Source organism: Paraburkholderia sp. GAS334 (assembly GCF_050436625.1).
GTDB lineage: Bacteria > Pseudomonadota > Gammaproteobacteria > Burkholderiales > Burkholderiaceae > Paraburkholderia.
In genome coordinates this window covers 1-57671 of sequence record NZ_JBNDMO010000012.1, presented here as the reverse complement: position 1 = coordinate 57671, position 57671 = coordinate 1, and the positions used below count along the sequence as shown (strand labels likewise).

Annotated in this window: 51 protein-coding genes and 2 pseudogenes (1 of these 53 running past the window's edge); 32 read left to right on the top strand and 21 right to left on the bottom strand. The window is 56.0% G+C overall.

The window, feature by feature from the left end; genetic code table 11:
• Positions 1 to 37 (top strand): annotated as a pseudogene (locus P3T21_RS22120) (methyl-accepting chemotaxis protein) (its annotated part extends 1025 nt beyond the left edge of the window); the annotation flags it as partial.
• 291 nt (positions 38 to 328) lie between these two features.
• Here the strand turns inward: P3T21_RS22120 and P3T21_RS22115 are convergent.
• The 3 genes from P3T21_RS22115 to P3T21_RS22105 form a co-directional block, all read right to left on the bottom strand.
• A complete protein-coding gene (locus P3T21_RS22115; protein WP_429258085.1) occupies positions 329 to 622 on the bottom strand; it encodes a hypothetical protein in 294 nt (97 codons plus the stop codon).
• Positions 623 to 1297: 675 nt separating this feature from the next.
• On the bottom strand, positions 1298 to 1570 hold the full coding sequence (locus P3T21_RS22110; protein ID WP_429258084.1) for a hypothetical protein: 273 nt from the start codon (positions 1568 to 1570) through the stop codon (positions 1298 to 1300).
• A gap of 335 nt (positions 1571 to 1905) precedes the next feature.
• Positions 1906 to 2145 (bottom strand): hypothetical protein, encoded by a 240-nt coding sequence (locus P3T21_RS22105; RefSeq protein WP_429258083.1) that lies wholly within the window; start codon positions 2143 to 2145, stop codon positions 1906 to 1908.
• Between the two features lie 127 nt (positions 2146 to 2272).
• On the opposite strand from P3T21_RS22105, the gene P3T21_RS22100 reads away from it, so the two are divergent.
• Positions 2273 to 2866 (top strand): TetR family transcriptional regulator C-terminal domain-containing protein, encoded by a 594-nt coding sequence (locus tag P3T21_RS22100; RefSeq protein ID WP_429258082.1) that lies wholly within the window; start codon positions 2273 to 2275, stop codon positions 2864 to 2866.
• Between the two features lie 180 nt (positions 2867 to 3046).
• Here P3T21_RS22100 and P3T21_RS22095 read toward each other — a convergent pair whose 3' ends face one another.
• Positions 3047 to 3976: a LysR family transcriptional regulator gene (locus tag P3T21_RS22095; RefSeq protein ID WP_429258081.1), complete on the bottom strand. Its 930-nt coding sequence runs from the start codon at positions 3974 to 3976 to the stop codon at positions 3047 to 3049.
• Positions 3977 to 4842: 866 nt separating this feature from the next.
• Between P3T21_RS22095 and P3T21_RS22090 the strand changes: the two genes are divergently transcribed.
• The 8 genes from P3T21_RS22090 (at position 4843) to P3T21_RS22055 (ending at position 14295) form a co-directional block, all read left to right on the top strand.
• Complete coding sequence (locus tag P3T21_RS22090; protein WP_429258080.1) at positions 4843 to 5490, top strand: glutathione S-transferase family protein; 648 nt, start codon at positions 4843 to 4845, stop codon at positions 5488 to 5490.
• A gap of 232 nt (positions 5491 to 5722) precedes the next feature.
• Entirely contained in the window at positions 5723 to 6805 is a 1083-nt protein-coding gene (locus P3T21_RS22085; RefSeq protein ID WP_429258079.1) for an amidohydrolase family protein, read from the top strand.
• The gene (locus P3T21_RS22080; RefSeq protein ID WP_429258078.1) at positions 6802 to 7215 is read left to right on the top strand and encodes a metal-sulfur cluster assembly factor; all 414 of its coding nucleotides are present in this window, start codon (positions 6802 to 6804) and stop codon (positions 7213 to 7215) included. The genes P3T21_RS22085 and P3T21_RS22080 overlap by 4 nt, the downstream gene beginning before the upstream one ends.
• Before the next feature lie 309 nt (positions 7216 to 7524).
• The gene (locus tag P3T21_RS22075) at positions 7525 to 8367 is read left to right on the top strand and encodes an alpha/beta fold hydrolase (protein WP_429258077.1); all 843 of its coding nucleotides are present in this window, start codon (positions 7525 to 7527) and stop codon (positions 8365 to 8367) included.
• Positions 8368 to 9061: 694 nt separating this feature from the next.
• Positions 9062 to 10363: an MFS transporter gene (locus tag P3T21_RS22070; RefSeq protein WP_429258076.1), complete on the top strand. Its 1302-nt coding sequence runs from the start codon at positions 9062 to 9064 to the stop codon at positions 10361 to 10363.
• A gap of 70 nt (positions 10364 to 10433) precedes the next feature.
• Positions 10434 to 11588 carry an acyl-CoA dehydrogenase family protein gene (locus P3T21_RS22065; protein WP_429258075.1) on the top strand — a complete coding sequence of 385 codons (1155 nt, stop codon included), beginning with the start codon at positions 10434 to 10436 and terminating at the stop codon, positions 11586 to 11588.
• A 113-nt stretch (positions 11589 to 11701) separates the two neighbouring features.
• The gene (locus tag P3T21_RS22060; RefSeq protein ID WP_429258074.1) at positions 11702 to 12874 is read left to right on the top strand and encodes a thiolase family protein; all 1173 of its coding nucleotides are present in this window, start codon (positions 11702 to 11704) and stop codon (positions 12872 to 12874) included.
• Between the two features lie 32 nt (positions 12875 to 12906).
• Positions 12907 to 14295, top strand: coding sequence for an MmgE/PrpD family protein (locus P3T21_RS22055; RefSeq protein ID WP_429258073.1), 1389 nt, complete (start codon positions 12907 to 12909; stop codon positions 14293 to 14295).
• A 382-nt stretch (positions 14296 to 14677) separates the two neighbouring features.
• Here P3T21_RS22055 and P3T21_RS22050 read toward each other — a convergent pair whose 3' ends face one another.
• From P3T21_RS22050 to P3T21_RS22040, 3 genes are all read right to left on the bottom strand, one after another.
• On the bottom strand, positions 14678 to 16156 hold the full coding sequence (locus P3T21_RS22050; RefSeq protein WP_429258072.1) for an aldehyde dehydrogenase: 1479 nt from the start codon (positions 16154 to 16156) through the stop codon (positions 14678 to 14680).
• Between the two features lie 193 nt (positions 16157 to 16349).
• The gene (locus P3T21_RS22045; protein WP_429258071.1) at positions 16350 to 17474 is read right to left on the bottom strand and encodes an LLM class flavin-dependent oxidoreductase; all 1125 of its coding nucleotides are present in this window, start codon (positions 17472 to 17474) and stop codon (positions 16350 to 16352) included.
• Positions 17475 to 17646: 172 nt separating this feature from the next.
• Positions 17647 to 18162 (bottom strand): flavin reductase family protein, encoded by a 516-nt coding sequence (locus P3T21_RS22040; protein ID WP_429258070.1) that lies wholly within the window; start codon positions 18160 to 18162, stop codon positions 17647 to 17649.
• A 218-nt stretch (positions 18163 to 18380) separates the two neighbouring features.
• Here P3T21_RS22040 and P3T21_RS22035 point away from each other — a divergent pair.
• The 3 genes and pseudogenes from P3T21_RS22035 to P3T21_RS22025 all read left to right on the top strand — a co-directional run.
• Positions 18381 to 18560: pseudogene (locus P3T21_RS22035) on the top strand (helix-turn-helix domain-containing protein); the annotation flags it as partial.
• A 30-nt stretch (positions 18561 to 18590) separates the two neighbouring features.
• The gene (locus tag P3T21_RS22030) at positions 18591 to 19334 is read left to right on the top strand and encodes a substrate binding domain-containing protein (RefSeq protein WP_429258174.1); all 744 of its coding nucleotides are present in this window, start codon (positions 18591 to 18593) and stop codon (positions 19332 to 19334) included.
• A 140-nt stretch (positions 19335 to 19474) separates the two neighbouring features.
• Entirely contained in the window at positions 19475 to 20269 is a 795-nt protein-coding gene (locus P3T21_RS22025) for an SDR family NAD(P)-dependent oxidoreductase (protein WP_429258069.1), read from the top strand.
• An 87-nt stretch (positions 20270 to 20356) separates the two neighbouring features.
• Here the strand turns inward: P3T21_RS22025 and P3T21_RS22020 are convergent, their stop codons facing one another.
• Together P3T21_RS22020 and P3T21_RS22015 are read right to left on the bottom strand one after the other, a co-directional pair.
• Positions 20357 to 21037, bottom strand: a complete 681-nt coding sequence (locus P3T21_RS22020; protein WP_429258068.1) for a nitroreductase — start codon at positions 21035 to 21037, stop codon at positions 20357 to 20359.
• Positions 21034 to 22281: a CaiB/BaiF CoA transferase family protein gene (locus P3T21_RS22015; protein ID WP_429258067.1), complete on the bottom strand. Its 1248-nt coding sequence runs from the start codon at positions 22279 to 22281 to the stop codon at positions 21034 to 21036. Before P3T21_RS22015 ends, P3T21_RS22020 begins: the two co-directional genes overlap by 4 nt.
• A 387-nt stretch (positions 22282 to 22668) precedes the next feature.
• Between P3T21_RS22015 and P3T21_RS22010 the strand changes: the two genes are divergently transcribed.
• Positions 22669 to 23568 carry a LysR substrate-binding domain-containing protein gene (locus P3T21_RS22010; RefSeq protein WP_429258066.1) on the top strand — a complete coding sequence of 300 codons (900 nt, stop codon included), beginning with the start codon at positions 22669 to 22671 and terminating at the stop codon, positions 23566 to 23568.
• A gap of 52 nt (positions 23569 to 23620) precedes the next feature.
• Here the strand turns inward: P3T21_RS22010 and P3T21_RS22005 are convergent, their stop codons facing one another.
• On the bottom strand, positions 23621 to 24424 hold the full coding sequence (locus P3T21_RS22005) for an enoyl-CoA hydratase/isomerase family protein (RefSeq protein ID WP_429258065.1): 804 nt from the start codon (positions 24422 to 24424) through the stop codon (positions 23621 to 23623).
• An 11-nt stretch (positions 24425 to 24435) separates the two neighbouring features.
• Positions 24436 to 25203, bottom strand: a complete 768-nt coding sequence (locus tag P3T21_RS22000) for an SDR family NAD(P)-dependent oxidoreductase (RefSeq protein ID WP_429258064.1) — start codon at positions 25201 to 25203, stop codon at positions 24436 to 24438.
• A gap of 863 nt (positions 25204 to 26066) precedes the next feature.
• Here P3T21_RS22000 and P3T21_RS21995 point away from each other — a divergent pair.
• The 5 genes from P3T21_RS21995 (at position 26067) to P3T21_RS21975 (ending at position 29907) form a co-directional block, all read left to right on the top strand.
• A complete protein-coding gene (locus tag P3T21_RS21995; protein ID WP_429258063.1) occupies positions 26067 to 26294 on the top strand; it encodes a hypothetical protein in 228 nt (75 codons plus the stop codon).
• Between the two features lie 127 nt (positions 26295 to 26421).
• Positions 26422 to 27159, top strand: coding sequence for an SDR family NAD(P)-dependent oxidoreductase (locus P3T21_RS21990; protein WP_429258062.1), 738 nt, complete (start codon positions 26422 to 26424; stop codon positions 27157 to 27159).
• Between the two features lie 333 nt (positions 27160 to 27492).
• On the top strand, positions 27493 to 28239 hold the full coding sequence (locus P3T21_RS21985; protein ID WP_429258061.1) for an SDR family NAD(P)-dependent oxidoreductase: 747 nt from the start codon (positions 27493 to 27495) through the stop codon (positions 28237 to 28239).
• 83 nt (positions 28240 to 28322) lie between these two features.
• Positions 28323 to 29423 (top strand): alkene reductase, encoded by a 1101-nt coding sequence (locus tag P3T21_RS21980; protein WP_429258060.1) that lies wholly within the window; start codon positions 28323 to 28325, stop codon positions 29421 to 29423.
• Positions 29424 to 29493: 70 nt separating this feature from the next.
• A complete protein-coding gene (locus P3T21_RS21975) occupies positions 29494 to 29907 on the top strand; it encodes a DUF427 domain-containing protein (RefSeq protein ID WP_429258059.1) in 414 nt (137 codons plus the stop codon).
• A gap of 147 nt (positions 29908 to 30054) precedes the next feature.
• Here P3T21_RS21975 and P3T21_RS21970 read toward each other — a convergent pair whose 3' ends face one another.
• The gene (locus tag P3T21_RS21970) at positions 30055 to 30189 is read right to left on the bottom strand and encodes a hypothetical protein (protein ID WP_429258058.1); all 135 of its coding nucleotides are present in this window, start codon (positions 30187 to 30189) and stop codon (positions 30055 to 30057) included.
• A gap of 351 nt (positions 30190 to 30540) precedes the next feature.
• On the opposite strand from P3T21_RS21970, the gene P3T21_RS21965 reads away from it, so the two are divergent.
• The 4 genes from P3T21_RS21965 (at position 30541) to P3T21_RS21950 (ending at position 33912) form a co-directional block, all read left to right on the top strand.
• Complete coding sequence (locus tag P3T21_RS21965) at positions 30541 to 30861, top strand: NIPSNAP family protein (protein WP_429258057.1); 321 nt, start codon at positions 30541 to 30543, stop codon at positions 30859 to 30861.
• A gap of 178 nt (positions 30862 to 31039) precedes the next feature.
• Positions 31040 to 31534, top strand: a complete 495-nt coding sequence (locus tag P3T21_RS21960; protein WP_429258056.1) for a DUF3237 domain-containing protein — start codon at positions 31040 to 31042, stop codon at positions 31532 to 31534.
• Between the two features lie 45 nt (positions 31535 to 31579).
• Complete coding sequence (locus tag P3T21_RS21955) at positions 31580 to 32809, top strand: MFS transporter (protein ID WP_429258055.1); 1230 nt, start codon at positions 31580 to 31582, stop codon at positions 32807 to 32809.
• Between the two features lie 173 nt (positions 32810 to 32982).
• Positions 32983 to 33912, top strand: a complete 930-nt coding sequence (locus tag P3T21_RS21950; protein ID WP_429258054.1) for a LysR substrate-binding domain-containing protein — start codon at positions 32983 to 32985, stop codon at positions 33910 to 33912.
• A 218-nt stretch (positions 33913 to 34130) separates the two neighbouring features.
• Here the strand turns inward: P3T21_RS21950 and P3T21_RS21945 are convergent, their stop codons facing one another.
• Positions 34131 to 35210, bottom strand: coding sequence for an NAD(P)-dependent alcohol dehydrogenase (locus tag P3T21_RS21945; protein WP_429258053.1), 1080 nt, complete (start codon positions 35208 to 35210; stop codon positions 34131 to 34133).
• Between the two features lie 346 nt (positions 35211 to 35556).
• On the opposite strand from P3T21_RS21945, the gene P3T21_RS21940 reads away from it, so the two are divergent.
• The 4 genes from P3T21_RS21940 (at position 35557) to P3T21_RS21925 (ending at position 42376) form a co-directional block, all read left to right on the top strand.
• Positions 35557 to 36405: an alpha/beta fold hydrolase gene (locus P3T21_RS21940; RefSeq protein WP_429258052.1), complete on the top strand. Its 849-nt coding sequence runs from the start codon at positions 35557 to 35559 to the stop codon at positions 36403 to 36405.
• A 698-nt stretch (positions 36406 to 37103) separates the two neighbouring features.
• Positions 37104 to 38237 carry a Gfo/Idh/MocA family protein gene (locus tag P3T21_RS21935; RefSeq protein WP_429258051.1) on the top strand — a complete coding sequence of 378 codons (1134 nt, stop codon included), beginning with the start codon at positions 37104 to 37106 and terminating at the stop codon, positions 38235 to 38237.
• Between the two features lie 1086 nt (positions 38238 to 39323).
• Positions 39324 to 40487 carry a porin gene (locus tag P3T21_RS21930; protein WP_429258050.1) on the top strand — a complete coding sequence of 388 codons (1164 nt, stop codon included), beginning with the start codon at positions 39324 to 39326 and terminating at the stop codon, positions 40485 to 40487.
• Positions 40488 to 41131: 644 nt separating this feature from the next.
• A complete protein-coding gene (locus tag P3T21_RS21925) occupies positions 41132 to 42376 on the top strand; it encodes an MFS transporter (protein WP_429258049.1) in 1245 nt (414 codons plus the stop codon).
• A gap of 272 nt (positions 42377 to 42648) precedes the next feature.
• Here P3T21_RS21925 and P3T21_RS21920 read toward each other — a convergent pair whose 3' ends face one another.
• Together P3T21_RS21920 and P3T21_RS21915 are read right to left on the bottom strand one after the other, a co-directional pair.
• Positions 42649 to 43029, bottom strand: a complete 381-nt coding sequence (locus P3T21_RS21920) for a DUF427 domain-containing protein (RefSeq protein WP_429258048.1) — start codon at positions 43027 to 43029, stop codon at positions 42649 to 42651.
• A 248-nt stretch (positions 43030 to 43277) separates the two neighbouring features.
• A complete protein-coding gene (locus tag P3T21_RS21915; RefSeq protein WP_429258047.1) occupies positions 43278 to 44024 on the bottom strand; it encodes an SDR family NAD(P)-dependent oxidoreductase in 747 nt (248 codons plus the stop codon).
• 224 nt (positions 44025 to 44248) lie between these two features.
• On the opposite strand from P3T21_RS21915, the gene P3T21_RS21910 reads away from it, so the two are divergent.
• The 3 genes from P3T21_RS21910 to P3T21_RS21900 all read left to right on the top strand — a co-directional run bounded on the left by P3T21_RS21910 (position 44249) and on the right by P3T21_RS21900 (position 46458).
• Positions 44249 to 45004: an SDR family NAD(P)-dependent oxidoreductase gene (locus P3T21_RS21910; RefSeq protein WP_429258046.1), complete on the top strand. Its 756-nt coding sequence runs from the start codon at positions 44249 to 44251 to the stop codon at positions 45002 to 45004.
• Between the two features lie 232 nt (positions 45005 to 45236).
• Entirely contained in the window at positions 45237 to 45794 is a 558-nt protein-coding gene (locus P3T21_RS21905; RefSeq protein ID WP_429258045.1) for a DUF1993 domain-containing protein, read from the top strand.
• Positions 45795 to 46161: 367 nt separating this feature from the next.
• On the top strand, positions 46162 to 46458 hold the full coding sequence (locus P3T21_RS21900; RefSeq protein WP_429258044.1) for an ArsR/SmtB family transcription factor: 297 nt from the start codon (positions 46162 to 46164) through the stop codon (positions 46456 to 46458).
• A gap of 133 nt (positions 46459 to 46591) precedes the next feature.
• On the opposite strand, the gene P3T21_RS21895 is transcribed toward P3T21_RS21900, so the two are convergent.
• From P3T21_RS21895 to P3T21_RS21880, 4 genes are all read right to left on the bottom strand, one after another.
• Positions 46592 to 47326 carry an NAD-dependent epimerase/dehydratase family protein gene (locus P3T21_RS21895; RefSeq protein ID WP_429258043.1) on the bottom strand — a complete coding sequence of 245 codons (735 nt, stop codon included), beginning with the start codon at positions 47324 to 47326 and terminating at the stop codon, positions 46592 to 46594.
• Between the two features lie 17 nt (positions 47327 to 47343).
• Complete coding sequence (locus P3T21_RS21890) at positions 47344 to 47472, bottom strand: NAD-dependent epimerase/dehydratase family protein (RefSeq protein WP_429258042.1); 129 nt, start codon at positions 47470 to 47472, stop codon at positions 47344 to 47346.
• 782 nt (positions 47473 to 48254) lie between these two features.
• Positions 48255 to 48599: a DUF3331 domain-containing protein gene (locus P3T21_RS21885; protein WP_429258173.1), complete on the bottom strand. Its 345-nt coding sequence runs from the start codon at positions 48597 to 48599 to the stop codon at positions 48255 to 48257.
• 819 nt (positions 48600 to 49418) lie between these two features.
• Positions 49419 to 50609 carry an iron-containing alcohol dehydrogenase gene (locus P3T21_RS21880; RefSeq protein WP_429258041.1) on the bottom strand — a complete coding sequence of 397 codons (1191 nt, stop codon included), beginning with the start codon at positions 50607 to 50609 and terminating at the stop codon, positions 49419 to 49421.
• Positions 50610 to 51079: 470 nt separating this feature from the next.
• On the opposite strand from P3T21_RS21880, the gene P3T21_RS21875 reads away from it, so the two are divergent.
• Positions 51080 to 52009: a LysR family transcriptional regulator gene (locus P3T21_RS21875; protein ID WP_429258040.1), complete on the top strand. Its 930-nt coding sequence runs from the start codon at positions 51080 to 51082 to the stop codon at positions 52007 to 52009.
• Positions 52010 to 52326: 317 nt separating this feature from the next.
• Here P3T21_RS21875 and P3T21_RS21870 read toward each other — a convergent pair whose 3' ends face one another.
• The gene (locus P3T21_RS21870; RefSeq protein WP_429258039.1) at positions 52327 to 54012 is read right to left on the bottom strand and encodes an MFS transporter; all 1686 of its coding nucleotides are present in this window, start codon (positions 54010 to 54012) and stop codon (positions 52327 to 52329) included.
• A 413-nt stretch (positions 54013 to 54425) separates the two neighbouring features.
• Between P3T21_RS21870 and P3T21_RS21865 the strand changes: the two genes are divergently transcribed.
• On the top strand, positions 54426 to 54908 hold the full coding sequence (locus P3T21_RS21865; protein ID WP_429258038.1) for a hypothetical protein: 483 nt from the start codon (positions 54426 to 54428) through the stop codon (positions 54906 to 54908).
• Positions 54909 to 55218: 310 nt separating this feature from the next.
• Here the strand turns inward: P3T21_RS21865 and ltrA are convergent, their stop codons facing one another.
• Positions 55219 to 56535 carry a group II intron reverse transcriptase/maturase gene (gene ltrA, locus P3T21_RS21860; RefSeq protein ID WP_429258037.1) on the bottom strand — a complete coding sequence of 439 codons (1317 nt, stop codon included), beginning with the start codon at positions 56533 to 56535 and terminating at the stop codon, positions 55219 to 55221.
• Between the last annotated feature and the right edge of the window lie 1136 nt (positions 56536 to 57671).

Here is a 57671-nt window from a genome sequence, read left to right as displayed (position 1 = left end):
CGCCGAAAGAACGCCCACTATCACGAAAACACCGTGAGGTTAATGGTGCACAAACCTGCACACGCAGAGCGTTGTCGCAGGGGGTAACGGTAGTCCCTGCTGAGGGGCACGGCGTTGCCACCATCGTCCGCGGTGCCTCTCGCAGATGACTGTACGGTCGCACAACGTGGATTGTCCGGTACTTACGAGAAAAATAGGCGGTGTAGCTGACGGGAGGCGACGACCTAGCCAGTGACTGGCGAGGCCGATGAATGTCGCCGCTCTCCGCCTCTCCCACGTACATATGTGGCCAGATGGAATGAACAGGCGTGTCGGCGAAGTATTGGAGCTACCTATCCTGGCCCGACTCCTTCAATAAGCGGAGGATGACATTTGTGAGTTCGAGAAGAGCCGAGTGGTATTCGCCGGGGAGCGCCACATCATCCATCAACGACATGGCATCTTCGATCCCACCTCGGAATGACTGACTGATTTCGACGCACTGTGACGCCGTAAGCTGGGGCAAGACCATGTCAAAAAACTTCCCCAGAACCATAGCCCGAGCGGCTAGAATGCCGATTTTCTTCGTGTTGGCAGTCACCACCTGGCTCATTTGACCAAGCGCTTCATCCAGGTTGTTCATTTTTTAGTCACTCAAGAAACGCGCGCGTCAGAAATATTGGGCGCAGCCAGATTAGCTCCGTCTCCGGGAGCGGCTGGTTTCATCTTCGATCCTGTCAAGGCCGCGCGATGGAAAATATGTGACACGTGTTCTGACGGCTAGCAGACTGCCAGAACAACCTGCTCGATATCAGCGCTCTACTCTTCCGACGCCCAAGAGATTTCGGTCATCATATCGGCCGTCCGTTCCGCCGGCACCATGACCTCATTGATCGCCTCTCCGTTTCCTCGACGAGCTCCGACCAGGTGTTAATCGGATTTTTCAAACTCGCCGATCAGATCCTTGATTCTCGTGGCCGCCGCTGCACCGCGCAGCGCAAGCGCGCGAACCTCTCATGCCACGACGACGAATCTATGGCCCAAATCGCAGATACAGGACGCCCCGACCGATGCGCTTAACGCCAGAAAATTGGCCTGAAAAACTATGCCATCAACCACATTAATGGTCTCGATCATCCCGATCGAAGTGTCCGGGATCTCACTCATCGTCAAGACTTGCTACCAGTACCTCACCGCACCTCGTGCTCTCAAATGTGGCACTAGCTAACGCATTGGCCCATGTCTGTTTGTGACAGGCAAGTAAAATGGCAAACGGGTCTAATAAATCAGGTGCGGTCACCCACTGATCATCAAACAATCAGTAAACCGTATGAAGATCGCTCGAGTTGGACGCAGGTTGGCTACCGCCTGATACCGAAGCGCTAGTCAAATCGGAGGAAGATTCACGAGACGCGTTGTTCGCGCTGTTACGCTCCGCAATGATGGTCTGCTCGCTTTGGCCGCGCTGCGACGCAGGTGCACCGACCGATGGCTGATAGAACGGTGCAGGTCCGTAGCCACTCGCAAAAGCCGGAAATGAGAGGGAGATCAGGGCTGTGACGAGTGACGCGTTGAGAAATTTTATCTTCATCTAAGACTCCAATGAGGCACTGAATTGTGGGCGCGCCGCTCTATGAGACACGCATAAAAATCCAGTGTAAAACACATCCGCCCGGAAACTATATTTATAGACTGAAATCACAATTATTCGAACGTGAATAATTCCAGACGACACACCACGGTTCGCCGAGCCAAGCGCACAGCACAGTTCCGCATCCTGCGGCATGTGGAGTTTGCAGCGGTGTTGGGCCAAACGATGTTGTCGTAGTCAACGCCCTGCTTTCCAGAAAGGACTGCGACGATATCTCTGCGACCAAATATGAACAACTCGGTGCTCTTGTCTTCCCGATCTGTCCAGGGTGTTTTTCAGATAGCGCGCTCGCCGACTTCCGGGTCGAGTTCGATACACTTGCCGACGGTATCGCCACTTCGCTCTTGAAGCGGTTCTTCTGCTCCCGTCTGGCAAACAGAATGTTGGCGCCTCATTGTCTGCGCAAGGTTGAATGCAAACAAAGCGAGCTGCAAACGCATCGCTGAAATTCGTTCTTCACGCCATCTTCTGAGCCCCCCCTTTTTCAAACGGAAATTCAAGTAGACGTTCTCCATACCACTGGCGGCTGAGCGTCCGACAACCCGCAAGCGTCGCAGCGAGACGCGAGACTCATCGGTTCGCTTGACCAATTCAATATGGACGACTATATTGGATCTATCTTGACACAGGTATCTTGGACCTATGGCCAAAGCATCGCATCGAGAAAAAATTCTGATTGCCGGCATGCAAGTGGTCCACGAGCGCGGGTTCGGCGAGGCAGGCATACGTGACATCGTCCAGGCGGCTGGTGTTCCCCAGGGCTCGTTTACGAATCATTTCGAGTCCAAGGAAGCGTTCGCCTTGGAAATCATCGATCTGTATTTTGCAGGCACACGCATAATGGTCGAGAACACCCTCCGAAACGACTCTTTGCCTCCACTGCAACGACTCCAGGCCTACGTCGACGCCGCAATGTCGAAGTTGAACAAGAACAGCATGCGGGACGGTTGCTTGTTTGGAAATTTTGCAGCAGAGGCAAGCAGCCACAGCGAGGGCATCCGGCTCCGGCTGAATGAGATATTTGCCGAAATCCGCGAGAGTGTCGCCTACTGCCTGCGCGCAGCCGTTTCACAAGGCGAATTGACACAGAGTACCGATTGCGGCGAACTAGCAGCGTTTATTGTCTCATCCCAGCAAGGGGCTAATCTTCTTGCTAAAGCACAGCACAGTGCAGAACCGGTTGAGCGCTTCAAGCAGATACTGTTTTCCAGGATATTGCACGGTAATACGGCATAGCGTGCGATATCCTTGCGCATGATCAGGGGTCCAGGAGCAGCTTCAAAGCAGGTCCTGCCAAGAATGGACGGTCAGGGAATCTAAAATCGAGGCCCGATTTTTGTTACAAATGATCAAAGCCCCGTTAATCGATCTCGAACCATCATCAAAATTGCGTTCAGACGTCTTGATAAACGCGAGTTAAGCTTTCATCAGATTGATTATTGAATGCCGTGATCCCCACGCGCTATCAGTTGCTATCAGTTCTTCGACTTTTGAGAGAAAGAGTTTCAGGACTGGAGAGGAATTCGACGCGCTGTAACCTATGACGAGGTTGATTGTCGGTGCCGCGCCTTGAACAGGCCGGCTGACCACAGACCAGGGCAGCAGATTGGTCACGTACTCCGGCATCAACGCTAACCCACGCGTAGACGCCACCAGCGACACCGCCATTGCGAGATTGTCGACCCCGTGTTCGGGTGCGATATCGACTTCGTTCTCGAGCAAATAGCGCTCGATCACGTCGCGCAACACCGCAGCCCTGTTCGTAGCCGTGATGAACGTCTCAGCGGCGAGTTCCACTGGATTAACCGCTGTTCGCGCGGTGAGCCGGTGATCGCTCGGCATCAGCACAATGAGCTTCTCCTTACTAACGATCTGATATTCAAGATCAAACCCTGGTTCAGCGCGCAGAAACGCCACGTCGAGCCTTCCGCTCACGAGTGCTTCAGCAAGATCTGGCGAATAACCACTTGAAACCGTGACCTCGATGTTCGGCAGTTCATCTCGGAGAACCTGCGTCACCCGCGGCAACCAGATCATTTCGTGCCCGGTCAGAAAGCCGAGGGCGAACGCCTGCTTCGTCGGTTGCGCGGCACGGCGCGCAGCCTCCGTCGCTGTATCAACCTGCAAAAGCGCGAGGCGCGCATGGTCGAGAAACGCGTGGCCCGATACAGTCAGCTCGACGCCGCGCGCGCCGCGGGTGAACAGTTTCACGCCGAGTTCCTCTTCGAGATCACGAATCTGTCGGCTAAGCGAGGGTTGCGATATGTGCAGACGGCGTTCCGCCGCAACCGTTACGCTGCCCGTCTCCGCGATGGCAACAAAATACCGTAGATGTCTGAGGTCCATGGACTCCCCGTCAATGTGCCATGCCTCATAGGCATGCCGACCAGCCTACAAAGTCTTTCCGCTTTCTTCAATAGACAGCTAGTGTAGTGAATAATAAGTTCGCAGGCCAAACTAGGTAGCAACACCGTTTTTTCCGGATCTCGCTCACCGTCCATCCCGCGAAGTGTCGAATTTCATCATGATTGACACTACTTCTTCGGTCAGTGCAACGCAACTCGACTGAGCCGAAGAAGACGACGCTGAGGGAGATGAGAATATGAGCGCGGAGAAGTCGTTACATTCTCTGGTTGAGAAATGGCTGGCACCAATGTCATGGGCGTCAATCCGGGTAATCCGCTTCAGTCGCATTCGCCCCGAAGGAAGCCGTTACGTGTGTGTTGAAGCGCGAAGGTCGCACGGCTCAATCGCACTATGGTTTTTCCGGCACAAAGACGGGACATGGCGGGTGTTCCCGCCCGACGTCAAGCGCCTTACCGTAGACATGTATGTGAGCGCAAAGTGATCTTGGTTTTGGCAGACCAATAAAAGTGGACAGGTCGATCGAGTTATCAAGGATCCTGAGAAGGTGCGAGTTACGACGTGACACTAATGGGCTTTCGGCGACTGAGAACGCGGACGCGCGCCTAGTCTGAGGTAGCGGTCAAGGAGAATTTCGCAGACTCCCCCGATCTCCCGGAAGCCGCTAGCCGCGACGACCTGCAAGACCGAACGAGATAGTCGCGCCGATGCGGCTCGCGGCATCCGCAGGATGCGGCCCATCACATGCACCAGCAGCAACTGGCGAAAAAATATCGCGAAGCCCGCACTGTCAGATTGTCTGGCACCAAAAGCCAGCATTGGACCAACCAGGTAAAGGGATCACCAAGATGCCAAATGCAATACCGGTACTTTACGAATCAACGACGTCCCCTAACTCGCGCCGCGTGCGCTTCTTCATCGCGGAAAAGGGTATCCACATTGACAGGAAGCCTGTCGATCTCAGCGTGAAGGAGCAGTTTTCCGGAGCCTACACGGCAATCAACCCACGCAACCAGGTACCGGCTCTCGTGCTGGCCGACGGCACAGTCATCACGGAAGTGCTAGCCATCTGGCGCTATCTGGAAGAGGCATACCCCTCCGCCCCGTTGCTCGGGACGAACTCCAAGACCAAAGCGCTCGTCGCGATGTGGGAGCGCCGCGCTGAACTGGACGGCTTCGCGCCAGTCATGGAAGGCGTCCGAAACGCAATTGCCGGATTGAAAGGCCGAGCGTTGTCTGGACCACATGCCTATGAGCAGATCCCCGAACTAGTTGAGCGCAGCCGCCAGCGCGTGGCCAACTTCTTTGAAGACTTCAATGAGCGTCTTGCAACCGTGCCGTTTGTTGCTGGAGATGAGTTTTCCGCTGCGGACATCACGACGCTTGTTACGGTGGACTTCTCCGCGAATGCGCTGAAAATGTCGATTCCCGAGACACACAGTGCTTTTCGGCAGTGGTACGACAGAGTGTCCAGCCGCCCTGCCGCGGGCGCGTAACCTGAAATTTGCGAACGCTTGCCAGTTGGCTCAAGCGTCACAACTACTATCTCCAAAAAGAATGAACAGTTCGGCATGACCGCCGTGACGGTGTGACATCGAAGGGGCACAAACGTGCCGGACTGAACACTGCGAACACTTGACGGCAAGCACACCCGTGCCACCTGAAGCACAAAATTTGTCATCGAGACCTGCTTTTTTCGCCGGCGAACACACAAGGAGTTGCCCTAACATGATTAACGACGTATTCGTGGTTGATGCATCGGCGCACAGCTACAACCTTGCAGACGAGAACCACGCCGCAGGTCGATATTCGAAAGCAGTTGTTGACGCTTTCTACGGCGCCCACTACGGCCTGTCTCCAGCGGGATATAGGCTTCCACAAGAGCACTACGCACGTGACTGGACGCTTCCGGAAACTGCAAATATGCTGTTCGTCGAAAGCGATTACGACTTCGCATGCCATCACGTGACCCCGATAAATGCGTTCAAGGACGGTGGGTGCAGCATTCAGAAGGCACGGGAGGCTCGCGAAAAGTGGCCCGGCCGCTTCCAGGTGTACGCTGGAGTGGATCCGATATTTCCGGAGCAGGCTCTTGATTCGCTAGAGCAACAGGCTGAAGAACTGAAGCCCGTTGGCATCAAGCTTTATCCGAACAGCTACACGGCGGACAAAGTTGTCGGATGGCACATGGATGATCCCGAAATCGCCTTTCCAATATTCCAGCGGGCCCGTGATCTAGGGATCAAGGCCATCGCTATCCATAAGGCCGTACCTCTCGGGCCTGTTCCAATGGAACACTATCGGATGGACGACATCGACGCGGCCGCAGACGCATTCCCGGATTTGCAGTTTGAAGTCGTCCACGGTGGATTCGCGTTCATCGAGGAAACAGCGTTTCAACTCGCAAGATTTCCAAATGTCTGGGTGAACCTCGAAATCACAGCGAGTCTTGCCGTAGCTAAACCGGCCGCCTTTGAGAGAGTCATGGCAGGCCTCATCGCGCACGCCGGAGAAGGAGCGCTCGATCGAATCATGTGGGCGTCGGGAGCTAGCGTTTTGCATCCCGATCCGCCGTTGCGTTGGTTCTGGGAACAATTCCAGTTCTCAGAAGAAATGCGCGCACGCGAAGGCCTGCCGGAAATCACCGAGGCGATCAAGAGGAAGATTCTCGGCCTCAATTACCTTCGGATGCACGGGCTCGATGCAGAAGTGCTCGCAAAAAACATTGAGGGTGATGAGTTCTCAGTTGCCCGGTCTAAAGGCAAGCAGAGGCCGTACGAAACCACTTACGCAAAGGGGCTTACAGTATGACAGCCTTTTCGGAAGACGACGTTATCTCTCGCCTGCACAAGGTAATTGACCCTTGCAGCGCTGCCACCAAGGTTCCCCTGTCGATTGTCGAAATGGGAATGGTCGAGAGCGTGGAAATTGAATCTGGGCAGGTAACTATTGGCCTTCGCATGACATCACCGCTGTGCCACGCGTTGCCCTATTTCGAGATGGAAATAGAACGTGTGCTGGCGGACGCCTCTGGAATCGTCGGTGTTAGCTGCACTTTTGATCACGGTGGAAATTGGCAACCCGACGATATGACTGCTGGAGCGCGACGCAAACTAGCGGATCAACGAGAGTTCGTTAGAAACAGGGCGGATGGGAAAACCCACGCGGGTTTTCGCACGCTTCGACCTGTAGAAGCAATCAAGTCCCTAAAAGCGACCTGACTGCACTTACGTGCTACCCGCCCCGCGAGCGCCAACCAGCGAGCATACCTGTTATGAGGTGCGTGCCGACGTGCGAAATTTATGCTGGTTCCGCCTGCGAAGCATAAATCACCTATCCATACTGCCTACGACGACGATAAGGCAGAAACTCGAACCGTTACCGGCCAGGCAGGCGCGCCGTTGACGGCGCTTTTCGGCGGAAATCTGTCGAGATGATATAGCCAACAGTTCTCCGACGGGAAGCGAACGTGAAACAGATCCCAGATTATCCAGCTAATCTGGGGCGTGAGTACATGAGGATTTCTGAAAATGACCACACACTCTCACCAAAGCGCTCCTACCCAATATGTCGAAGTCGGTGGCATCCGCTTCGCCTATCGCCGCTTTGGTAACGCAACCAATGGCCTGCCGCTGGTTTTCAATCAACATTTCAAAGGCACGATGGACTACTGGGATCCGGCGATCACTGACGGCTTGGCCAAGACCCGCGAAGTGATCCTATTCAACAATGCCGGGGTCTCCAGCACCTCCGGCGAAGTGCCCAGCACGATCCAGGAGATGGGCACGGACGCGGTCGCCTTCATCAAGGCACTCAACCTTAACAAGGTCGACGTTCTTGGGTTTTCCATGGGAGGCAGGGTCGCGCAGGAAATTGCCGTGCAGGCGCCCGACCTCGTGCGACGCCTAATACTGGTAGGCACGGGGCCGCGTGGCGGCGTGCCTATGACGCAAGCGGGTGTAGACATTTTTGGCGCAACCTACGATCCGCCTGAACGCCTCTGGCTCGCCGTGCACTTTTCCCCCTCTGAATCAAGTCAGGCTGCCGGGCTTGAATTTCTCAAGCGCAAGAACCTACGCAAGGAGAATCGCGACCCCGAGATAAACCAAAGGGTCGCCCCGGCGCAGATGGCAGCACTGGCAAAGTACAACACGCAATCTGAAGGGGCTCACGACTATCTGAAGACGATCTACCAACCCACGTTGATCGTCCAGGGGAGTAACGACGCAATCACCCCTACGGTGAACTCCTACAACATGCAGCAAATCATGCCCAACGCCCAGTTGATCCTGTATCCGGACTCCAACCATGGATCATTGTTCCAGTATCCGCAACTGTTCGTCCAGCATGCCTCGCTGTTCCTGAATGCCTAACAAAAATTCGCGCGCCCGGTCTCGATAGAAGGCCGCGTGCATCATCTGGTGACCGTGCGATTCGCACGGCTGGCTGGGCACGGCTCTCACAGCAAACGCATCTGGACCGGATTTCGTAGCAAGGCAGTTCTCCACGAAAGCGACAAACTGCCGCGCTTTCGTGTTCGCCAGTCGTCCAGCCAGATACACCGTCTACAGATCCGCAGTTGGAGAAGCCCAGTCATCCATTACCGATACCACGGCGCAGGTTTTGAATTCCGGCGTAAAGGTCCACTCTGACACCACGGCAAGGCCCACGTTCTCGAACACAGTGGCGTGCACCCATTCAGCCGCTGCGATTTTCAACCGGCCGCCCTGCATCTTGACCGAGACTTCTGCGGTCTCTGATTTTTCGCAATTTTATCTTCTTCGAGCGGCAATTTCGCAATAGTCAGCGCCCAATCCAGTATCAATGGGCTCCTCGTGTCGCCGTACAAAAAATCAATCATACGGCCAAAAAAAGTAGTTTGCGTCGTGAGGCCCATCAAAACTACGATGCTCCCATGTGCCTAGTCGCGTGTGTAGCGTGCGACATACGCTGCACAAGCAGTTGCAATTGGAAACCCTCCTTGGCTACCGGCTTCCCATACTCGGGCACCGCATGTCACGGCTTATCAACTTAAATTTTCCACAATAACAATCTACGGAGACCGACATGGACACCACCATCTCACCCAGTGCTGAGGAAGTCTTGCCTCCGCTCACGCGGACACAAAAAAAAGCTATCGTAGCCGCCACACTCGGAACCGTTGTTGAGTTTACAGACTGGATCATCTACGCGGCGTTTGTTTCGCTTTTCTCTCGGCATTTCTTTCCAGCAGATAACGAGAAGGTCTCATTGCTCGCTGCCTTTGCCGTGTTTGCTGTGGGTTTTGTGATGCGCCCCATCGGCGGCGCAGTACTCGGCGCGTATGCGGACAGACACGGACGCAAGAGCGGCCTGACACTCTCCGTTGTGCTGATGGCTGGAAGCTCCTTGCTTATCTCAGTCTGCCCTACCTACACAACGATTGGTATTGCGGCACCCATCATCCTTGTCCTTGCGCGCCTTCTGCAAGGCTTTGCCGCCGGTGGCGAATTTGGCTCCGCGTCGACGTTTCTGATTGAGTCCGCAGCGCCGGCTCGGCGCGGTTTCGCGGGCTCCTGGCAGCACTTTGCCGTCAACGCCGGCGTGCTGGTCGCGGCGCTAATTGGCTATCTGCTCACCTCAAATATCAGCGAACGCAGCATGATTGATTGGGGATGGCGCCTAGGGTTCGCTATTGCTGGTCTCATGGGTCTCGTCGCCCTCTGGTTACGTCTCTCCGTTTCGGAAACCGAAGTGTTTACGAAGAAGGTTCTTGGCCATCAGCGGCGCCATCCATTTCTTGTTGTGGTACGAGAACATCGTCGCGCAGCTCTTCGAGTGGTTGGAATTGCCATGGCCGGTAACTTGTCGATATATCTTTGGATGGTTCTATTTCCGACATTTGTACACTTGCGTACAGGTCTTCCACTGCGGCAGGGATTTATCGCTAGCGTCATCTCAATCGTTGCGTCGCTAGTCGCGATTCCTCTTTTGGGTACTCTGTCCGACCGCATCGGCCGTAGGCCCATTCTGCTTGCCTTTGCTGGCGGATCGGCACTATTTGCGTGGCCAAGCTTGCATTTCCTCTCGAACGACTTCTGGACAGCCACAATCATTGTCACGATCGGCATGCTGCTTTCATCAGGGTTCACTGCTACCTGCGCGACCGTAATGGCCGAACAGTTTCCCGCAGAGGTCCGTTCAACAGGTGTTGCGTTGCCTTACGCAATTTCTACGACACTTTTTGGTGGCACGCTGCCCTACATCATGACGTCTATGTCAAACGCTGGCCTGTCGCAATTCATTTGGATATATGTGGCGGTAGTGTGCATCGTTGGTTTCTTTGTTTACGCGGCGATGCCGGAAACAAAGGGAAAGATTCTGGATTAAAAGATCTCTCACCTTACAAACAGTCTTCCTAGATTAGTACAGGGAATGCTCCTTTCAAACTAAATATCTGATGAACTTTGAATTAACAGACGACCAGGACATGTTCGTTTCGGCGGCGAAAAAACTGTCTCAAAGTCGACTCACCCCAATCCTCCAACGCCACCCTTCGGATCGCCCACTTCCGAAGGAAGCGATGCTGGAGATCTACGGAGCGTTGGGCGACTTCGGCATCACAGCCGCCCGTTTGCCAGCCGAACATGGCGGCGCCGGCCTGTCCATGATTGACTACGGCCTCGTTATCGAACAGTTACCGCCAGTAATCGCCCTTTCACTTATTTCTCACGATGGCTCGATTACCCGGTTGCATGCTGGCGCATCAGCGGAGCTTCGCGAAGCATATCTGCCCGATCTGATAGCAGGCAGGAAAATAGCGTGCACTGCCAATTCGGAGCCAGAGGCAGGTTCCGATTCAAATGCCATCCGGACCAGGCTTGAAGTTGAAGGGCCTGACGCGTACATCACCGGTCGCAAGTTGTGGATTACGAACGCCTCCGTTTGCGACGTAATGATTGTTTCTTGCGCAGTCGGACTCGATGCCGGCGATCGCCCAATCACTAGCCGCGTGCTGGTCGATCGCAGCCAAGCCGATGTCGATATCAGCGAAATTCCTCTAACGGGTCTCAAACAGGGGCACCTCAGCGAAGTTGTCTTTGATAGAACACGGGTGCCTTCCGCCAACATCATCGGCTCTCCGGGAGACGCTGGGAAATACATGACATTGGCGTGGAACGGCAACCGCCCACTGCTTGGAATGATGGCTGTAGGCATCGCTCAACGAGCGTTGGATATTGCCCGGGAGTACGTGGGAGTCAGACAGCAATTCGGAAAACATCTGGGAAATCACCAGTTGGTGCAACAAGATCTCGCCGACATCGAGACGGCCGTAATCAGTTCTCGCCTGATGTGCTTCTTCGCGCTTGGATGTCTCGATCAAGGCACCCGTGCAAACGGCACATCAGCCATGGCCAAGCGTTTCGCCACAAAGAATGCCTTGAGGGCCGTGGATCTGGCGATGCAGCTTCACGGTGCAATGGGAATTGCCGAAGAAGTTGGGCTTGATCAACTTTGGCGCGATGTCCGCGTGCTTCAGGTTCCTGATGGAACGATGGGAATTCTCGCCCTTATCCAGGGTCGGGAACTCACTGGCGCCGCGGCATTTCGTTGATGGTTCCGACCTCGGATATGTGCCGACCGAGTCACGAGTTCGGGAGTCAAGAGCCGAAGTTGAAACATCAGTGCCCACAGTAGATTTTTTTGATACCGGTAACGGAGGACATCATGCGTAAGGTAGTCATCGGCGGCGTTGGAATGACGCCATTTGGAAAATTTCTGGAACGTAATCTGAAGTCCTTGTCCGAGGAAGCAGTAGGCCTGGCGCTTAAGGACGCTCGGGCGACCGCGAACGACGTTGACCGGATCTTCTTCGGCAACGCTGCTGCCGGAGTCGTCACCGGTCAGGAAATGATTCGCGCGCAATCGTCACTGCGCAACACGGGCCTTGACGGAAAGCCAATGTATAACATTGAAAACGCATGTGCGTCGGGGAGTTCTGCACTCAACCTGGCATGGCTTTCTATCGCGTCAGGTCAGTCTGAAACGGCGCTGGTTGTCGGTATGGAGAAGCTGAGCCACGAAGATAAAGCAGTATCCTTTGGCGCGTTTGCAAGGGCCGTGGACCTCGAAGAGCCGCTACCAGCGAACGTCACCACGGGAACAGGCTCCCTTTTCATGGATTTGTACGCAGCCAAAGCCCGGAAATGGATGGACAAAACTGGCGTGACCGCTAGCGACTTCGCCCGAGTCGTTGTCAAGAGCCGTCGCGCAGGCTCCTTGAATCCCCTCGCCCAGTTCCGCAAGGAGACGACCATTGAGGAAGTCCTGGAAAGCCGGATGGTCAGTAACCCGTTGACTCTCTTTATGTGCTCCTCTATCGGCGATGGGGCGGCCGCCCTGTTCGTGTGTTCGGAAGAGTACGCCAAGAAGCACGACATTCGTCCGGTCTATATTCGCGCAAGTTCGATTGTATCGGCGAAAGCGGATGGCTCTGGTGATCTTGTGGCCGTACGTGCAGCGAAGGCGGCATACGAACAATCAGGTATCGGTCCGAGCGATGTCCATGTCGTGGAACTCCATGACGCCTCGGCTCCGGCGGAGCTGGTCCACTACGAGAACTTAGGCCTTTGCGAGCCGGGCGAGGCCTCGAAGCTTATACGTTCCGGCGACACCGACATCGGCGGCCGCATTTCAGTGAACCCGAGCGGTGGCCTCCTATCCCGCGGCCACCCGATGGGAGCGACGGGCGTGGCGCAGATCGTCGAGCTTACGGAACAGTTGCGCGGTACCGCCGGTGCCCGTCAACGGCCCGGCGCCAAAGTCGCGCTCGCCGAAAACAATGGTGGTCAACTTGCCGGCGATTCGGCAGTCGCACTCGTGACCATCCTTTCCACCTGATCCCAACCGAAAACACTGACGGAACGAAGCAGATGAAAACAGCGATTACGCGCGGACTTGCCGAGAAAGCTCTCGCAATCCGGCTGCAAACAACGCCATCAGACGTGGTTTCGATTGCGAAGCAATGCGTGCTTGACTGGCTCGGCGTAACCCTCGTAGGACAGTCGGAAAAACTGACGGCTTCACTTACGTCGGTGTTGGAGGCACAAGGTGGAAATCCGAGCGTTACCATAGTAGGCAGCTCGACGAGGCTGCCGAGTTTCAACGCTGCCCTTCTGAACGGCACGTCTTCCCACGCGATTGACTACGACGACGTAAGCTTTTCGATCCCCGGTCACGCTTCGGCACCCGTGCTTGCTGCTGTTCTCGCGCTGGGTGAGGAAATTAATGCAACAGGTGCTCAGGTACTCGAAGCGTTCATCGCCGGTTACGAAGTCAGCTGTCGCGTCGGTGCGTTGGTCGCCCCTGACCACTACTCGATGGGATTCCACGCCACGTCAACGGTCGGAACGTTCGGAGCGGCGGCAGCGTGCGGTAAGCTGCTGGGCCTCACTTCGGAGCAGCTATCTCAGGCCCTTGGAATTGCCGCAACGCGAGCTGCCGGCCTGAAAGCATCGTTCGGTACTTCATGCAAGCCCCTCCAATGCGGCAATGCTGCTTCGAACGGCGTTCTCGCCGCGCTTCTCGCGAAAAGTGGCTTCGACGGCCCCGCTGACGTACTTGAACACCGGCAGGGCTTCGGGGCTACGCACGGGGAGAAATTGAACGTTGACGCGGCATTGGGCATTCCCGCCATGGTTCGCGACTTCTCAGAGCGCCCGCAGGTGGGATCGGGCCACGACGGGTATCACTTACGGTTCAACCTGTTCAAGTTCCACGCAGCATGTTACGAGACTCACTCGGCCATTGAATGTGCGCTGGATCTCGCCAAGCAGATCGGTGATAAACCTGGAACCATCAAATCAATTCGCCTGCTTGCAAATCGCCACTGCGATGACATTTGCAACATCCTGAACCCAGCAACAGCGCTTGAGTCAAAGTTTAGTATGCGTCTCGCCGCCACGTTTGGACTGTTCGGCATTCCGACAGCTGATCCTGATTCGTTTAACGCCGAGAATACGACCAATCCAGAGATTGTCGCCTTGCGGGACAAGATCACGGTGGAACTGGTTGACGATATCAGCGTTTCCGTAAATGTCATGATTGCGGAACTAGAGGATGGCCGTGAACTCCGTGCCTCACACGATTCGAGCGTCCCAGCGTCAGACATTCCAGAACAAGGCAGCCGAGTCCAGCAAAAATTCCTGGCCCTCGCCCGGCCCGTTCTCGGCGACGAAGTCGCACAACGCGTTGCCTTTGAGACTTCGCAACTCGAAAAGCACTCTTCAATCCGGGAATTGATGACGTTGGTAAGCCTCTAACGGTTCCGGGCCGCGTGGAATTGGTATTGAGTCATCCGACCTGAATGCGTTGATTTAGTTTAGGCGTGGATGCGTTGTCACGCGGGCTGGTTCGAACTTTGACCAGATGCCGACTCATGGGACGGCGACACAGGTGATACGGTTGATTCTCCGTAATCACAACATCCGAGCTGCACTGTCTTCCCCGCCTTTCATCTCCGGCCCGAAGGCCGGGCCCCTCGCGCTAGCTGCGATTAAAAAAGCCCGGCGCCAAGCCACAAGTCTTCGAGGCCTGGAGGGGCTTGGCGGACGCTGCAATGAGGGAACTCCATTGCAGCCGCTTGTTTCCCCTCGCGCCGGCGTTTTCTGCTCCGCGCATGTCAACAAACTTTGACCATGCATTTCAGCCCATAACGAACGGGTTTCCTTCGCGCTTAACCGTGTTGATGAACACGCTTTTCGCCTCCAGGAACTCGTAGATGGTGCGCAAGCCGTTTTCGCGCCCCATGCCCGACGATTTGACACCGCCAAATGGTGCCATATAGCTCACGACTCTGTACGCGTTAACCCATACCGTCCCTGCATGTATGCGCTTCGGTAGCATCAAGGCACGGCGAAGATCCGACGTCCAGACTCCAGCAGCAAGACCAAACTGGCTGTCATTCGCGATCGAGACAGCGTCATCTTCGTCGTCGAATGGAATGACAGCTAGCACCGGACCAAACACTTCTTCTTGTGCAATACGCATCCGGTTATTCACGTTGGTGAAGATAGTCGGTTCGACAAAGAAGCCCTTCTCGCAACCAGGCCGCGTCGAGCGCTCACCACCCAGCACGCACGTGGCCCCCTCCGATCGTGCGATCTCGATGTACTGCAAGGTCTTGTCGAGTTGCGGAGGCGTCGACACCGGGCCAATATCTGTATCGGGCGATGACGGATCTCCCAGGCGCGCCTTGCGAACCGCTTCAACAAGTTTTTCGACGAATTTGTCGTGAATGGACCGCTGCACCAGTAGCCGTGAGCCTGCCATGCACGTCTGGCCAGTGGCGGCGAAGATGCCTGAAATAGCGCCACGCGCTGCAGCGTCGAGGTCAGCGTCTTCGAACACAATGTTGGCCGACTTTCCGCCCAACTCCAACGAAACGCGCTTGAAGTCCTTTGCCGCCGTCTCGTTGACGCGGCGCCCGCCGGTATCACTACCGGTAAATCCGATACGCGCAACGAGCGGGTGCTTTACTAGCGGTTCGCCGACCTCCGGGCCGAATCCCGTCACGACGTTCACCACGCCCGGAGGGATCCCAGCAACATCGCACAGGCTAGCAAAGAAGATTGTGGACGCCGAAGAGAATTCGGAGGGTTTGATAACCACCGTGTTCCCCGCAGCGAGAGCCGGGGCAACCTTCATGATTGCGAGCAGCAGTGGCGAATTCCAGGGCGCGATGACACCTACTACGCCTTGGGGTTCGTATTGAACGTAGTGAAACATGCCCGGCTTGTCGATCGGCGTAACGGCACCTTCGACCTTGTCAGCAAGTCCGCCGTAATAGTAAAACCATTGCGGCAGATATTTCATCTGACCAAGCATCTCAGCCCGCAGCTTTCCATTATCCAATACTTCGAGCTCGGCCAGTTTCTCGGCGTTCGCAGCAAAGACGTCACCGAGTTTGTGCAACAAGACGCCCCTCGCACTCGCCGTCATCGATGACCACGGACCGGACTTGAAGGCGGTGTGCGCCGCATTGACCGCCGCGTCGACATCAGCAGCGCCTCCTCGGGGAATCTGCGCCCAGGCATCGCCGGTGAACGGGTTCACGCTCTCGAACCATTGGCCAGACCGCGCCTCACAGTCTTCACCCGCAATGCGCATGTGGAATTTCTGCATATCATCCTCACAAGAAACAGATCAATTGAACTGGTGTTCGTACAGCGGTAGGAAAGGATCACATCGCTGACTCTCTCCAGCTTACTGAAAGTTAGGCGGCGAACGCGGCGGGGACATTCCCGAGGGAATGTCCCTGCGGCACCCGCCGGCCGACCACCGCGGTGTTGACCCGCGTGGGCAATCCATACCCTAGTTACTGCGCGTATTCCGCCTGCTCCGCCTCAGCAAGCCGCGGCTCCATGTATTCACTGAACTTCGGCATGACTTCCTTCGCAGTGAGTTCCATCGACCGGCGCCACAGTGGTTCATCGTCCCATTCGTGGAAGGTAGTGAGCAACGTGCCAAAGGGACCGGTCGTTTCGCTAAATGCCACCAGTTGATCGACCACTGACTTCGCGTCGCCAGCAATGACCATTTCCTTCACGCAATAGTCGACTGTTATTTCGTCGTCAGACATGTCCGGCCGTGCCTTGAGGATGTTTGCATAGCCGACGGACTTCAGAAGAGTGGCCATCAAATTGAAGTACGTGGCCAGCGAATTGGTCTTGCGGGCCAAGTATTCATCGGCCTGTGCCTGAGAGTCAGCGACGAACACCGAGCGTGCGATGCGCCAATTGCGTCGGTCGGGTTTCACGCCTGCCGACTGCGCACCGTCAGTGTAAGACTGCCAGTGCGATGCCACGGTCAACGGAAGATTAAAGTTTGCAGAAATGACGTCCCAGTCGTTCGCGCCAGCGAGTCTGGCTGTGCTCGAGAGGTTGCTCATTGCCGACGTCGCGACACGTGGGAACGGGTTTTGGTATGGCGCAGGCATCAGCCCTAGGCCCAGTGATTCGTTAACCGTGTTCTTGATGCTAACCTTGTGGTGCGCAGATTCGAGGTCGTACGGCGCCTCGGAGTTCCAGATCGCGCGAATCATCTGATAGCAAGAAGCCAGCATCGCCCCGCTTGCCTTATGGTCGCTTTTGTAAACCTCGAAGTCTGAAGCGGTGCCGCCGGGGCCGATGCCCATGATGAAGCGCCCCTTCGACATGTGGTCGAACATTGCAACGTCGGCAGCAATACGGGCGGGATGATGGTGCGGCAGGTTCAGCACACCAGTGCAAAGCTTGATGCGTTCGGTGACAGGAATCAGCGCCGACAGGAACTGCAGTGCGTTCGTCACTGGCTCGGTTCGCTGCGACGTATGCTCACCCATCCAGAATTCGTCGTAACCAACTTTGTCCGCATGAATGGCACACGCGAAATCCATGTCGTACATTTCGTGATACGGTGTGCCGAGCAAATGCAGCGGCTGCATGAAAATGCCAAGTTTCATATCATCTCCTGAATCTTCTATTTGACGAGCCATCGACGGACCGTCATCAGCCATAACCGCGCTGACACTAATTTCAGTGGTAAGGGACTTACTGGGAAAGAGCGGGGTTTCGTAGGTCCCCTCACCACCACCTGATTACTACCTTTTTGTAACGCTGGCAATTGGAATGCTGCTAGCTGTATAACCGCCGATAGCGACCTCCGGCGTAAACCAATGGCTCCTTGATCTCCGGCAGAACGACGTTCATAACGTTGCCGATGATGATAGTGTGGGTGCCATGTTCAATTTCTTGGGCAACCTCGCAGAAGATGGCCGCTTGTGCGTCGGCCAGATACCGGATACCGTGGGTGCCGGTTTTCCAGTCGCCTTCGACAAATCGCTGCTGACGCATATCCGAGCGGCTGAATACCGCGCTGATATGTTCGTGCTCGCTCTGCAGAAGATTCACGCAGAAGATGCCCGCTTTTCTGATAATCGGCGACGCGCTCGCCGATCGGTTTACGCAAATGAGCACCGACGCAGGGTCCATCGACACCGAAGAAAAAGCGGTCGCCGCGAGACCGTGGGGGCGATCGTCACTATCAACTGTAGTGATGATCGTCACGGATGAAGCGAGTCGACTCATGGCAGATTTAAAGCCTGCGGCGAGTACGGGCGTACTGACAGCGGCCTCGGTATTTACGTACATTGTGTCCCCTTCATTTTCAATGTCACACTTCGCGTCTACGAACATTAGCATTGCGAATCTGAAAAACACTATTTGCTTTTGACGAAATGACTTTTCACTTTTTCTGTAAAGTAGGATCGGGCTTGAGCGCTGCCTTCGACCTATACTGACTCGCATCGGGTTGACGCCGACATGACATCAATCGCCAGAAATAGAACGACACTTGAGACAAACGAACCATGGCTGACCGCATTCATGACATGCGACTCTTCCGTTTGGTGGTCCAGACGGGATCGCTCTCGACGGCAGGAAGGCAACTAGGTCTTTCGCCTGCAGCGATGAGCGGCAGGCTTAAAGGCATGGAAGAGCACTACGGCGTTCCGCTACTGAAACGCAGCACGCGCGGCCTGAGCACGACGCCTGAAGGACAGTATCTCTTCGAAAACTCAGTGAACATCCTCGAAGAAGTCGAGTCGCTCGACCGGGCGATTAAGGCCGGGCGCGCCGGTCTCGAAGGCACGATTGGCGTGACCTGTCCTATCGACCTCGGTCGCCAGTACATGTCTCAGCTTATCAATGCATTCATCGCGGAAAACCCTGACGTCACCTTTCGCATCATCTTCAGCGACCAGGTGCTGAACTTCGTGGACCGCGGCCTCGACATCGCCATCCGTTGGGGTAGCCTTCCAGACAGCTCCATGGTCGCGCGCCCACTTGGCAACGATCGCCCGGTAGTTTGCTGCTCACCTGACTACCTCGAGAAACACGGGACACCGCGTACGCTCGACGATCTGCGTCACCACAATTGTCTGATTCAGTTGCGGGCAGACTTCCCACTGGACCGCTGGCGCTTCATGCAGGACGGCTTTTCGACTTCCGTTCAGGTGAAGGGCAACCGTATGACCAACGACGGTTACATCCTTCGTCAGTGGGCTGTCTCAGGGCTCGGCCTTGTGTGGAAGGGAGCGTGGGAAGTCGGCGCAGACATCGAAGCAAACCGGCTCGTTCCGGTGCTCGAGGACTATCACCTGCCGGCCGAGCGTTTTCACCTGCTGACCGACGGCTCCAAGCGGCTTACGGTGCGGGTGAAGACGTTTGTCGATTTTGCTGTTCAGTATTTCAAGCAGATGGAAGAACCGGCTCGCCACCTCGTTGCTGCGCGGTCAGCCCACCTGCTCGACTCCGTGGTCTAGTGAGGCCTTGCCACATCACGGCGAGGGCGTAACCGACATATCGTAGTTTTGTCTGATACAAAACTCTGAACCTAACCGTTCGAGTCCTTTTCTGAGAAGTTCTGGATCCGGCATGTAACTTATATAGAGGATTACTACTCATGAAGATAGATCTATCTCAAAAAATGGCATTGATTACGGGCTCCGCCCAAGGCATCGGCTTCGCGATTGCCCGGGGACTTGCACATGCCGGAGCATCGGTTGTCATCAATGGACTGACTAACGAAGAAGTCAATCGCGGTGTCGAGAAACTGCGCGCCGAATTCACTTCAGTGGCGGTACGGGGGGTCGTTGCCAATGTCGCAACCGCCAAGGGTGTGTCTGCGCTGGTGGCTGCGGTGCCAACAGTCGACATTCTCATCAACAACGCCGGCTACTATACCGCGCAGGACTTCTTCGAGACGCCCGATGACACATGGCTTGATATGTTCGAAGTGAACGTCATGGGCGGGGTACGTACGGCACGCGCATATCTGAACGGAATGGCACAGCGCGGCTGGGGTCGGGTCGTCTTCATCTCGTCGGAATCAGGACTTCATATCCCCGTCGACATGATTCACTACGGGATGACCAAGACCGCCAATCTGGCTGTCTCCCGCGGGCTCGCAAAGCGCATGGCCGGGACCGGTGTAACGGTAAACGCGGTGCTACCGGGACCAACGCTATCCGAAGGTCTACAGGCATTCTTCGAGGAGGAACAGAAGAAATCCGGCCTTCCGATGGAAGAAATCGCTGCCGCCTTCGTCGTCGCTCACCGGCCAACCTCTCTCGTCCGACGCGCTCAGAGTGTAGAAGAAGTCGCCAATATGGTGGTCTACCTGTCCTCGCCGCAAGCATCGTCAACCACGGGTGCCGCTTTGCGGGTCGATGGCGGCATCGTCGACACGATTGGCTGACGAGGTATCAGGCAGCGCGACCGCGTTCGTGAAGCGGTCGCGTCAGGTTGAGCACAGGAGCGAGGGTCTGACTTCTCGCCAGTTCGCCTACCAGCCAACGAAACGTGCGAATTTGGACACAGGTTCGCGTTCTGTTCGCAGTTGGTTGGCAGGCTCTGCCGGGTCAGGATGCCCAAGCGCCATCCCACAGACAACTATCTCCCCATCAGGTATGCCGAGATGCGCTCTAATGACCCGATGGTAACGCGCAAATGCCTGCTGCGCGCACGTGGCTAGTCCATTTCCCAGCGATGCGATCATAACGGCTTGAAGGAACATACCCAAATCCATCCACGCAGCTTGACCGAGATCGCGCTCGATTGTAAAGAATAGGCCGACAGGTGCACCAAAGAACTCATAATTTCTGGAATATTGCCGCTGCATGCCTGCGTCATCACCTTTGGGTATGTCGAGCAAGGTGTAGAGCGCCTTGCCAACATTTCTCCGCCTCGACAGATAAGGGTCGCGCCAGACAGGTGGATAGTAGACGTATTCTTCCTGTTGCTGGCCTCCGCCCAAACTATGCAGTGCGGTAAGTTCTGCGCTCAACTCTTCCCGTGCACTGCCCGCGCACACATACACTCTCCACGGTTGAGTGTTTGACGCACTCGGACTGCGCGCCGCATCGGCTAGAATCGCTTCGACAGTCTGCTTCGAGACAGGCGTCGAAAGAAAGCCTCGAACACTCCGTCTTGCGCGAAGCGCCTCGATTGCGTTTAGGGGACTCATATTGCCACCCGCCGCTGACGGTACTGCCTGTCAGTCTTCGAGTTGGTTTCGTCACACCTGATCGCACCAGAGCCAACCAGATTCGCAATCTCGGGATCCGTGTATCCCGCGTCGCGTAATACATCGCGAGTGTCTTCACCGCACGACGGAGCAGCTCGCAATGGTCTCGCATTTTCATCCGCGCTGTTAATCGGGAATCCCGGCATGCGTATTGTTCCGAGCTTCGAGTGCTCGACGCTAGACATCATTCCATTGGCTTGCACTTGCGGATGTTGCATCACATCGTCATAGTCGGCTACCGGCGAACACAGAATGTCCGCAGCACGCAAAATTTGCAGCCATTGTTCAGTCGAACGCGTGATGAAGACACTTGTCAATATGTCAACCATTTCGAAGCGGTTTAGTACTCGCTGGGGAGACGTAGAAAATCGTGGATCCGTAGTCAGGTATGGCAGCCCTAATTCATCGCAAAGCCGTTTCCAGCGATCGGGCGTATAGGCGGCAACCATCATCCATCCGTCTGACGTCAGAAAGGCCTGATTCGGCGCAGAATACGGCGCTGCACTTCCGGATTTGGTGGGTAATACACCATCAGCCAAGTAACTGGTAATCGAGGATTGCTGCAAGGCCAACGCTGAATTCAACAGATTGACGTCAAGATGGCCACCCTGTCCGTCCCGTGCTCTCTGGGCAAGCTTGCCTAGCACTCCCACACACGCGACGTAGCCGGTCATCACATCAACCACCGGCGCCTGAACCTTGCAGGGCTCGCCTCCCGGCACGCCAATGAGATGCATGAGGCCCGAGTCGGCCTGAATAATCCCGTCGACACCGGCACGATCGGCATAAGGCCCATGCTGACCGTAGGCCGAGATTGAACAGTAGATCAACGACGGCTGAGTCTGCGAAAACTGCGCATATCCAAGGCCAAGTCGTTCCATCACACCTGGCCGCATGCTCTCAACTAAAATGTCAGCTTCGGCAACCAGACGCTTCGCAACTTCGACTGCCTGCGGTTGCTTGAGATTCAGTGAAATACCAAGCTTATTGCGGTTAAAGGCATGGAACAATGCACTGTCCTCGTCTATCCATGCAGGCCCCAGACCGCGTCCGATTTCGCCGTCGGTAGACTCAATTTTCAGAACGCGCGCGCCCATGTCGGCTAGCAGCATTGTGCATGTAGGACCGGCTCCGATCTGTGTGAAGTCTACGACGGTTACTCCGTCCAATGCGTTGCGCAACATTCCAAAACTCCAATCCCAATTAGAAAATGTTTTTAACTTGCAATTCCGGGCACATCCGGAGCCATTACTGCAGACCTTTGACAAGACACCTATGTTTCGCTATTGCACTGCGTCAGCCGCTTAGTTATGACACGCGTATATGTTTCAAAAAGAACGTCCTGGAACATTCATCATCCGAGGCTACGAACGGGAGGTCAAATCAGTTTTTCTCGATGCTCAATTAACTTAATTTTGGTAGACATTTGACGTCCTCCCCGCCCTCCGGCTGAGGTCGGGGAGGACGTCAATGCGAGCTCAATTTCCACTCCTTAAACCAGGACATTATCCGGACGACGGTTAGGTATATCTCCGGCGGCACCAAATGCAAAGCCATGCTAACATTTTGTTATGCGAATCCTACCGTCACTTAACGCGCTTCGAGCCTTCGAGGTAGTCGGCCGTCTCCTCAGTGTGCAACTCGCTGCAGATGAGTTGAACGTTACGCCGGCGGCAGTCAGCCGCCATATCAAGTTGCTCGAAGATCAGTTAGGAGTGGCATTGTTCGACCGTGGCCATCGCTCGATCTCGTTGACCCCAATGGGCCACCGGTACCTCATAGACATCGCTCGTGCCTTCGAATCGATGACGGCCGCGACGATCAACCTGGTCGAGACCCGGCGCCGGAGGACACTAAAGATCCGTGCATACACCACCTTCTCGATGAAATGGCTTTTACCTCGTCTGTCGACGTTTCATCAGGAGAATCCCGACATCGAGGTGAGCCTCACGACGTCGGTGCAAGCCGTCGACTTCAACGCTGAGGACGTTGACGCAGCGATCAGACTCTCTCATGCGCCTTCTTCGGATGTCGGTTTCGATCGCCTGGTGCCCAATGAACTGACGCCAGTATGCAGCCCGGAATTCGCACAGGCCCATCCGGAACTGAACGACGAAACTCCAGATAGTTTGAACAAGGTTCCGTTACTTCACTCGCTTGCGCGGCGAGATGACTGGGCAAAATGGCTCGACGCGGCTGGCATCCGTGGAGTGAACCCTCTTGGCGGCCTAAGCTATGAGAGTTCTATCCTCGCGTATGATGCGGCTGCCCGTGGCCACGGGGTTGCGATGGCGCAACAAGTGTTAGTCAGTGACGAGCTAGAGAAGGGAAAACTCGTCAGGCCCTTCTCGTTCATCCTGAGTGAAGGCTCGTTCACCTATTACCTGGTTTATCCAAAAAGCCACTTAGCCAACGCGGAATTCAATCTATTCCGTACGTGGCTGCTTTCGACCGGCTGCGGGGAATCGTGATCGCGGTCCACCCAGCTTGGGACGCGTTATTCCAGACCGCAGCCGCTCCCGTCTATCGCCCTTTAAATTGAGGCTGGCGCTTTTCCGCGAACGCCTTGCGTCCCTCGATGCGGTCCTCAGACTCTCTCATTGCACCCCACGCTAACTCCGTAAATTCGATGGCTTGAGTCAATGGCACATTACTGCTAGTTTCGGCGATTTTCTTGATCATCTGGACAGCCAGCGGACCGTTAGCGGCAATGGAGGCACCCAGTTCAAGCGCCTTCTTCATCAAAGAATCCGGTTCACACACATCCGTGATAAGTCCAACGCGCTCGGCGTACGCTGCGTCGATCTTGCTCCCCGTCAACAGCATTTTCATCGCGACGGCCGAGGGGACGGCCTTCTGAAGAGCCTGAATGCCGCATACCGCTGGGATGCTTGCGACCACGGCCTCCGGCAATCCGAAGACGGCATTACTCGCCGCGATACGGAGGTCACATTGCAGAGCTAGCTCGAGTCCCCCACCAAGACAGTAGCCATTGATTGCGCCGATGATAGGTTTGAATATTTTCAGCGAACTGAGGTCAATTAGTCTGACGTAGATACCTTCCGCCGCCGCGCGGTCAATCGATTTAACAAACGATGAACTGAAGCTGTTCGACGGCGGCAGCGTATTTTTTAGATCTGCGCCCACGCAAAACGACTTTTTCCCTGCTCCTGTCAAAACAATAGCGCGCACGTCGTCATCATCGCGGGCCGCGGCAAGAACCGCGCGTAGTTCTTTCAGGCTCTCCAGATCAAGTGCATTAAGTGCCTCTGGACGGTCCAGAGTAACGGTCGCTACGTATTCTGAAACGGTGTAATGAATGGTCATATCGGATTCCCTCAGACGCTCGGTGACGATAGTGATCGACCACCACAGACATATAGTGTCTGGCCAGTGATGTACGACGATTCTTTCTGCGAGAAAAAAAGAACCGCGTGGGCAATGTCGTCAGGAGTCCCGATTCGCTTGACGGGCACAGATTTCTTCAGACGCTCCTGTAATTCGTCGTCAAATTTTCGGAAAAGTGGTGTGTCTACGATACCGGGAGCAATGGCATTCACAGTAATCCCCGCACTTGCCCACTCCAGCGCCAGGCTGCGCGTCAGGCTAACGACGCCACCTTTGGCCGCCGAATAGTTAGCTTGCCCGACACCACCCAGCCAGGCGCGTGAGGAAATGTTTACGATGCGGCCGTATTTCGCAGGGACCATGTGTCTCAGTACCGCCCGACAACACAAGAATTGTGATTTAAGGTTGACGCTGATCACAGAATCCCAGTCATCGTCGCTCATTTTGGTTATGCGCTTGTCCTTTACGATCCCGGCATTGTTCACCAATATATCCACCTGACCAAGCTTATCCGCGATGGCATCCACCGCGTGGTCCACAGATTCGCTGCTGGTGACATCAACAGGCATGCCCAATACGTCCGCACCAGCGTCAGAAAGCAACGTGGTTGCTTCATTTAGGGCTTCGCGATCCAGGTCAAACAGGACGATCCGTCGACCTTGCCGCGCGAGCGCCGAAGCGATGCCGAGACCGATGCCTTTCGCACCACCTGTTACGATCGCCACCTCTCCATCGCCAGAGAATGCTGATGAGTTCATGATTTTTTAAAAGTCAAAAGATGAGTGGAAGTGGAATCGGCGCATCACAGACTGACGGTCCGTGACCGCTCTTTCCGAACGAAGCTGAGAACAGACGGGCAACCAGCGTCAACTTTGCCCGGCGCGGATTGCGCAGGACGCGCGGAAAAATCGCGAATAGGGTCGCGCCAAGGGTGCATGCGAGCCAACGCACCCGGCACATCTTTGTCTCCTCGAGCCGGCGTTCATGCGAAGTTATTCCGTTATTAGAGGAGGCAGCAAAAGTCCTCCCTAGTTCAGATGCTATTACCCGGCTCGATGGCGGGCAAATCACTTTTTCGTCGAGTTCGATTGACTTTCGCTTAAGTCACGCATTCTTAATGCGCCGACTTATGGCAAAACGTGACTTCAGACAATGCTCTTCACTTCGAAACCGTTGCTGCAGGCGTCGATTTTTAAAGTAAGGAGCAAATTCCTCAATGGACAGCGATTTGGCCAGCCTGGCTGGATTCCTGTGATGAGATTGGCCAGAAGGAGATTTCGTTAACCGGCAGTCACTTTTAATTCCTACTCCTTCAATCAGATGCCCATTGATTTACTTACGTTTGCCTGACGTTCCGCCACGATTTCACAAACTTACAGACCAGTTCGCCGCAAAGAAATCCGCCGCCAGGACCATGAAGTACCCGTAACAGGCTCGGCCCAAGGGACTCAAAGATATTCCATGCCTTCGAAGCATGTCCGCCAGCCTACAAAGCATTTTAACTTTCTATAGGTAACCGTTACATTACCCATCAGGCGAAAGTGTGACGCAGGCGTGTTCAATCAAGACATGGCACAGGCTTCCGTCCATGCTAACTGCCGACATCGCAGAGGATCTGAGAATGAACAACCCCGATGTAGCGACCAGGGGCGCGTTGATCGACAGCTTTCGCACCGACACACCCACGCGCACTGAAAAAAATGCAACGCTTGTCATTTTTGGCCGTCACGAAGCGGAGGGCAAGGCTCTAGAAGCCGAACTTTGTGAGTTTGGCATGGACGCCGTCTTTGTCCGCATCGGCAACAATGCTGATGCAGCCGGCGCGCCAGTGCATCAGCGTCGCTTTTAGCAGCCCGTTTCGACGCTATTGACGGAGAGACTGCCCGGCCTGTGCGGCAAAGAACCGCGGGAGCAAGTGCGCAGCGCCGTTGCACACTATTTCGTACGGTTTACGCCGAATCGCCAGGAACTCGACTATGAAAGCTCTCAGCGGGAAGACCGCGCTTGTCACGGGCGCCGACTGCGCCGTCGGCCGCGCCATTGCTCTCTCGCTCGCCAGAGCCGGCGCACAGGTGCTGGTTCAATACACCAGTAGCGAACAGGAAGCCGACGCTGTCGTCTTCGAGATTCGCTCAGCGGGCGGTCGCGCTGAGAAGCTTGCGGGGGATCTGCGCGAACCAGACGGTCCGCATCGGCTGGCAAGACGAACACTCGATATTGTCGGGGCCCGTCTGGACGTTCTAGTGTCTAACAATGGCATCGGGAAGGAAGCGAACATCGAAGACACCACCGTTGAGGACTTCGACAATCTGTTTGCTGCCAACGTGCGGGCACCCTATTTTCTCGTGCAGCAACTTATGCCAGCGATGTGCAAGAACAGCAACATCATATTTGTCTCTGCGCTTACCTCGTACACGTCGACGGGCGCGCTATCTGCCCACACGGCGACCAAGGGTGCCATCGGCACGCTCGTGAAGCACTTCGCCGCGACTCTCGGCGTTCGCGGCGTGCGCGTGAACGCAGTCGCACCCGGGATGGTAGAGACTGGCATTTCGAGTTCGGAAGCCGGTCGCGCGGCCGCGCGTGGCCTTCAGGCGCTCACACGTATTGCAACACCGGAGGATGTCGGAGCCGCAGTAGTCTTTCTTGCATCCGACGCAGCACGCTGGATCACGGGTGGCACGTTAAAGGTTGACGGCGGATTAAGGTTATAGACCGAGCGACGAACCGAGTATCTCCCGACGCGCGCCGGCCAGGAAAAACAATATGCACGCGGCTGGACGCTTTCAGATTCAGTAGCTCTCGCTCCGTGCCGAGCGATTGGAGTGCTGAATGCGAATAGTTGACTGCATTGTGTGAAGCCATGCCTGGGAAGCATGATGACCAGCCCACAAAGTCTTTTACCTTTAGCTCAGACACCACTAGATTAGCTTGCGATGCAGCGGCGCATTTAACGACCCACGTGCCGCGGCTTCGGTCCATGGCGGAACTGCGGATACCCGAGTCCGACACGAACAACAAGCGTCCAACCTCACCGGAGACCGATTATGGCCCACCCTCCCGGCAAGACAGCCCTCGTCACGGGTGCGTCGCGCGGCATTGGGCGCGCCAGCGCTCTTGCGTTGGCTAGGGATGGCGTCAAAGTACTCGTTCACTACTACAACAGCGCCAAGGAAGCAGATATGGTGGTCGGCGAGATCCGTGAGGCGGGCGGCAACGCGCAGAAGCTAGCAGCTGACCTGCGCGCGCCCGACGGTCCGCACAAGCTCGCAACACTTGTGAGTGAGATCGTCGGCGGGCGTTTGGACATCCTGGTGGCCAATGCAAGCATCACTCGGGTGGTCAGCATCGAAGATACTACCGTGGTGGATTTCGACGATCTGTTCGCAGTAAACGTACGTGCACCATATTTCCTCGTGCAGCAGTTGCTGCCGGTGTTGGGCCAGGGCAGTAGCGTCGTGTTGCTGTCGTCATTGGCCGCGCACTCGGCGATCAGCGCGGTGCCGGCATATGCTGCGACCAAAGGTGCAGTCGACACGCTTGTCAAGCATCTGGCCGTGATACTCGGCGAGCGTGGAATCCGCGTGAATGCGGTCGCACCGGGAGTCGTTCTGACAGAAACGTCGATCTCCGCTAAAACCAGGGCGGAGTGCGACACGGCGCTCAACATGCAAGCACTCAAACGTGTCGGACAGCCGGACGATATCGCCGAAGCAGTTGCCTTCCTCGCCTCCGATCACGCCAGCCTGGTGACCGGCGACATCTTGCATGTCGACGGCGGCTCGAAGCTTTGAGTCAACCGAACGCAATTTCGTCCAAAGACCGTACATGCTCCCCCCCGATAGGGAAATAGAAAATTGAAGATCACAAACTCAAAATGAACAATCAACACCTTAAATTGCTATCCCCCTTCAATGTCGGTCCACTTAACCTTTCGCATCGTGTAGTACTCGCGCCGATGACACGTCTGCGCTCGGATCCCGACGACAGTCCTAGCGCAATGATGGTCGAGTACTACCGCCAGCGTGCATCCAAAGGCGGACTGCTGATTACCGAGAGTGCGCACCCGTCCTATGACAGTCGCGGTTATATCGGCGCCCCGGGCATATACACAGACCAGCACCTCGAGGCCTGGCAAAAGATCACCGAAGTGGTCCATTCGAAGGGTGCTCAGATCTTCATGCAGATCGCACATGACGGTCGCCAATCGCATGTCGACTTGAGTTGGGGCAACGCGCCGATTGCGCCTTCCGTTGTGCCCTATGAAACAACGGTACTTACACAGAACGGCTGGGTACCGAACTCGCTGCACCGGGCACTGGAATTACACGAGATCCCAGCCATAGTCGAGTCATTCCGCAAGGCAGCAGTCCGCGCGAAAGAAGCCGGTTTTGATGGCGTTGAATTGCACAACGCCAATGGGTATCTCGCTGATACCTTTCTCCAGGATGGTACCAACAAGCGCACAGATGCCTACGGGGGGACCGTCGAAAAACGTGCACGCTTCTCGCTTGAGATAGTCGATGCATTTGGGTCGGTCTGGGGCGCAGATCGCGTTGGAGTGCGGGTCTCACCGAGTGGTCGCTGGGGTGCCATTTCGGACAGCAACCCGGAAGCTACATTCGGCTATTTCGCCGAACGCCTTAACGCTTACGGGCTCGCCTATCTGCATGTGATTGAGCCGCGCGTAATGGGCACCGAAACGATTAACGAAGGCGAGGCTCCTGTCGCGTCGTCCTTCCTGCGTAAAATCTTCAAGGGTCCAATTATTGCCGCAGGCGGCTTCGACCGTGAGGGCGCCGAGGCCATCCTGCAAGCTGGGGACGCTGATCTGGTCGCCTTCGGACGCTGGTTTTCGTCGAACCCGGACCTACCCGGGCGTTTCCTGCACGGGCACCCGTTGACACAGTATGTACGGGACGCTTTCTGGGGCGGAGACGAACGCGCCTATACAGACTTCCCGGCATTTGCCGCCTAAGCGGCGCCGGCTCCCAACACCGGTCCGCCGCACTGGAGGCGTCCGGTGTATCCATTCAAGGAGAGATTTCATGGCAAACAATGTGAACACAGCCGCCAGAACCATCAAGGTTCCCGGCCCAGATCATCCAATCACCATCGAGCGCAACCCATCTCGCGTTGTGGTCACGCTCGGAGGAAAGACAATCGCCGATACACGCGACGCGTTGACGCTGCTCGAGGCCGCATACCCTGCTGTCCACTATATCCCGCGCAAGGATGTGGACCTGACGCTGCTCGAACGCACTGAGCACGCCACCTATTGCCCCTACAAGGGGGAGTGCGCCTACTACTCGATCCCGTCTGGCGGCGAACGTTCGGTGAACGCAGTTTGGACCTATGAAAGTCCGTATGAGGCCGTCGCGCAGATTAAGGACCACGTCGCCTTTTACCCAGACCGAGTTGACACAATCGAGGTAAAGACCGACCAGGCAGCACAGGTCTAAAAAAGAACGGTCACCCGATGGCAATGCGGCCGGCGAAGCACCATAGGGTGGTCCGCCAGTATGTCCGTTACCGCGATTGGTCGCGCTAAACCTGCGCTCAATCGCGAAAAGGCATGTGACTCCCGCCTGGGCAGATCTGGCGCAGGACTACAGCAACTCGACGGAAAACAGTGAGGAAATCGCGCCGTAGTGATTGTTCTGCCACGGCGCCATCCAGAAAGCGTGCGACGGACCCGACCAGATTTTCTTTACTTTGACGCCGACCCGGTCGCAGGGCTCCAATTGCAACTCCAGTTCAGCCCGTCACCTGTTGGACTTTACTCGCCATCCCGTCGCCTGGTATCGGAATCTCTGCACGCGTACGCTCCAATGAGGACGGCATACGCAATGGGCCCCTGCACACGTACCACTCGCAATGTGGTAGTGGCGACCTGCAAATCACCGAGGCGAGCCTTCATGTGCGCCGCCACCAGTTCGCCATGCGACCAGCAACGGCGTGTTCCATGGTGGTGAACGCCAGCGCCGAGCCATCGTTCGGATTGTGTCAAGTGCAATCGGCACTGGATGACCGGCAACGAGACAATGCGCGCTGACATCAAAGTTAAATTGGATCGGTTACCAAGGAGAAATACGATGCTTTACGAAATCCGTACCTACACGTTCAAGCCGCTGCGCGGCGCCGACTGGCTCGCGTTGTACAAGAGCGAAGGCCTGCCGCTTCAGCAGGAATTCCTCGGCGAACTTATTGGTTTCTTCACGACCGAAATTGGCGATATCAGCCAGATCGTCCATATCTGGGTTTACAAGGGCCTCGACGATCGCCTCGAACGCCGCGACCGGATGGCCGCCGACAGCCGCTGGCAGGAATTCGGCCGTAAGGTGAAAGCGCTCGACATTCTGGTGAGTATGGAATCGCGGATCATGCGTCCGACCGATTTCTCCCCCCTGAAATAGTCACAAGTAGTGATTGCCTGCACACAGTCGTCCCAAGTCGCAGGCGCCCACAAGCACGGCTACGCGAATGACGGTTAATCTTCCTGATCTCCGTCAGGACAACTCCCAGTCTGGACAAAGCCCCATACGTATAGCCACCGGGTCGAATCCCACGCCATCCACAGCAAAGGTGATAATGATGTCCACTCCCGTTTTTGATGAACTCCCCACGCAGCTCAAGAGCATACAAACGCGCCCCCTCTTCGTCATACGCCTCGATGTCAAGCCGATCATCACCATAAGCGACACTCCAGGCCTCTCCCGTCGCGTAGGCATCGTGTCATCGGGCACATTTGCAGGCGAACGGCTCTCAGGCAAGGTGCTGGATGGCGGTAGTGACTGGTTGACGGTGCGCAGCGACGGTAGCACTGCGCTCGACGTGCGACTTATCCTTCAGACCGACGACGGCATCCACCTTACGATGACCTACCGCGGCGTCCGCCACGGACCCGCCGACGTAATACAACGATTGGGAAAAGACGAAGATATTGACCCGGCCAGCTATTACTTCCGCATGACTCCCGTGTTCGAAGCGCCGGCAGGCAAGTACGAGTTTCTGAATCGGATGGTCGCCATCGGCACAGGCCATCGCTTCAAGTACGGTCCGGTTTATAACGTGTTTGAGGTCCTGTAAACACAGGTCCAACCCCGGCTTTTGGCCGCAATAGAGGAACTAACAATGGAACCGGCCTCCAAACACGGGCATGTCCGATCGCTAGCAGTAGTCCAGATTGTGCTGGCCGCTGCCTGCGGCCTGGTCGCAGCAAACGTCTACTATGCGCAGCCCCTCACTGGATTAATCTGTGCAGCCTTCGGCATGCCTCATGAAAGTACCGGCCTTTTCGTCACCTTGCCGCTGGCCGGATACGGCATCGGGCTGCTAACGATCGTACCACTCGGGGATCTGTTCGAAAACCGGCGTCTTGCGCTGACATTAGTCGGCGCGGAGATGCTGTGTACGCTCGCGTTAAGTTTGACTACCGTACCGACTATCTATCTTGGCATTGCCTTCCTGACTGGCCTTCTGGCGTCGGTGGTGCAGTTGTTCGTCCCTTACGTTACCTACCTCGTCCCCAAAGAAGATCACGGCCGCGCGGTGGGCAGAGCAATCAGCGGTCTGATGCTGGGGATCATGCTGGCTCGTCCAGTGGCGAGTATGATTGCCAGCGTCTGGTCATGGCGCCAGGTGTTCAGATTCTCATCTATGTTGATGGGCGCGCTGATGATCGCTCTACACTTCGTCTTGCCACCGCGTAGCCCAGCACAGCCGCCCACTTACGGTAGCCTTCTGCGTTCACTTGGAGGAATTTTTGCAGGCACAGAATTACTGCGACGGCGTGGCCTTTACCACGCAGCGATCTTCGGATCATTCAGCATATTCTGGACGGCCGTACCGCTCTGGCTGAGCAGTCCCAAGTTTGGCCTGACCCAGCAAGGCATCGCGTGGGTCGCAATTGCCGGTGTCGCCGGCGCAATTGCACCACCGCTTGCAGGCCGAATTGCCGACAAAGGTCTTACCCAGGCAGGCACCGCAGGCGCCATGCTACTTGCTTCTGCATCGTTTCTCATTTCCGATCTCGCATTCGTAACGTCGAATTTATCGCTGACGTTAGTGATAGTGTCCGCCGTTTTGCTCGACTCCGCGGTGTCTGCCAATCTCCTGTTCAGCCAGCGTGCTATCTATTCGCTCGGTTCTGAGCAACGTAGCCGACTCAACGGTCTTTTCATGGCAACCTTCTTCGCAGGTGGGGCAATCAGTTCCGCACTCAGCGGTTGGGTTTTCGCGCGTTCCGGCTGGACCGGCGTATCGATTCTCGGCATGCTTCTGCCGCTGGCTGCCCTGCTATATTTCGCAACCGAGCGCCGAGGTTCGCTCGTTAAACCCATTTCGGCGAATCTACCGCAATAGGGCGCTGGCACGCAGGTATTTCGACAATACGCCTACATTTTGAACTAGCGACTCGGCCAGTCGCGACGGCGAAGGGTCGGCGATCGACGCTCATATATGAGCGTCGATCACCGACATCATCTCTTTGATCTAAGTATGGGACATTAAATGTCCGGCCAACAGGAGCATGTCGAGTGGACAGCCTAAGCGCGCTAAATGCTTTCATGCAGGCGGCGGAAACCAGAAGCTTTACCAGCGCTGGGCGCCAGTTAAGCCTGTCTCCCTCGGCGATCACAAAGGCTGTCTCACGTTTGGAGGAGCGACTTGGCGTCAGACTTTTTCATCGCAATACCCGCGGGCTATCTCTGACACAGGAAGGGGCACTGTTTCTTGAAAGCTGCCGCCGAATCTTCGCGGAAATGGAATCGGTCCACGCCGAGCTAGCCAACTCCAAGAAGGCTCCCATGGGCAAGCTCAAGGTAAGCTTACCGATGGTCGGAACGCTGATGATGCCCACCATCAGTAAATTTATGTCGGCATATCCTGACATCGAGCTTGATCTAGACTTCACTGACCACTTGGTTAATGTCGTCGATGACGGCTACGATGTAGTCGTCCGTACGGGAGAAGGCACAGATTCCCGACTCATCGCGCGACGGCTGGGATTCTTTCGCCTCCGGGTGGTTGGCTCGCCGTCCTACCTCGAGCGGGCCGGCACCCCGCTCGTGCCGCAGGACCTAACAACCCACGCCTGCCTGCATCATCGCTATCCGACATCGGGGCGTCTTAGCCGTTGGCCGCTACAGACAGCTGCAGACGCACCGAAGCTCACGCTACCCATTACCGCGACGGCCAACACAATCGAGCCATTAATTACCTTGGCCGAATGTGGAAATGGCTTGGCCTGTATCCCAGACGTCGCCATTCGCCAACAAATCGCGGATGGGAGGCTGATTGTCGTCCTGGATGAGTTTACAAAACACGCCGGTACATTCCGCGCGGTATGGCCCTCCAATCGTCTCGTCGCTCCGAAGATCCGCGTCTTTGTCGATTTCCTGGCCGAAAACCTGTTCCCGAAATCCAGTACGGTGGCCGAATTATTTCCTGAACTCCCGGAGGACTGAATATCCAGACCTGCCAGGGACATTGAACGGACACGAAGCGCACGCGATACTGATGCGAGGCGGTAAGTCATGTTTAGCACCTCGTCGGCGAAAAGGTGCCTTTACAAATCTGCCAATGCGGATGACGGCGACGGCGTATCTTGTCCCGTGTGGTCACGAACGGTAGCGTTGTGTCCGCGACCGCTTCGTCTCACTAGATGGGCGAGGCCATCTCGCATTCAAGCAGCTTCCTTGAGAGAGGCCATGTCGATTACAAAACGATACTTGACGTCGCTCTTCAGCATACGCTCGAAGGCGGTCTCTATATCCTGCATTCGGATCGTCTCAATGTCGGCGAGGATGCCGTGAGTTGCGCAGAAGTTCAGCATCCGCTGCGTTTCAGCGATGCCGCCTATCAGCGAGCCGGCAATGCTCCGTCGTCCGCCCAGCAGGGTTGCAACGGATGGCGATGGATGCGGATCTTCGGGATTACCGACAAGTGCCATGGTGCCGTTTAACCCGAGCAGAGACGTGTACGCGTCAAGATCGTGCGGGACGGCAACCGTGTTTATGATTAGATCGAGCGTGCCGGCATGAGCGGCCATCTGGCCGGCGTCGCGCGAATTAACGACCTCGTCCACACCAAGCGAAAGGGCCGCCTCGCGCTTGCTTTCGGATGTCGTGAACGCGACGACGCGTGCGCCGAGTGCGTATGCGAGCTTGATCCCCATGTGCCCGAGTCCGCCGATACCGACGATACCGACCTTGCTTCCGGGGCCGACGCCCCAGTGTTTCAGCGGTGACCACATCGTCACACCTGCGCACAGAAGTGGAGCGACTGCGGCAAGGTCCTTCGTCTCGTGTCGGATGTTCAGTACGAACTCTTCACGCACGACGATCGAATCGGAGTACCCGCCGCGGGTGATGTCACCAGTGACCCGGTCGGGGCTGTTATACGTCCATGTTGTTACGTTTTCGCAATACTGCTCGAGCCCGGAACCGCACGCTTTGCAATGTTGACAACTGTCCACCATGCAGCCGACACCGACAAGATCTCCCAATTTGAAGCGGGACACGGAACTACCGACCTCGGCTACCTTGCCGATGATTTCGTGCCCAGGTACGTTGGGATACAGGGTGCCGTCGGGATAGATAAGACCGTCCCAATGGTCGCGTGCAGTGTGCAGATCCGAATGACATACGCCGCAGTACAGGATTTCGATGCGTACGTCGTTGTCGCGTAGTTCGCGACGGTCAAAAGTGAAAAGTTCAAAGCCGGATTTGCTTGAATAAACGGCGTAGCCGCGAGCTTTGGACATCGAAAACCTCCAGATTCCAATTTCAATTGACGGGTTAGCGCCCATCGTAGCCAATGAGTAGGCGTCGTTAAATCGGCACGGCTGAATAGTCAATTGAGCGAATCAGAACAATTCGTTGCGCGGTGAGGGCTGGGGCATTGCGACCAATCTTTACATCGACGCTAACACAGTTCCATAACGTCTCTTACAAGCCATGCCTTTCAGGTTTGGGGCCATGCTTGCGAAGTCTTTGCTATGCGCACCACCGAAGCCTACCGTCTTGGAAAAAGGGGTACTTGATAGACCATACTGCTCAAGTCGTTAGAGAAGTTACAACCGTGCAATCTGTCCTCAGGAGGGAAACTCAATGGCTGCCTATACGCACAACACAGTTCCGACCGAATTCATCGAGGCGGGCGGCATCCGCTTCGCCTACCGTCGCTTCGGCGCCAAGAGCGGTGTCCCGCTGGTCTTCTTCCAGCACTTCATGGGCAACCTCGATGATCACGACCCGGCGCTGACCGATGCGTTCGCTGCCGACCGGGAGGTCATCCTGTTCAACAACACCGGCGTCGCCTCCTCTAGCGGTACCACGCCTGTCACGATTCGGCAGGTCGCACTCGACGCCGAGGCATTCATCGACGCCCTTGGCTTCGAGACGGTCGACCTGCTGGCCCACTCAATGGGCGGCCTGATCGCTCAACAGGTGGCTTTCGACCGGCCCAAGCTCGTGTGTCGGCTCGTTCTGGTCGGCACCGGACCTCGCGGCGGTGTGGGCATCGGCGAGATGCCACCGGAAACGGAGGCCCTCTTCTTCAAGCAGTACGAACACCAGGAAGATATGTGGCTGCCGATCCTGTTCACTTCGTCCGAGGCCAGTCAGGCCGCCGGGCGTGCCTACCTGACACGCATGATGGCCCGCAAGGACCGCGACGCCCAAGTATCGATGGAGACGGTCCAGGCTCAGGCCGCCGCTATCGGCGCCTACGGTGCGGAGAAGGACGAGACTTACGCCCATCTGAAGGGCCTGCACCAGCCGACCCTGGTCGTCAACGGCAACAACGACATCATCATCCCCACCATCAACTCCTACCTGCTACAGCAGCACGCCCCCAACGTGCAGCTTATCCTCTATCCAGACGCCAACCATGGCGCCCATCACCAGTACCCTGAGCTATTTGTCCAGCACACCAAGCTCTTCCTCGATGCCAAGTAGTTCCGGGTCGTACGGCAGAATGCAACCTTCTTCGACCATAAGCCTGTCTCGGCGTTGAACAAGGTAAAAACAGACCCTACCGCACATTGTTCGGATGCGCGGAGGTGATGCCCATGAAAATCACCTCCGCGTCGGTGCTGCTGGAACCGCTGTTCGATCTGACTCTCACCAACGCCACCCGTCAGGTCGGCTCCTAACGGACCCGTGCGCTGTCAACCGGCCAAATTCTTCGGGTGTGGTCGGCTTCGCCGTGTTCGCGCCTGCTGGGAAGCCAGGTCTAAACCAGCACACGTAACCGTTGTTCGGCAATTGTCACTCTAGATTCATCGCCCGGACGGCATCGGGTGTGGCTGCATGCCGAAGATGTTTTGCAAAGTGAAGCTCGTCACCTAGTGGGCGTCTTCGCGCGACAGCCACATGAGATCGACTTATCGTTACCTAGTAAGTCACACGATGCTATCGACGACAGGCGTGGCCTCCTCCTAAACAATTACCTCAAATCGGTCTCTCACAGAGCGCGAGTGACGCGATTTTTAGCTGCAGCGGGCCCGATGCGGCATACGAAAAAAGCATGCGACAAAAAGTCCGAAATGTTCGGAAGGACTCTCCCCTTCAAAGCAACCAGCCAGGATGATACGTTAATCCCAACGAGAGACAATTTCCGTTGCGATCACGGATCAAACCGATAGCGAGACATCATGACAATCAATGCAATATCCGGTGGCACACGTCCAATTCGCGTCGGAATCATCGGTGCCGGAAACTGGGCACACTATGGTCATTTACGAGTTCTGACGCTCCTGCCCGAATTCGAGATAACGGCGATTCAAAGTCGCCGCCGCGAAGTTGCTGAGGCGGCAGCCACTCGGTTCAACATCTCTCATGTTCTCGAGACAGTCGAGCAAGTGGCCGGACATCCCGATGTCGACCTCGTTGTCGTGCTGACGCCTGCACCTCAACATGAAGCCGGTGTAAGCGCCGCCCTGGCCGCAGGCAAAGACGTCTACGCGGAATGGCCACTGTCCACAAGTACTGCTCTTTCGAAGAGTTTCATTGACCTCGCCGAGAAAAGCGGAAAACGCCACCTCGTCGGGCTACAGCGAAGGCTTTCGGCTACCAACCGCTACCTGAGGGACCAGATTGCCAATGGATATATCGGCAACCTGCGCTCGGTTCGAATGCATGTGAGCATGAACTACTTCCAGGCCAAGCTCCCCAAGTCGCTGGCCTGGACCGCTCCGCCTGAAAATTTCTCCAGCATGATGGCAATTTACGCCGGACATTTCCTCGACGCCCTATTCTCCATTGTCGGCCAGCCCGCAAGCTTAAGCGCGCTCACACTCAACCAATTCAGCGAGATTACGATTATTGAGACAGGAGAAAAGATTCAAACGACCAATCCGGATGAAGTTGTCGCCACAGGACAGCTCGTCAGCGGTGGTGTTTTCACCGTACATCTCGAAGGCGGCAAACGCAACGGTTCGGGCGTACAAATCGACATCACAGGCGATGAAGGAGATTTGACGATCACAAACAGCTCGGCCTTCGGCGATGTGGGCGAAGACTACGTCATCAAAGGTGCACATGGAAATCGTCTTCCGCTTGACGTGTTACAAGTGCCCGGCAATTACAATTGGCTGCCGCCATCGGAGCTACCTTCCGCTGTACTTGAACTCGCGAACCTCTACGTTGCTTATGCCCGCGACATAGCGGCTGGAACACGCATCGCTCCAACATTCGAAGATGCAGTCAGGATGCACACCATAATTGATCTGATTGAGCATTCCTCAAAGACAGGAAGCCGGGTCGACGTCCCCAAGGCACCGGCCTGATCGACAGTTGGCGACACTGGGAGGCCTCATGACCGCTCGCGTCTGATGACTCTACCTGCAAGCGCATGTGAATCGCACACCTCCGGCAACCGGCAACATCTGACGGAAGGATTTCGGCGCTCTTCGCTATCGATGCCTTGTACTGCCTCGGGCTACCGCTGCCGGTGCGGTCGTTTTCATACGATCTGTATCCTGAAAACCTCGGCCCTCAGGCCGGGGTGAAAGGCAAGTGAAGACAGCGCGGCGCGGACGTCGTGATTATTCAAAGGGAATTCGAGGTGTGCCGATACGGAGAAACAACCGTATCGGCGCATGCAGCAGACTACCCGCGTTCTCCACCTCCGCCTCCGGCTCAAAGACAGGCACGCCCGTGCGCTGCAGGAGCAGACACGGGCGGTCAACTTTCTCTGGAACTACTGCAACGAGCTGTCGATAAAGCCGCGGGAACGGGAACAGCGTCCTTCCCGCGGCAACCGCAAGCTGAGGGCGGGGAGGACGTCAAGAGATGTGGCACGCGAATAACCAATGAAAGAACAGCTGTTCACTGTGCTTCGCACGGGTCTCGCGTGCTTCTCATTTCAACGCAGTCGTACCCAGCCACCGACACGGAAGAAAGACAGTATCGAAGGACGAACAGGCACTACATTCACCAAGCCAAACCGCCAACACGCTACGGCTTCGCCCTAGTCGCTGACCGTCGTCAATGAATGTGAGACTCGACCTCGAAGATGAATTAAAGCGGGACTTCACACGATCGGCATGAAGTCCCTGGCCCAACGCAACAACCGCGTGGAGATAGGGTTGAGCGAAGAATACATTGTCATCGTTTAAATCGACAGCTTCCAACAATGAATTGTCTTTTCGTTCAATCTGAACAAATGGGACCCCAAACTTCATGTCCTCAATAGATACAGGAAGTTAGACCGCTCCCCGCCCCACCCCACTCGCATAGAAATACACTTCTCCACGCGGATCGCGTGGTGCTCCAGACACATCGCGTGTTTCACGAACTATCGCAATCGTTTTGACACGCTATGTTTACATCCGTCCTACCGACGCAAAACTAAACATCTGGAGAACTACTATATGAAGCGGTACGTACCGACCACTCTCGCTATTGCTCTTGCCGGTCTCACAGGGGCAGTCCACGCACAATCAACCGTCACGCTCTACGGCCTCATTGACGTTGGCATCGGCTATGTTCACAACGCCGATGGTAATCAGAAGCAGATCGGCATGATCAACGGAAATATGAACGGCGATCGCTGGGGCATCAAAGGCACTGAAGACCTGGGTGGCTCCCTTAAGGCATTGTTCCAGTTGGAAAACGGCTTTGACCCGGGTACAGGCAAGCTAAACCAGGGTGGTCGGGAATTCGGACGTCAGGCCTTCGTTGGGCTAACCAGCGACAAGTTCGGCACGGTCACGCTGGGTCGTCAGTACGACCCGCTCGTCGACATGGTCCAGGGCATCACCGGTGACAACTTCTTTGGTGGCATCTTCGCGACGCCAGGCGACATCGACAATTATGACAACAGTCTGCGCACGTCGAATGCAGTAAAGTATGTTTCGCCGACCTATGCAGGCTTCCAGTTCGAAGGCCTCTATGGCTTCAGCAACGCCGCCGGCACAACTGGCCAGGGTCAGACATGGAGTGGCGCCGCGACGTACAACAATGGACCTGTATCGCTCGCTGCCGGCTACTTCTACGCGAACAACCCGTCGGCGAACCGTGCAACTGGCTGGAACAGCCCGTCATCGGATTCGCTCTTCAATAGTCCGGTCAATTCGGGCTACGCAACGACGCACTCGATCGGCATCGCCCGTGCGGCGGCCCAATATGTCGTCGGACCAGCAACCGTCGGCCTGTCCTACAGCAACGCGCGCTATAGCCCGGACGCGAAATCGGGCTTCAGCGAAACTGAAAAGTACAACGTCGGCAACGCGTTCGTGACCTATCAATTCACGCCAGCGCTGCTGGCCGGCGCCGGATACACGTACATGAAGGCGAGTGGCGACACGTCCGCCACGTATCATCAGGCGTCGCTGGCGGCAGACTACGCGATCTCGAAGCGCACAGACTTGTATGCGATGGCTGCCTATCAGCACGCGACCGGCACGCAGGCCGTATATGACGCAGCGACCGGCAGCCACACGACGCAAGCCGCGCAGGCGTCTATCGGCTCCTATGGCTATGCCGGTACGAGTCATCAGGAAATCGTCATCGTGGGTATTCGCCACAAGTTCTAAGAAACACGACCTGGCCTCTAACTGATTCACATATGCCAAAACGGCGCGAGGAAGAATCCCCTCGCGCCGATACGACCACCCGCCTCTCCCGCAAGAGCAGTCACGCACGCATGCATCGCTTTCAAGTGGCTCAACATAGGTCAGCGCGTTGTATCCGTCATAACCGGCTAGGCATCGACTTCATCAATTCAGCATTTCACATCGGCGAGCTCAATGCGCCTGCCGACGACGCAGGTCCCTAGTTAGAAAAGTACAGACACATCGATCAAGCGAGGGAGCAGCCCAAGAGAAAAGAGGCAGAAAAGTCTCATGGATCTTCTCCGGGATCCCGACCGACATCAAAGCTTAAGTCCGTACGCCTATCGCATCAAATCAACTCCACGTTTAGCACGTACTGATTCGATTTTATTTGCCAGCACGTTTCGCTCGTTAAGAAATTGCCTGTTAAAGCCCGTCCGAAAGAAGATGAGCTTCAAAAAATTCCTCCGTCCCCGTCAACAATGTGCTCTTGACACGATTAATACGCTCGCCCATATTTAAACGGGAGTGTCCATGCAAGTGTCAGACCGACTTCCTGAACTGGCTCAGCATGATCAGCAGCACGCGATGGATCAGACCAATCCGTTGTCTTTCAGATATCCCCAGTGAAAACTCCACACAGGCTTGACCAGCACACCAGCTTTTGGGTCTCCGCGGCCGTAGTCGCTCATACGCTGTGGACAAGCGCCGCGCCTGCGCTTACCTATCCCCTGTACGCAGCGCAGTGGCAGCTGACGCCCACTACGACTACATCGGTTTTCGCTATCTATCCGGCTGTCGTCGTCGCTGTGCTATTGCTGTTCGGAAACATCTCTGACTACTGGGGCCGTCGAAACGCAATGTTGCTGGGCCTTGCAGCCTCGTTGTTGGGAACACTGTTATTTGCACTGGCTCCAAACATCAGTTGGATCTTCGCGGGGAGGATCTTTATGGGTATCGGCGTTGGGCTTGCGGCCGGTCCCGCGACGGCCGCAATGATCGAATTCAACCCCACCAGCGCCGCAGCTTATTCAAGCACGATGAATGCTGCGGCCCAGGCGTTGGGGTGGGGCGCGGCCACCCTGATTGGCGGGGCATTGATCCAGTACGCTCCATTCCCGACGCGTTTGAATTTCTGGCTATTGTCCGTTGTGATCGCCGCGATTTTCGCGGTCGCCTGGTTCTTGCCTGGGCATGGGGACGGAGCGCTGCGGCAGCGCTGGCATCCGGGCTCGATCGGCGTACCCAAGGGAATCGCCTTGGTTTTTGCCACGTCGGCCCTTGTGGTCGCATCGGCCTACGCACTCGGCGCAGTCACGCTGTCGCTCGGCGCGCAGATTGCAAAAGACCTCATCGGCTCGACCAACGCCTTCATCAACGGAGCTACGATTTCGCTGTTCGCCATATCGAGCGGCCTCACGACGATTGCGGCCGGAAATTTCACCATCCGCGCCAAGATAGCGTTCGGCACCCTCGCCTCAGTCGTCGGGCTATTCTTCCTCATGTTGTCTGCTTCGACCCACTCGCTGGCATTTTTCCTCGCTTCATCGGCGTCAACAGGGTTTGCCTACAGCCTACTGTTCAGGGGTGGGCTAGCCTTAATGACTGACCATACACCGGCAGAGCGTCGCGCGGGTACGCTTTCCGCGATTTACCTGGTCGCCTACTTGGTGATGGGCTCGATCGCGCTATCGCTCGGTGTGCTTGCTACGGCATGGGGTTTGAAGGTTGCGGTCGAAATCGGATGCCTGACCATAGCAACTATGAGCGTAGCAGGACTTCTGCTCACATATTCAATCAAGCGGGGTTCGCCGCAACTCGAAAGCACCAGACCAGCCACGCGGGCCGAGGCAACAGCGACTACAAAATAATCTACACAGCTCACACAAGAAATAACACACTGCGCGAAGGTCGTCGGAGCCTTGAAGCGCGAGGGCGTTCGCCATGTGGTTGTTCGTCCGCCTGACCTTGAGTGACGCACATATAGGCAAATACCGGATTAGACATCAACAATCCCCTTTAGTCGGGCGACGGAGTGAGATTGCAGCACAGTGCAGGTGCGTATCCAACAGGACGATAGCCACTTCGCGGAGTGTCCGCTTCCATCTGGCAAGCGGAGTCAGACTGATTCAGGCAGCCACTATCACCACGGCTGCACCATGCCATGTCGCGGTTGCTGTTCAATCGCGTCAACCTTGCTGGCATCGAAAGCGACGTACTCCCGGACAACATCGGTCCCCTCGAGCTGTTCGTCGAAGGTCCACGCTGCGCACTCAATGCGAGTCGACCCAAAGAGGATATCGAAGTAGACTTTGTGCCCCGCACCCATCTGGCGCGCGTCGAATTGGCGACGCTTCAGTAACGACATCTGGACGTCTTCGAATGGCACATAGTCGGCTGCAGACCCGGTGCCAATTCGCACAGTGAGTGCGCGACGCGTATCTGCGACAGGTCGCCCTCCCACCCAAACGACAACGCGCGACAAGTTGGGTTTAACTACGATGGCGAGACCAGGTTTCAACATACTCCCGCACCTTTCAACCCGGACGGACGGAGCTCCAATTTTCTGCCGGACGAATATTTCGGCGGCCAAAGCCGCGCAACGTCCGCCGCATCGTTCGTCCGGCTCGAACAGTCGAAAAAAGATTGGCTACGCGTCGGCCCCAATTCAGCAGAGACAGCCTAGCTATGCCCGAAAGCTTCATACCGCGTCCACCGAACAGCGAATGCACCTAAGCTTTCCCGCGACATATACCGGGGCAGACGGAGCAATCAGGAAGCTGTCTTTCCGCCATTCACTGCGACGATCTGGCCGGTAAGAAACGAGGCCTTGTCAGAAGCAAGAAAGAGAACGGCGTCCGCGATTTCGTCGGGACGACCTACTCGCTTAAGGGGGATTCCCGCGATCATTCCAGCCTTTCGCTCCGCGCTCCCGACAAACCGGTTTAGCAACTCCGTTTCCACTGGTCCCGGTGCAACCGCGTTCACGCGCACACCGTAGACAGCGCCCTCAAGGGCGCCTGATTTCGTCAACCCTTCAACCGCATGCTTGCTAGCCGTGTATATCGAGGCTCCCGCGGCACCGCGGCTTCCCATCGTGGACGAGATGTTCACAATGCTGCCACTCCCCTGCACCTGCATAACTCGCAGTTCATGCTTCATGGCCAAAAGCGTGCCAAGTACATTGGTGTCAAATGCTGCCGCATAGCTTTCCGGCGTCTGCTCAGTCACCGGCCCGGGAGTGCCTTCCGTCCCGGCGTTGTTGACGGCAATGTCTAGCTTGCCAAAGCGCTCTATCGTCTTGTCGATCAACGTGCGCACGTCATCCTCATGGCGAACATCGGCGCGGACAAATTCAGCCTCCGTGCCAAGAGCGCGTAACTCTCCAACCAATGCGACCCCGGCTTCTTCCCGGCGACCTGAAATGACGACATTTGCGCCTGCTTTCGCAAATGCGATGGCCGTGGCGCGGCCTATTCCCGCCAAGGCACCCGTTATCAGAACAACTTGCTTGCTCATGTCAGTTTCCTTAAAGGAGGCTGGCGCCGCAATGGCGCGAGGCTTACCAGTATGTACATGCGTATTCGTTGAGTCAATTGATACTATCTGAAAACGGCTATCCATCCATGCCTGGCTTACTTGACACCCCGGCCCAACTGTTTAATATGGCCGTACATATCATGGTCCGTCCTGTTCCAAGGTGTGCGCACGTATACGTAACCTGATCAAATCTGAGGAATCAAATGAAAAATCAAGTCGTTCTTATCACCGGAGCCCTGACAGGTATCGGCCGCGCGGCCGCGTTCGCCTTCGCGAAGAAAGGAGCACGAGTGGTTGTGTCGGGTCGTCGCGACGAGGTAGGTGAAGCGCTTGCGCGTGAACTGCAGGAACTCGGAACTGAAGCTGCGTACATCCGCGCAGATGTCCGGAACGAAGAAGAAGTAAAGAATCTGGTGGCACAGACGGTTTCGCGGTTTGGCAAGCTTGATGTTGCTGTGAACAATGCCGCGACCGAAGGGCAGGTCGGCCCGATCACTGTCCAGACTGCGGAAACTGTAGCGGCAACGTTCGACACGAACGTCGTCGGTGTGGTACTGAGCATGAAGCACGAGATACTTGCTATGGAAGCCAATAGCGGCAAGAGCAAGGGCAACATCATCAACATCTCGTCGACCTATGGTCACCGCGGCGCGGCGTTCGCTTCCATCTATGTTGCTGCCAAGCACGCCGTGGAAGGGATTACCAAGTCTGTCGCGCTTGAAGTCGCAAGCTCAGGCATTCGTGTGAACTGCGTTTCTCCGGGCCCTACGGACACCGGGATGTTGACTCGCTTCACGGGCACAGCCGAAAACAAGGCGGGCCTCGTGAAGCAAGTCCCGCTCGACCGCCTTGGCTTGTCGGAGGAAGTCGCCGACGGCATCGTGTTCATCGCCTCGGACGAAGCCAGGTTTATTACCGGCCACAGTCTCAACGTAGATGGCGGGCACACCGCGTCTTAACCGGAACTGGCGCGAACCAAGGTTTCCGGCTCAAACGGATCCCGAACGAGTAACAGGAACATCCAGCGCGTGGCGTTAGACGACGTAACGACAAACCGCCTTGTTCAACATAACAATTGCTATCGGGCCTGGTTTGACGTTCGCTGGCAAAGCAGCGATCGATGGGCTCTCTACCGACCACGCTGAAGTCTGCAATGACCAACTTGCGGCGTCCCGGCCGCATTGAAGGCACATGCGACTTCGACGTGGTCCCATATCAAGGCATAGAATGGCGTTCTCTCTGTACGATGTGTCGATTCCAGTCATGATTCGTGGTTTGGGAATCATGTCGCAATATCTTGAACAGGCTTCTGCGTTCGCCGCGGAAAATAACATCAGCCCGACCGTCCTTGTCGAGGCGCGCCTCGCTCCCGATATGCTTCCTCTCGCGGGCCAGGTGCAACGCGCGAGCGACAACGCCAAGGGCGCGATCGCACGCCTGACAGGCAGGGAAATGCCCAGCTTCCCGGACAATGAGACCACGTTCGCAGATCTGCAGGAGCGCATCAAAAAAACTGTCTCGCTTCTCGAAGCAGTCGACCCGGACGAGTTCAAAGATAGTGAAGACCGGCATGTCGAGATGCGTTTTGGCGGCGTGGACAACGTGCTGCGACGCGACACGTACGCGCTCACCTTCCTGCTACCGAGCTTCTTCTTCCACGTCACAACGATGCACAACATTCTCCGTCACAACGGTCTAAAGATTGGAAAGGAAGATTACATTGGCGCATTGACCCGCGTCGAAACTTAACTCGTCAGTCAACCTCAGAAAGTTTCTGCGCGAGACCAGAAGTCCTGCCCAACAGGAAGGCCACCGACCAGCGCGTCCCGACATTGATCCGGCAAGCTAACTGAAGACTTGTCACAGTCTGGTTACAGATCAGGTTGGCCGTCCCCGGGTGACTTACGGCGGGACGCACACAATTGGTCCGGTTGTCTGCTGCTGCCTCCGGGAGACTCGATGAAATTGATTAAGGCCGTATCCGGCCACGTAGAAACGGTAGACGCAGCCGCTGGAAATTCATCGCGCGAGGCCCAGATCTCCCAATGATCCTCGCGTGCGGACTCCTTCTCTTCGCTGCAAGTTTTACCTTAGAAACAACTCGACTTCCTCAGCGATGGATATCAACAAGATTTACAAAGCTCTAGCTAGCCCGATACGCCGCGACATCCTCGCCTGGCTCAAAGCTCCTTCAACCAACTTTGACGAGGAGTACGTCCCATTCTTGCATGGTGTCTCCGCAGGTCAGATTCATGAGCGATGCGCCCTGTCCAAATCGACCGTTTCCACACACCTTGCGATTCTTCATGACGCTGAGCTGGTGACATCGCTTCGGGTCGGGCAATGGATTTTCTTCAAGCGAAATGAGGACGTTGTCAATGCCTTCCTCAATGAAGTAACACAACACCTTTAGTTTTCGCTCCGCACCAGCACTCCCGATGGTGTGATCGGACTAAGCAGTGGATCCTGAAGAAATTACATTGCTGGCAGGAGATTCAGTGCTCCGACCGCCAAACTCCGGAATGCCGACTGCACAAGCCGGGCTTCTATTGGTCGCTCAGTAGCGCGTCGCGCAGCGGCGGTCCTTTCGGTTCCCAGCCAAGAAGAATCCGCGCATTCTTCGCGCGCACCCGGGCGTTGGTGGAAAGTGCAATGTATTCAAATTCACCTAATTCAGCGAACGCCTCGTCTGCGTTCCAAGCAAACGTCCTGCTGCCGAAACCAAGTGCATCGCTGACCACAACCGCAATTTCACGAAAGCTGGCCTCCCCGTTCTCGGCAAAGAAAAACGAGGCCGACGGGGCTCTCTCGAGAACAAGAGCGTAGAGATCTACCAGATCGCTGATGTGAACGTTTGACCAGACATTCGCCCCTTTCCCGATATAGACCCCTGCCTTCTGCTTTTTTGATTTCTCAGTTAGCGTAAAAATTTGTCCGCTACCTGACCCGATTCCTGACCCATTGCCATAAACCAGAGCCGGGCAAATAACGCTCGTTCGCATCCCCTTTCGAATGCCAGCCTCCCGGACCATCCGGTCAATTTCCACGTGCGGCGCCCGATGCGACATCTCTATGAGTCGTGAATCTTCATTAAATATCCTGTCCGAATGCCAGTCCCCACCCGCATCGTCGCAGACTATGCTGGCGCCACTTGTGTGAATCAGCGTCCGTCCCGAACCTGCGAGAGCCTCAATAAGGACATGCGCCGCGAAAAAATTCTCCGGATCGGCCGCGTTGATGGTGGCGTCGCACTCAATTGCGCCAGCTTCAAGCGCATCCACATCTCCCAGGCGCCCTATCAGGGGCTCGATGCCGTTCGCCTCAAGCAGAATGGCTTTAAACCAACTACATCGTGCCCAAGCTCTACGAGACGAGTCGCGACTGAGCCGCCCACATACCCCTCAGCCCCGGTAACAAACACTTTCATCCCTTCTCCTCAATGTGACTCGCTCAGTCCACACAATCAGGTCAGTTGGAAACCCGCCACTGCCGCAGAACTCTGCCGGGCTTGTTGCTTGAAACTGGCTATCGTCCAATACGCTGCCGAAAGGCGCTGTGCAGCCGGTCGCCATAAGATTTCCCCACGGTAACGCTCTGCATGACTTTGATTGCCACGCTGGGTTCAGCCATCACCAAGGAGAGCGCCGGGCACAGCAAACCGACTCAGATCGATCCTGCCTGAACTTTCATCATTCAACGCTCATGCCTTCGATGCGATGAGGTCGCGACAGTCCTTCAGTCACGATGCGATTGTTCAATTGAACTGAGCAGTGTTTTCAGCGAAGCCGCTGTATCGCAGCCTGAAAATACGCTACCCTTGGAGGCTCTTTTCCGAATACTGATAGTGCCTTGACTCCATGCGCATTCGGGTGCAATCAGCGTTTTAGGCGTTCCTTTTGCGATTGAAGGGCCGTACCTCCCCCCTGTCCCCTTCCTATCGTGTGGCACGGCCTCGGCCGTGCTTTTTTTTATCCAGACGGTCATCGTTTCTTTGTAGACCTCGTCAACTCTCGAACCAGGTCGTAGCACATGAGTAAACCTCTGCTTCCTTAACCCACACTCACGAAAAAGACCAATTGTTTTCCGTCGAGTGCGGACACGGTACCTTGAAAGAAGATGGACCCGTCACATCCTTGACAATCGTTCCCCGCCAATACCTGCGACAAGCCCTTCTTCATGTTAAGGGTGCCAATCGTTTGACATTCGCCGTCAGCGAAGGGGAACTTCCCTTGCCTCGCTGGAGTTGTCCGACATCCGGTACACGGCTGCTTCCAGAATTACCTCCCCTGAGTTTTGTGGTTCGGATTTCATCCACGAGGGCCGGAAAATCACGTCATGCTTTCGCACAAGCTTGCCGCTCAAAGCGCAATATCCATTCCATTCGGCACGTGTCCGACGCCATATCTGATAACCGTAAAGGCACTTTCCGGGTTCAGTCCAGTGGACAACGAGCGTGCTATTCGTAGGCCTCTCAATTATCTTGATGATGGCAGTCGGTCGACGCCGCCCTGTCGTTGAATCGAGACGGAACGACCGAACTCTCTGGCGATGCATCCCGTCGGACGGAGTCCCACCACGAAACGGTTTCGCGAGGTCAGTCTTCCCCACGGAAGCCGTGGATTGCGAGAACGAAATCAGTCCTCCGATAGTTCGAAGCCATGCGTCACCCGTTTCTTCTACCGACCACATACCAACACCGCCATTAAATAATGGGAAATTTCAAATTCAAACACGATGTGAGTGGGGTACGATTGGCAAGCCAAATATCTGCACCCGATCGATGAATGATGTTAACGTGGACATTGCGTTGCGCTAGCCACAAAAAATGCTGGCAAAGTCCAACGCTCGTGAACAGCAGCCACGTTTCTGCCGGGTCGCGAACTTCGACGCAGCCACCTATCACTGGCCACCGCGTGGCATAGTCGAGTCATGTAACTTAGCTGTCTGAACTTGCTTGATAAAGACCTAAGACACGAATTCACAAATTGTCAATTCCCAACAATCGCGCCAGCACAGTTACGCACTGGCCGTGTTTCCCCGGCAGTGCCTCAGTCCGCATTCCGGCGACGCTTGTGAAAGCGCCGTTATGGGTACCTTTGCCGGCAGTTCCTTGCAGTAGTTTCTGGGAAAGTTGATGCGCACGCCCGCTCCTGTTGCGCACGGGCGTGCCTGTCTTTGAATTGGAGATGGAATACGCAGATAGTCTGCTGCATGTGCCGATACGGGTGTTCTCCGTACAGGCACATCTTCGCTTTGTCTTGAAGAGCCACCACATCCGCCCTTCACTGCCTTCATCCGCTCCTCATCCCCGGCCTGAAGGCCGAGGTCTTCAGGCCGGGGATAAATCGCTGCTGGAGCAAAACCCATGCAGCATCATGCACTCCATGCAAGTTCCAGAATTGCGCGCAGGTCTGTCTCCGTCTGAATTGGACGGAGATTGTTGAGCGTGACCATGGGATGCTCCAGCGCCGGATGGATCATCTCCTCCACTTTTTCGCGGCTCAGCCCAAGATCATTGAGTGTCATCGGCATCTTCAATTGTTCCAGAAGGTCCCGAAGAATTTCGTGAAATGCCCGATTTGGCTGACTCAAGGCCGTGCGAACCCGGTTGTGCTGCGGATCCGCCCAGCCCTCAAGCCACTTGGCTTGTGCAAGCATCAGTACGCACGCCGCGTCGCTGTGCGCGACGCCGCCATAAGGCCCGACGATGTGAACCATCCAATGACTGAAACCGTGCGGCACCGACATCTGCCCCATTCCGGTGTACCACGTGGCGAGCTGGCAGTTTGTCAGTGCTTCACGGCTTGCGTTGCCCATCAGAGAAGGCAGATTCTCCATGTAGAGTTGAATGGCCTTTTCGGCAAGCAAGCTCGCAAACGAGTGCGGGACCGACGAACACGCGGTGTTGATCGCATGGTCGAGACCTCGAATCCCCGTTGACAAGAGCAGACGCGGCGGCGTCTGCGCAAGAATCGCGGGGTCGTAGATAATGCCGCGCGGCGAGCCGTCGGGAACAACGAAACGCGCCTTGAGATGAGTCTCGTCATCGATCGGGGTGCTGACCGGCGTCCACTCCGATGTCGCGAGCGTGGTCGGAATGGCGATCTGCCGGATCCGAGCTGGGGCGCGCGAAGTGGTCAACATCTCGGTTCCGTCTTCGGAGAGAACAAACTGCAGTTTCAGCAGACTGTCCCGGTCGTACGCCCCCTCTGAAATGCAAAGCTGCATCGCCTTGCACATATCCATCACCGAACCACCTCCGACGGACACAATGACATCCGCCCGGACGTCCCGCGCCTGACGTGCGGCTTCAAGCACGTTCGACAATGGAGAATGCTCGCCGACTTCGTCGGTCAAACCCACGAGCCGGCTGCCAAGACATTCGCGAAGCTCCTGGATGATCGTCGTCTTCGTGTTAATCGATCTGGAGCAAACCAGGAATACGCGTTCGTATCCGAACAGCGACAAGAGTTCAGGGAGTGCTTTCGTCGCAGATATGTCATGCAGCACACGTTCGTGCCCGGTAAAGCGATAGCGCGGTTCCCGAGGTGTGGCGTTTTCCATTTTGACTCCTCCAATGCTGGGATAAGGTTCGAAAGACGGCAGATTAAAATGATGTCTGCATCCCCATCCCTTGGAAACAATTGTTTGACGACCCTGCCATCTCCAAAAACGAAGATGAGACCAACGCCAGCCTATATATATGATCAAATCGACCGTTGGTCATCTCAGTTCGCGACGGCACGTTCGCGAAAGAACGCTTTGCTTTGTCACAAGCCCGGCACATTCGACGCCCGACGCGGCGTGTGTCGCGCGACCAAGTCACCAGCCGACAAAGCGAAATCAATGAAGCCGTTCAAAATGCACGTTGGCGCTACGCGGCGCGATAGTCGCGAGAACGGAATTCGCGCGATCCGTGAATGCCTCAAGGCAGAGAGCGTTTTCATCAATTCTGCTCCTCGCCAACCCATTCGCACTGCCCAGGTAAATATGCTTCAATCGGGATTCTCGCATGACGAACACGGGGGTTTTCGATGAGAATCGATCCAGTATCGCTGAAGCTTTTCCTTGCGGTTGCCGAGCTGGGCACGATCGCCGCGGCGGCTGAACGGGAGCATATTGCAGCCTCCGCGATCAGCAAACGTATCTCCGACCTCGAAGCCATTCTCGCAACCGAGCTTTTTGCCCGAAGCAACAAGGGTATCGAGCTGACGGTCGCCGGCGCTGCGCTGCAGAACCTTGCGCGCGGCGTGATCAACAACCTGGACAACGTATACGCGTCCATGCGCGACTTTTCGAGCGGGACACGGGGGTTGGTCCGCATTTTCGCCAACGTATCGACGATCGCGCAGTTCCTTCCGCATGACCTTCAGACCTTTGTCGAGAAGTATCCGCTGGTGCAACTGCAACTTGAAGAACAGATCAGCACTGTTACGTTGCGTGGTGTCGCACAGAACGCAGCCGATATAGGCTTTTATGCCGACCTTGGAAGTCAGCCTGACGGCGTGACGATCATGCCATACCGCGAGGATCATCTGGTCGTCGTCGCGCCTCAGCGACACACGCTAGGCCGTCGCGCGTCCCTAACAACCGCAGACCTTCTCGAGCACCATCTCATCGGACTTCAAACAGGTAGCTTCATAAATCTTCAGTTGATCAAGGCCAGTAGCGAGCTAGGTCTTCCTGTCAAATTCCGGATGCAGGTAAACAGTTTTGACGCGGTCTGCCTGATGGTGGAGGCCAACATGGGGTTAGGAATACTGCCAAGAAGACTGGCCCAACGCTACGCGAAAACCTTCGCCATCAAACTCGTTCCGCTACATGCTCCGTGGACCACGCGCAAACTAAACATCTGCATACGTTCATATGACAGCTTGCCGATGGCGGCCCGTCTGCTGGTCGACCATCTACAGCAGACTGGCGACACGGAAAGCATGACCACAGATCGGAAACGATCAAGCTAGGCAAATCACTGTCCATTGGGATACTTCCGGTCCGGAGCCCGCGGTTGCGGACATCATGACCATCAGCAACGCACGGGGGCGAAGTATCCCCACTCCCGTGCATCCCCTTATCGAACAGTCATTGGCCGCCGCGATGGCGACTCTCCTTTTTGGCGCACATCGGCGAGCCTCACGCCCACGAGCTTGACCTCAACGCGGCGCTAGTCGTCACCGGTCCGGTCGTTGCGGACGCTGCGATCCTTATAGCGCCCCCGGTCCAGACACGATGCGAGTCGACATGTAGTAATTGCTGTTCAGGCACTTTGTCCGAATTGTGATTAGCCGTGGAGCGAACCATCTGTGATAGGTTTGCCACGCGACTCCTTCGCGAAAAAGAATGTCACGACGAATGCGACACCTGCAACCATGACCGGATAACGCAGACCTGAAAAAATGTCGCCTGTAGCTGCAACAATTGCGAACGCAGTAGCAGGCATGAACCCACCAAAAATCGCAGACCCCAGGTGATACGGAAATGACATCGCGGTGTAGCGAATGCGTGACGGGAAAAGCTCTACTAGCATCGCAGATGAGGTCGCGAATGTCATCGTTCCGAAACTCATGGTAAGGATGAGCAGCAGAAGCAGCATCGGTATGTTCATCGCGGCAGGGTCCGCTGCTCCCTCGGAATAGCCACTTTGCGACAGTGCTGCGCGCAGTCGGCTTTCGAAAAGGCGGGATTGCTCGATCGCGTCGGGGCCAAAGGCGTTGTAACCAGGTATCCGAGCCTCGCCGATCCTCACCTCAGCCAGCGCACCGGTCAAACCAGGCATCATCCTGTAGCTGAGGCCTGCCTTTGCCAGACGCGCCTTTACAACATCGCAGCTGCTGCTGTAGCTCGCGGTACCGGTGGGATTGAATTGCACGGCGCATTGACTGGTGTCCGCCACTACAAAAATGGGTGCTAGTTGCTGGGCCCGCTCCAGTGCCGGATTTGCGTAATGGTTCACCATCTTGAAGAGCGGGAAGAAGCAAAGGACAGCCAGCAGCAATCCAGTGAGATATACGGGCTTGCGACCGATACGGTCAGACAACCACCCAAAGAAGAGGTACAGTGGGACAGTCGCCACAGTTGCACCGATGATCAGCAGATTAGCGCTCGCGTCTTCCACTTTTAGCACCTTCGTCAGAAAAAATATCGTGTAAAACTGGCCCGTATACCAGACCACCGTCTGACCGGCCACGATGCCAAAGAAAGCGATCACCACGAGCTTCAGATGTTTCCACTGACCGAACGTCTCTGCGATCGGCGCCTTCGAAAGCGTACCCTCTTCTTTCATGCGGGCGAACTCCGGCGATTCATTCAGCTTCAACCGAACCCAGACCGAGATCGCAAGGAGTACGCTTGAAACCAGAAATGGAACGCGCCAACCCCAGGCAGAGAATGCTTCCTTACCGAGCAGTATGCGCAGCGGAAGCACGACTGCGAACGACAGCAGAAGTCCCAGCGCCGCAGTCAGAATGATGTAGGATGTCCAAGCGCCGCGGGCACGAGCGGGCGCGTGCTCGGCGACGTAAATCATTGCGCCGCTAAACTCGCCGCCGAGCGCCAACCCTTGCAGTAGACGCATACAGATGAAAAGTATCGGAGCTGCGATTCCGATGGCCGCGTAACCTGGTATCAGGCCTATCCCGACGGTACACGCCCCCATCAAGACGATCGTCACAAGAAAAGTGCGCTTTCTGCCGAGCAGGTCTCCGATCCGTCCGAACACCAGCGCGCCGAACGGCCTTAGGACGAACCCAGCGGCGAAGCCGAGTAGAGTGAAGACATAAGCAGCAGTAGGATTGACTCCGGAAAAGAAAGTCTTTGCCAACTCGTTTGTTAGAAGACCAACGACCTGGAAGTCGTACAGTTCGAGCACGGATCCGAGCGAAGCGGCAATGATCACGCGCCATTCCGCCCGCGTAATGCCACTGGCAGACTCTCGCGAATCAAGATTTCCGGCCATGAGGGGTTGCATGCTGTCTCCGTGAATACGTAGGTGTCTGGATGTTATTTCGACGCGAACCGTGCCGAAAAGCTCGCAGTGACATGATTTGATAGGCGTCTTGGCCTTTGCAGAGCGCGCCTCATGGGCGTCACGTCTGTCGCACCGCACATGATCTACCGACGATCGTTTCTTGCGAATCATCGTTTTGCGAGCTTGCCATCGCGTCGCACGATGGCAAAGAGCACTTGCCTTCTTACGGAGCCACTTGAGCCCCCGCATTCGGCAATCTGCTACGTGGCGAGCGATTGGGCCTGGCCAGGAAGATCTGAATCAAGGCATCACAACGCGTGCCTTCTAATGGACCGGCTGCGTGGGGTTGAGCAGGTGGAGAATTGTTCACGTATGATTCTTCGATCGCTATGCCTAAACCGACAGAGGGACCAATGTCATATCAAAATATCGACGCTTTGATTAAGAAACAGGTCGGCAGCTTCTCCTCAATCGAACAGAATGCTCGGCTATCCGCGCAGAACCTCCTTAATGCTCTCGAGGGACGCCTGTTTCCCCAAGGGGCGCCAAGCACGACACCACGGACGTTGTTCGTCCTGGATAGCCAAGGCGATTCCTGGAATGAAGTGCCTTCCACCCAGCATCTGATGTCACTCCATGGGAGGGTTCTGATATTTGCAGTCGGCGTGCGTTTCTTCCAACAAGCGCAGGAGATAGCAAAGGTTATTCTTCCCGTGATACTCACAGCGCACGGCGGAGATGCCGACTTCAAGCTGGGAGCTTCATTTCAGATAGCCTCCGCGTCAAACGGTGGTGATTATTCGCAGGTAGCCGCCCATGCAGAAAATCTGATCGGGCAAGCCGCGGCATCCTGGAGTTACGACCGCCGAGGGATTGAAACAATCATTGCGAAATAGCGGTTTCCGCGTTGCGCAAACCGATCTATCTAGTACGTTGTGATTCCGTTACGCCAAACTACGCTTCTGCCACTCTGCGCTAGTTGCCATGCAGCCTCGACCGGTTCGCCGCTCGGGGCTCTTTTGTTGCCCCCCGCTATCTGGCAGTTACTCCTGGAGGGCCCGCCCGTCTCCCTCATAAATAGAGCACGGCTGCAGGGAAAATCCGGACGCTCGAGCCTCCGAGTAGGCGAGGAGGTCACCCCCCTCACCCCTCACAGACCCGGACGAGCCCAATTAAGGCGTCCTGTTCTTCGTCATGCAGCTTCGCTCACGGTCTGGCGTAGCTATGGACAATCCGAGGCTGCGGTAACGGGAATAGTTTGAGTATTCCCGTGAAGGCAACCCATGGCAGAGAGCGTTTGTTCGACCTTCGTGATAACCACTTGCGCCAGATGCGTGCAACCTGAAACCGCAGGGTCGCCAGGCGCACATAGTTCCTGCTGATGCCGAAGTAGGCATAGTGCCCCTTGAGCATTCGACGCAAGCGCTGGTGCTGATCACGAATCGGCAGGGTCCGCATACCGCGGCAGACCCGGTTGATCGCTTTGAGCGTACGCGCGACGCGATCTTTGGCGGTCAACTGCCGCACCATTGCCCGGCCCTTCTCCGAGGTCACCCACACGTGGGTGAATCCGAGGAAGTTGAAGGTCGTGGCCAACGACTTCTGGTAATCGTTATGACCGGATTGAGGTTGGAAGCGGAAATCGATCATCCGGGTTTTGTCCGGATGCAACTCCAGGCCGTACTTGCCCAGTCGCTTTTCCAGCACCCGCAAGACACGCTCCGCATCGTCTTTGTGCGCGAGTATCACGACAAAGTCATCCGCGAAACGCACCAGGGTGCTCGGACCACGAAGGCGCGGTTGCACCTCAGCAGCAAACCATTCATCCAGTACATAATGCAGAAACACGTTGGCAAGGCAGGGCGAAATCACCCCGCCCTGGGGTGTAGCGGAGTCAGGATAAAACAGCTGACCATCCTCCAGCACGCCCGCTTTCAACCACTTGTCGATCAACCTTCTAACTACACCATCGGTGACTCGTCTGGCCAGGAGCGCTCTGAGTTTGGCCTGGTCGATGCTGTCGAAGTATTTCCGAACATCAACGTCCAGCACCCACTGCCCACCCCGGTACATGATCCCCCTCCACACTGCCCGCAATGCCTCGTGAGCACTGCGACTAGGTCGGAAACCGAACGAACAGTCTCGAAAGTCCTGTTCGTAGATCGGCTCCAGAAGCATGACGATGGCGCGTTGCGCCACCTTGTCTTCGAAGGAGGGAATGCCGAGCCCACGACGCCCGCCGTCCGCCTTTGCAATGAAATGCCGACGGACTGGCTGCGCGTGGTACCGGCCTGACTTCAGTCGGTCGACGAGCCCGAGAAGATTCTGCGTAAGATTCACCGCATAATCCTCCCCGGACTGACCATCAACCCCGACAGCACCGTCCTTACGCGTGCAGTCGTAGGCATACCTCACCCACTCAAAGTCGATGTACTGATTTAACGAGGTGAACGCCATTTCGGGACTACTCCTCGCCAGCATGGCTATTCGTTCCTGTTTCGTTGACACGCTTTCAGGTTTCAAAGCACCTCCGTGTTTCCCACGAACGATTCTGCAACGACGGCGCCCCCCTTCCCATCGACCGGGTCCGCCCGAGCGGCGTTCCCCGGCGTCATCAGTACTACGAGGGCGCTAAGACTTCCTGTGCCGAATACGAAGTCGCTTTTGGATTCGCTTCTTCGCTCCAACCCTTCTTCTCCATGTTTGCTCCCTGCAGCGGAGAGTTCCGCAGGGTATGGCCCTGTTTATATCGCCCCGTGCCTCAGGGCCAGTTAAGGCTGGTCAAACACAGGACCTCCCAGGTTCCTGGGGAATCCATCCTCGTACCCTTGCCCTGCTCTCGGACCCCGGTCGGTCTGGCGAGCCTCACCATTACGGCTCACACAGTGCAGTCCCCAGTATTTGAAAAGTGAAGACACCAACGGTTGCTTCATATCGAGGCTCAATCACACGGCTTCAGTACCCGCTGCCTACGCTTCAAGTAGTGCGTTACCGCACTCGCATGCAAGGCTCGCTTCCGGCTGGTGGTTAGCCTTTGCCGGGAGGGAGTCGAACCCTCTGGATTCCAATGACTGGTTTCCGCCACATACGACTTCCTCCAATCCCAGGCTTCGCCTGGCGCTATCAAATCGAGAAGTTCGAGACGCGACTGGACGAATTGAAGGGCGAGCTACAGAAGCCCGCATCTCAATTCAAATGCAAGAAAGCCAAACTCGCGAAGGCGAAATCGAGCGTCGACGCTTACGATCGGGTGTAGCTCGCCCAAGCTACCCCCTTCGCGTCATATCGAGTGTGCCCCCCGTATATCCGAAACCTATCAGCCCCAAAAGACACCAAGTGTCACGAAGGTACTTTCCTTTACCCGAGGCGCGGCCTGAAGGCCTCGGCCTTCAGGCCACGCCTCGGGTAAAGCGTAGCACTGCGAGGAGTGACGGAATGGTGAGCCGACGAGCCGGCTCGATTGGAGAACGCGTCCAAGCGCTACAAGACGAAAACCTACTTGTGGCAAGTGCGCTCGAACCATGCACGCGACGCTACTGCCATCTGCCTGTTGGCGACGAGGAATGTTTACGCCGACCGAAAATTGAGCCACTTGTAGGGATCGCGCCGACTGAAAATTGAGCCGGGTAATCAACCTATCCTGCTAGTTTTTCAGGCAG

Bases quoted from the DNA above. Each gene is read 5' to 3' on its own strand.
- P3T21_RS22020 (WP_429258068.1), bottom strand. From the start codon at position 21,037: ATGAGTCCCCTAAACGCAATCGAGGCGCTTCGCGCAAGACGGAGTGTT.
- P3T21_RS22115 (WP_429258085.1), bottom strand. From the start codon at position 622: ATGAACAACCTGGATGAAGCGCTTGGTCAAATGAGCCAGGTGGTGACT.
- P3T21_RS21930 (WP_429258050.1), top strand. From the start codon at position 39,324: ATGAAGCGGTACGTACCGACCACTCTCGCTATTGCTCTTGCCGGTCTC.
- P3T21_RS22060 (WP_429258074.1), top strand. From the start codon at position 11,702: ATGCGTAAGGTAGTCATCGGCGGCGTTGGAATGACGCCATTTGGAAAA.
- P3T21_RS22075 (WP_429258077.1), top strand. From the start codon at position 7,525: ATGACCACACACTCTCACCAAAGCGCTCCTACCCAATATGTCGAAGTC.
- P3T21_RS22100 (WP_429258082.1), top strand. From the start codon at position 2,273: ATGGCCAAAGCATCGCATCGAGAAAAAATTCTGATTGCCGGCATGCAA.
- P3T21_RS21890 (WP_429258042.1), bottom strand. From the start codon at position 47,472: ATGAAAGTGTTTGTTACCGGGGCTGAGGGGTATGTGGGCGGCTCAGTC.
- P3T21_RS21960 (WP_429258056.1), top strand. From the start codon at position 31,040: ATGTCCACTCCCGTTTTTGATGAACTCCCCACGCAGCTCAAGAGCATA.
- P3T21_RS22045 (WP_429258071.1), bottom strand. From the start codon at position 17,474: ATGAAACTTGGCATTTTCATGCAGCCGCTGCATTTGCTCGGCACACCG.
- P3T21_RS22000 (WP_429258064.1), bottom strand. From the start codon at position 25,203: ATGAACTCATCAGCATTCTCTGGCGATGGAGAGGTGGCGATCGTAACA.
- P3T21_RS21975 (WP_429258059.1), top strand. From the start codon at position 29,494: ATGGCAAACAATGTGAACACAGCCGCCAGAACCATCAAGGTTCCCGGC.
- P3T21_RS22010 (WP_429258066.1), top strand. From the start codon at position 22,669: ATGCGAATCCTACCGTCACTTAACGCGCTTCGAGCCTTCGAGGTAGTC.
- P3T21_RS21905 (WP_429258045.1), top strand. From the start codon at position 45,237: ATGCGACTTCGACGTGGTCCCATATCAAGGCATAGAATGGCGTTCTCT.
- P3T21_RS21880 (WP_429258041.1), bottom strand. From the start codon at position 50,609: ATGGAAAACGCCACACCTCGGGAACCGCGCTATCGCTTTACCGGGCAC.
- P3T21_RS21955 (WP_429258055.1), top strand. From the start codon at position 31,580: ATGGAACCGGCCTCCAAACACGGGCATGTCCGATCGCTAGCAGTAGTC.
- P3T21_RS22105 (WP_429258083.1), bottom strand. From the start codon at position 2,145: ATGGAGAACGTCTACTTGAATTTCCGTTTGAAAAAGGGGGGGCTCAGA.
- P3T21_RS22025 (WP_429258069.1), top strand. From the start codon at position 19,475: ATGAAGATAGATCTATCTCAAAAAATGGCATTGATTACGGGCTCCGCC.
- P3T21_RS21995 (WP_429258063.1), top strand. From the start codon at position 26,067: ATGAACAACCCCGATGTAGCGACCAGGGGCGCGTTGATCGACAGCTTT.
- P3T21_RS22110 (WP_429258084.1), bottom strand. From the start codon at position 1,570: ATGAAGATAAAATTTCTCAACGCGTCACTCGTCACAGCCCTGATCTCC.
- P3T21_RS21870 (WP_429258039.1), bottom strand. From the start codon at position 54,012: ATGCAACCCCTCATGGCCGGAAATCTTGATTCGCGAGAGTCTGCCAGT.
- P3T21_RS21915 (WP_429258047.1), bottom strand. From the start codon at position 44,024: ATGAGCAAGCAAGTTGTTCTGATAACGGGTGCCTTGGCGGGAATAGGC.
- P3T21_RS22085 (WP_429258079.1), top strand. From the start codon at position 5,723: ATGATTAACGACGTATTCGTGGTTGATGCATCGGCGCACAGCTACAAC.
- P3T21_RS21980 (WP_429258060.1), top strand. From the start codon at position 28,323: ATGAACAATCAACACCTTAAATTGCTATCCCCCTTCAATGTCGGTCCA.
- P3T21_RS22015 (WP_429258067.1), bottom strand. From the start codon at position 22,281: ATGTTGCGCAACGCATTGGACGGAGTAACCGTCGTAGACTTCACACAG.
- P3T21_RS22065 (WP_429258075.1), top strand. From the start codon at position 10,434: ATGAACTTTGAATTAACAGACGACCAGGACATGTTCGTTTCGGCGGCG.
- P3T21_RS21965 (WP_429258057.1), top strand. From the start codon at position 30,541: ATGCTTTACGAAATCCGTACCTACACGTTCAAGCCGCTGCGCGGCGCC.
- P3T21_RS21940 (WP_429258052.1), top strand. From the start codon at position 35,557: ATGGCTGCCTATACGCACAACACAGTTCCGACCGAATTCATCGAGGCG.
- P3T21_RS21900 (WP_429258044.1), top strand. From the start codon at position 46,162: ATGGATATCAACAAGATTTACAAAGCTCTAGCTAGCCCGATACGCCGC.
- P3T21_RS21910 (WP_429258046.1), top strand. From the start codon at position 44,249: ATGAAAAATCAAGTCGTTCTTATCACCGGAGCCCTGACAGGTATCGGC.
- P3T21_RS22095 (WP_429258081.1), bottom strand. From the start codon at position 3,976: ATGGACCTCAGACATCTACGGTATTTTGTTGCCATCGCGGAGACGGGC.
- P3T21_RS22055 (WP_429258073.1), top strand. From the start codon at position 12,907: ATGAAAACAGCGATTACGCGCGGACTTGCCGAGAAAGCTCTCGCAATC.
- P3T21_RS21875 (WP_429258040.1), top strand. From the start codon at position 51,080: ATGAGAATCGATCCAGTATCGCTGAAGCTTTTCCTTGCGGTTGCCGAG.
- P3T21_RS21885 (WP_429258173.1), bottom strand. From the start codon at position 48,599: ATGCATCGCCAGAGAGTTCGGTCGTTCCGTCTCGATTCAACGACAGGG.
- P3T21_RS21990 (WP_429258062.1), top strand. From the start codon at position 26,422: ATGAAAGCTCTCAGCGGGAAGACCGCGCTTGTCACGGGCGCCGACTGC.
- P3T21_RS21945 (WP_429258053.1), bottom strand. From the start codon at position 35,210: ATGTCCAAAGCTCGCGGCTACGCCGTTTATTCAAGCAAATCCGGCTTT.
- P3T21_RS22005 (WP_429258065.1), bottom strand. From the start codon at position 24,424: ATGACCATTCATTACACCGTTTCAGAATACGTAGCGACCGTTACTCTG.
- P3T21_RS22070 (WP_429258076.1), top strand. From the start codon at position 9,062: ATGGACACCACCATCTCACCCAGTGCTGAGGAAGTCTTGCCTCCGCTC.
- P3T21_RS21985 (WP_429258061.1), top strand. From the start codon at position 27,493: ATGGCCCACCCTCCCGGCAAGACAGCCCTCGTCACGGGTGCGTCGCGC.
- P3T21_RS21920 (WP_429258048.1), bottom strand. From the start codon at position 43,029: ATGTTGAAACCTGGTCTCGCCATCGTAGTTAAACCCAACTTGTCGCGC.
- P3T21_RS22050 (WP_429258072.1), bottom strand. From the start codon at position 16,156: ATGCAGAAATTCCACATGCGCATTGCGGGTGAAGACTGTGAGGCGCGG.
- P3T21_RS22040 (WP_429258070.1), bottom strand. From the start codon at position 18,162: ATGTACGTAAATACCGAGGCCGCTGTCAGTACGCCCGTACTCGCCGCA.
- P3T21_RS22080 (WP_429258078.1), top strand. From the start codon at position 6,802: ATGACAGCCTTTTCGGAAGACGACGTTATCTCTCGCCTGCACAAGGTA.
- P3T21_RS21865 (WP_429258038.1), top strand. From the start codon at position 54,426: ATGTCATATCAAAATATCGACGCTTTGATTAAGAAACAGGTCGGCAGC.
- P3T21_RS21935 (WP_429258051.1), top strand. From the start codon at position 37,104: ATGACAATCAATGCAATATCCGGTGGCACACGTCCAATTCGCGTCGGA.
- P3T21_RS22090 (WP_429258080.1), top strand. From the start codon at position 4,843: ATGCCAAATGCAATACCGGTACTTTACGAATCAACGACGTCCCCTAAC.